The following is a 57,671-nucleotide window of genomic DNA, read 5'->3' on the forward strand; positions in this document are numbered from 1 at the left end:
TGTAGCAACACAAAAGAAATGGAAAGAGTTTTACAAACTGGTTTGTCAGTGTCAAATAAAAACACTCAGAAATAATATAGTTGATGACGATCAGGGTGTTTTTATAATGTGCTATCATTACAACCCTAAATTAATAAAACTAAATTACCTGGGTAAGAACCGCTGGTTTAATCTATTTAAACTATTCGGAAGAAAAGATTTAATTACTTTATTAAGAAGATTAAAGGTCTCTCTTATAGGTAAATAATTTTTAATTGAGGTATGAACAATGCCGATTCTAACCAGCCCCGGCATTGTTTTGCTTTTTCCTGCGCAGCCTGTCCCTGAAAAAATACTTTTTCCGCCTCTGCATCATGAACCTATTGTGTGCCGTCCCATTTAACGTATCCCCCTTCGGGAGCCACTGATACAACATTATCAGGCAGGGACCCCAGCGTCTCAACCCACATGGGGAAATTAGAGCCGGTTAAAAGTTGTGAGCCACTCATTTATGTTACTCAGACCAAGTCTGAGTAAGGCTATCACACATAACTAAATTTAATTTATGGTGCAGGGAGTAGACAGTGTACATATCAATATTTACTTCTCAACGATGATCTGCGTCGTTTAAGACCGACATCACTATATTAAGGGAAGTGCATATATATGATGATATTGACTTTTATTCACACGGAGCTAAAGTTAAATGTCTAAACGTAAGTCTAAAATTTACGAAAATCCCGGTCTTGACTCAACAATCTTTGTTGAACCGCAGCAAATTGCCAATACAGCCAATGCATTTCGTGAAGTGGTAAATAGCCTTAATAATGGCTATCTAGACGTACACGATGTTAGACGGAATGTCCTTTATACCAACGCAACTTTAGCAATTGAGCTTTATTTTAAAGCATTCTTGGTCAAAAGAATTCCTGCGCCTTACGATTTCACCATCGAAAATGGCCAGGCTACAAAAGCTGAATTCGATGATGAAAACCGCGTGACTAATTGGCATTCACGCCTAGATCTTCTTGAAGAACATAAAACGCACAACTTAAAAAAGCTTTTCAATGCACTTAGCGACACACAAAAAAAATGTGTCACACAAGAGATTTTGCAAACATGTAACACGATCCAGACCGCTACGGATCTATTGCAATTCCTTGACACTATTAGGAACTACTTTGTTGATAAGCGTTATGAATTCCAAGAATTCATCTATGGTGTTCCAAAAGACTCAAATATTATCTATACCTTGATTCCCGTCTTAAATGCCATTGGTAAAGTGCTTGCTAACCCACCAAATGCACCATTTCCAGACATGACTTTGTTATAAGGAAGGTTATAGTTTCAATGTTATTAAGCTCCTTTTTAGAAACATAAAGGTCTAATCTGATCTAAAGCATCTAAACAACATGGGAGAAACGTCCCCTAACCTATTGATGTATATAGAGCAGATTTTGTCATAAAAGCACTGTTTGTTTACACATGCAAATAGCAATTAGAACCAGCAATGGCGCGGCTCTCAGTGTTTCATAAGCGGTGTCATGGGGTTGTAAGTAGCCCGCATAATCGTGCCATTCACATTTAGAGATCATCCGGCATAATCAATCTGCCAACGAAGGAGATCGCTATGCGTAAAGCCCGTTTTACTGAGCATCAGATTATCGCTGTGATTAAGTCGGTTGAAACCGGACGAACTGTTAAAGATGTCTGCCGGGAGGCCGGTATTTCTGAAGCCACCTACTACAACTGGAAGTCCAGATACGGCGGCATGGAGGCTTCTGATATTAAAAAGATCAAAGATCTTGAGGACGAGAACCGACGTCTCAAACAGATGTTTGCCGACCTGAGCCTTGAGAACCGGGCGCTGAAAGACGTTATCGAAAAAAAGCTTTAAAACCAGCCTTTAAGCGTGAGCTGGTCACTCATCTGGTAACGACATTCGGACTCAGTATCCGTCAGGCCTGCCGGAGTCTGAACCTGAGCAGAACGGTTTACCATTACCGCCCGGATCCCACGCGTGACGAACCCGTTATTGTCGCGTTACAGGCAGTGGCAGAGCGATACCCACGATACGGTTTTCCAAAACTTTTCCAGGTGTTGCGGCGGCAGGGACACCCGTGGAATCACAAAAGGATCCATCGTATTTATTGTCTGCTGAAGCTGAATTTTCGCCGAAAGGGCAAACAGCGGTTGCCGGTGCGTAATCCTTCGCCACTGGCCACGCCGGAAGCACTGAACCAGAGCTGGTCTGTTGATTTTATGCATGATGCCCTGGTCTGTGGCCGTCGTTTTCGCACGTTCAATGTCGTTGATGACTTTAACCGTGAGGCGTTGTCGATTGAAATCGATCTGAATCTGCCAGCTCTGCGCGTGGTCCGTGTACTCGACAGGATTGCGGCAAATCGCGGCTATCCGGTCATGCTACGTATGGATAACGGTCCGGAATTTATCTCACTGGCACTGGCTGAATGGGCAGAGAAACATGCAGTAAAACTGGAGTTTATCCAGCCGGGTAAGCCGACGCAGAACGCTTTTATTGAGCGCTTTAACCGAACATACCGTACAGAAATACTCGATTTTTATCTGTTCAGAACGCTGAATGAAGTGCGGGAAATCACGGAAAGATGGGTGTCAGAATATAACTGTGAACGCCCTCATGAATCACTGAACAATATGACGCCGGAGGAATATCGGCAACACAATCATTTGGCCGGGATCTCAAAAAATGCATGGAACTAAAACGGGTCTATTTACAGGGTGTCGGGGGTCGGAGGTTCAAATCCTCTCGTGCCGACCAAAAATCCCAAAAAAACCAACCTTAGGGTTGGTTTTTTTATGTCTGAGATTCATCATTCCTGAGAATTACTACGGCTTTCAGTACAGGTTTTACTACTTACCCATGCACAAATTGGGGTAAAATTTATCCTCTCATCAGCGTGATGAATCTGGACGATTGATGCGCTGAAAACAATAATGATACTAATAAAAACTCAGGAGAATAGTATGCCTGAAGCAACGCCTTTTCGGGTGCTGATTGTTGACGACCACCCACTGATGCGGCGAGGAATTAGTCAATTATTGCAACTTGATCCCGCCTTTAACGTAGTCGCGGAAGCGGGTGATGGCGCCAGCGCTATCGACCTGGCAAACCGCCTGGACCTTGATGTGATCCTACTGGATCTCAATATGAAAGGGATGAGCGGACTGGATACCCTGAATGCGCTGCGTCGGGATGGCGTCACCGCGCAAATTATTATTCTTACCGTATCGGATGCCGCCAACGATGTGTACGCTCTAATTGATGCCGGTGCGGATGGTTATTTGCTTAAAGACAGCGATCCTGAAGTCCTGCTGGAGGCTATTCGCAGTGGTGCCAAAGGTGGTAAAGCCTTTAGTACCCGCGTCAGCGAATATTTGCGCGAGCGCGACCTGTTTGGCGCCCAGGAAGACCCATTCAGCGTTCTCACCGAACGCGAACTGGATGTGTTACATGAACTTGCTCAGGGGCTATCGAACAAACAGATTGCATCAGTGCTGAATATTTCTGAACAGACGGTGAAGGTGCATATTCGCAATCTGCTGCGCAAACTCAACGTGCGTTCTCGTGTAGCTGCCACCATTCTATTTTTACAAACACGCGGCATGCAGTAATCAGATATTGCCCGATGGCGCTACGCTTATCGGGCCTACAAGCCACGTGCATCAGTAGGCCGGATAAGACGCTTTGCGTCGCCATCCGGCATCTTCCACTCTTACTTCTCCTGCGGCGTTAGCTGCTCCATCGCCTGCTTAATGCTGCGTTCTATCACCGCCCGACGGGTATCATTGGCCGGTAATAATTTCAGCATCATCTCCCACGCCGCAACCGCCTCGCCAAAGCGCTGCTGTTCAAAAGCGTTAAACGCATACATGCTGAGAACCCGCACGTTGGCATGTTCGCCGCGTACCAACTGGCGTAGCAGCTCCCCTCCCCGACGGTTATCATCAGGATCGGAAGAACGGGTCAGCGCTTCCGCATAGCCCAGCGCAGCATCGCTGTTTTTCGGATCCAGTCGATAAGCATTGGCATAGGCTTCAGTGGCCGTACTGGCGTTACCAAGTACCATGCCAATGCGCCCAAGCATGATCCAACCTTCAACGTTGGTAGGATCGGCTTGTAAGCGAGTGCGCAGACCCAACGCCAGACGCGTCATATCTTCTTCATTGAGCGGATCAGCTTTTGGATCCAACGCCCGCTCCAGCAGCATAGGTGCCTGAGCGGTGGCCTGTTGCCAGACCTGAACCTGCTTATAGTTGCCGGTTTCATAATAGCTCACTGCGCCAACCCCCAGCGCCACCACGATGCCGGGCACAAACAACCCGAACCCACCGCGTTTGCCATCCGGGATAACGTCATCAGGAAACTCTTCCTGTTTTACCCGGACACGTCGGCGAGTACGGGCGAAAATAATCCAGCCACCCAGACCAATCGCAACCATCGGCATCACCCACAAAAGCACAGTAAGCGGCGTCAACGGCGGATCGTAAGTGACGAAATTGCCGTAGCGGGCCACCATGTAGTCGACAATCTCTTTCTGACTTTTTCCTTCCTGCATCAGTTCGTACACTTTCTGACGCAGGTCGGTGGCAATCATCGAGTTAGAATCGGCAATACTGTTGTTCTGACATTTAGGACAGCGCAACTGTTCGGTAAGCTGACGGAACTGCTGCTCCTGCGCTTCATCCTTAAACTGCATCACATCGATGGTCGCAAGGGCGGATCCCGAGATAACCAGCATCAGCAGGCCCAGTAAAAATCTCATTGCGCAGCCTCCTTACTGTACTTATCCCACAACGGTTTGATCTCGCTCTCCCACACCCTGGCATTCAAATCGCCGGCATGGCGATAGCGAATAATACCTTTCCCGTCGATCAGGAACGTCTCCGGCGCGCCGTACACGCCAAGATCCAGACCAAGCATACCGTCGCCGTCAAACAGGCTTAATGAGTAAGGATTGCCCAGCTCTTTCAGCCAGACAATGGCTTTCTGACGATCGTCTTTATAGTTCAGCCCCACCACCCGCACGCCCTGCGCAGACAGCTGATTCAGGTACTGATGTTCGGCGCGACAGGTCGGACACCAGGTCGCCCAGACGTTCAGCAGTACCGGTTTGCCCTGGGTCAGCACATCGGCCTGATAATGCTGCCCCGGATTTTCCAGCGACTCCAGGCGGAATGTCGGAACGGGTTTGCCGATCAGCGCCGACTCCAGATTAGTGGGATCGTCCCCCTGAGCGTTACGCGCCAGCTGCCACAGCAGCGCCGCCGCAATGATCAGAAAAATAATAAACGGAATTAACAGTGCGTTGCGCTTCATACAGCCTCCGACGCATTTTTTTGCACCGCGGCACGAGGACGCGTGCGCTGACGATAGCGTGGATCAAACAGGCAGAACAATCCGCCCAGCGCCATCAGCAATCCTCCGGCCCAAATCCAGCGAATAAACGGTTTGTAGTACAGACGCACAGCCCATGCGCCGTTATCCAGTTCTTCACCCAGCGCAGCGTACAGATCGCGTGTGAATCCGCCGTCAATTGCCGCTTCAGTCATCATCGAACTGGTGCTGTTATAGAAGCGTTTTTCCGCATGCAGCGTGGCTTCTGGTTTACCATCTCGGGTAACGCCAATAATGGCGACACCGCCCCGGTAGTTAGGTCCGGTAATATCTTTCACTTCGCGGAACGTGAACTGATAGTTATGGATACTGACGCTATCACCTGCCTTCATGCGCACATCGCGTTCAACACTGTAGTTCTGGCTAAAGGCAATACCGACAATAGTAATCGCCAGCCCAACGTGGCCCGACACCATGCCCCAATAGCTTGGTGTTAACTTCGTTCCGCGGGAAACTCGCAGGAACGCTTCGGACACCGCCAGCACGAATATCCAGCATGCCATCGCCAGACCCACCACCGTCATAGCGGCAATGCGATCCTCAAACAGCCACGGCAGCAGCAGCGACATAACAAGCGTGGTGACAAACGCGATAATCAGTAACGTTTTCAGTTTACGCGGTCGGTCACGGCCCCAGCGCACTAATGGCCCTATTCCCAGCAACAGCGCGAACGGTGCCATCAGCCAGGTAAACATGGTGTTGAAGAACGGCTCGCCAATCGAAATGCTGCCCAGCCCCAGCTGTTTGTGCACCAACGGCAGCAGCGTACCCAATAGCACCACCAGCATGGCGGCAATCAGCAGAACGTTGTTGCCCAACAGCAGAGATTCACGCGACCACAGCGCGTTATTTACCCGTGAGCGGACCTTGTGACCGCGAACCGCAAACAGCAGCAGGGAGCCGCCAATCACTAATACCATAAAGGCCAGAATAAACATCCCGCGCGACGGATCGGAGGCAAAAGCATGCACCGACACCAGCACGCCGGAGCGCACCAGGAAAGTCCCCAACAGGCAAAGCGAGAATGCGCAGATTGACAGCAGCAGCGTCCAGGCTTTAAAGCTGGCACGCTGTTCGGTGACCGACAACGAGTGCATCAGCGCCGTTCCCACCAGCCATGGCATAAACGAGGCATTTTCAACTGGATCCCAGAACCACCAGCCGCCCCAGCCCAGCTCGTAATAGGCCCAGGCGGAACCGAGCACAATACCCAGCGTCAGGAACACCCACGCCGCCAGCGTCCACGGACGCGAAAAACGGGCGAAGGTACTGTCCAGTCGGCCACTCATCAACGCGGCAATCGCAAACGCAAAGGCCACGGAGAAACCGACATACCCCATGTACAGCAACGGCGGATGGAAAATCAGCCCCGGATCCTGCAACAGCGGGTTCAGGTCGCGCCCTTCAATAGGGAAGTTGGGCAACGTACGGGCAAATGGATTGGAGGTAAACAGAATAAACAGCAGAAAGCCAACGCTGACCATCCCCATCACCGCCAGCACGCGGGCGACGATGTCCAGCGGCATACGCTGGCTGAATGCCGCAACGGCGAACGTCCAGCCGCTCATCAGCAGTACCCACAGCAGCAGAGAGCCTTCATGCGCGCCCCAGGTTGCTGCCACCCGATACCAGACCGGAAGCTGGGTATTGGAGTTGCTGGCGACGTAGGTGACGGTAAAGTCATTAACCACGAAGGCGTTGACCAGAATCAGGAATGCGCCCATCACACAGATAAACAACACCCAGGCAAAGGGCCGCGCGGAAGCCATCATCCGTACATCGCCGCGCGCTACGCCCCACAGCGGATAGACCGACAGCAGTAACGCCACGCCTAGCGCAAGGCACAACAGCGCATTGCCAATTTCAGGCATCATGACGTTTTATCCTTATACACGCTTTCCGGACGACGATGGTTTTCCTGCATCGCTTTTTCAACTTCCGGCGGGGTGTAATTTTCATCATGTTTGGCCAGAACCTCTTTGGCCTGTACATGATTTCCCTCGTCCAGTTCGCCCTGAACAACAACACCCTGCCCTTCGCGGAAAAGATCCGGCAGAATACCTTCATAGGTTACATCCACCACACCTTCGGCGTCATAGATGCTGAAATTCACCTTTAATGACTGCGGATCGCGCTTTACGCTACCGGGCATCACCATACCGCCCACGCGCAGACGCTGACCGACTTCAGGCATCTGCTGCGTTTCGCGCTTACCGTAGAGTATCTCTCCCGGCGTATAGAACAGGTCAATATTGGAACGCAGCGCATAAAGCACCAGCGTAATGGTCAAAGCCAGACCCGCCAGTACCGCACAGGCTATCCATAACCGATTTTTACGTCGAATATTCACGCCGCCTCCCGTTGCACTTGCGCCGCACGCATACGTGCTTCTCTCGCCCGCTGCTGCGCTACACCGCGTAAAATTGCGCGATGCTGTAACGTGGAATGCACTACCAGCACCACCAGCGGGATAACACTCATCGCTACGGCAAGCCAGACATACAAGGCGTAGCCGCCCATCGCGAAAAAATCACTCCATGATGCAAATGCAGGGGTCATTGGCGGCCTCTTTTTAAGATCAGTTCGCTCACCCACGGGCGGCGTTTTTCCATCATCAAAATCAGGTTACGCATGCGCATCAGCGCCAGCGTGACAAACAGTAACAGGTAGCCGACGATCGCCAGACGCAGCGGCGTACGCATCGCCGGATCGATGCTTTGCTGCATGCGGGTAGAACCCTGATGCAGCGTATTCCACCACTCAACCGAGTAGTGGATAATCGGTAAGTTGACCACGCCAATCAGCACCAGAATACCGGCGGCACGACCTGCCAGACGGCGGTCATCAAAGGCATGCCACAGCGCAATGGCGCCAACGTAGAGAAACAGCAGCACCAGTTCAGAGGTGAGTCGGGCATCCCAAACCCACCAGGTTCCCCACATCGGTTTGCCCCATGCGGAACCTGTCACCAGCGCAATAAAGGTAAACACTGCACCAATCGGCGCCATCGCAGCCAGCGCCAGATTGGCCATTTTCATCTGCCAGACCAGGCCGATAAACGCGGCAACGGCCATCGAGGCGTAAATGCCCATCGACCAGATTGCCGCCGGAACGTGCAGATAAATAATGCGATAGCTCTGCCCCTGCTGATAGTCTGCAGGCGCAAAACCAAAGCCCCAGACCCATCCCGTTATCAGTACCACCGCGCTGGCAATCGCCAGCCACGGGATAAACCAGCCACAGATCTGATAGAGCCGAGGGGGCATCGCCAATTGATGAAGTGTTTTCCACATAGTTCAGTCACCAGACTCCATAAATTAAAATCCGTTGTGCCGGAGCGCCTTGCCCGGCCTGCACATCTAATTCTCGTTACTGCACGCTTATCCGTAACGCCGCGGCTGTGGCAAACGGGCTTAACGTGGCGCTGCCGACCAGCAACGCACCCAGAATCGCCATGTACCCTTCAACCGGTAAGTGCATAGAAGCCGCATCCATCGCGGCGGTCGCAAAAATCAGTAAGGGTATGGTGAGCGGGAGTACCAGCACGCTTAACAGCACGCCACCGCGCTTTAAGCCCACCGTCAACCCTACGCCCGGCGCGCCGAGAAAACCCAGCGTCGGCGTTCCGAGTAACAAGGTCAGCGCCATAATTTTCCAGCCGTACATATCCATGCCCAGCAACAGCGCCACCAGCGGCGAGAGGATCAGCAGCGGCAGACCTGTCACGACCCAGTGCGCCATCACTTTCGCCAGCACCACGGCCGGTAGCGGTAACGGCAGCAGCATCAGTTGCTCAAGGCTGCCATCCTGTAAGTCATCACGAAACAGGCGTTCCAGCGCCAGCAATGACGCCAGCAGCGCCGCAACCCAGATGATGCCCGGCGCTATGCGCGCCAGCAGCTGTGGCTCCGGCCCAATACTCAGGGGGAACAGCGTAATAACAATCAGGAAGAACCATAAAGGATTAGCAATTTCCGCACTATGACGAAACGCAACTCGCAGTTCTAAACGAAAGATTCGCCACATCATTGCGTTGCCCTCTCACTGGTCAGCGCAATGCGTCGCACTTTATCGGTCTCGACATTGAGCGGTTGGTGGGTGGTGAGAATAACAATACCGCCCTGCTCCGTATGCTGCGCCATACGCTGAGTCAGTCGCTCAACGCCGTTCACATCAATGGCGGTAAAGGGTTCATCGAGGATCCACAGTCGGGCGCGGGTCAACCACAAACGGGCCAGCGCCACGCGCCGCTGTTGTCCGGCGGAAAGTTGGTTCACTGGGATATCTTCATATCCGGCAAGTCCCGCCTGCGCCAGCGCAGCCAGACACTGCGCGATGTCGCCGTCATGATGGAAGAAACGCAGGTTCTCCAACGCCGAAAGCCGGGTTTTTATCCCCGGCTGATGTCCAATCCACAGTAGTTGCTGATGGTAGCTGTCCCGCACGTGATGCAGCGGTTGCTCTTGCCAGCAAACCTCCCCTGCGTCGGGACGCGCCAGCCCGGTAAGCAACCGCAGCAGAGTGGTTTTCCCTGCGCCGTTGCTGCCGGTAATTTGTACCCATTCCCCTGCGTTGACGCGAAATGACAACTCGCTGAACAGTATTCTGTCATCCCGCTCGCAAAGTAATTCTCTGGCTTCAAGCATACCTGGTTATCTACATCCTGTTAAAAGCCCGGTTTGACTTCGCGCATATCAGGCAGTTTGTGCGCTATCCCTTTATGGCAGTCAATACAGGTTTGCCCGTCTTTCACGGCCTGGTCGTGCATTTTGGCCGCGACGCCTTTCTGGGCGGTTAAATCCATAAACTCGAAGTTGTGACAGTTTCGACACTCTTGCGAATTGTTATCTTTCATACGCCGCCACTCATTTTGCGCCATCGTTAAACGATGATCTTCAAATTTCTGCGGTGTATCTATTAACCCCAGTGCTTTCGCGTACAGCTCTTTACTGGCCTTGATCTTACGGATCATTTTCGGGCCCCACTCGTGTGGGACGTGGCAATCAGGGCAAGTCGCTCGCACACCACTGCGGTTGTTGTAGTGTACGGTTTCCATGTATTCCTGGTACACCGTATTGCGCATTTCGTGACAGCTAATGCAGAACTCTTCTGTATTGGCCTTTTCCATACCGGTATTAAAGCCGCCCCAGAAAATAATGCCGCCCACAAAGCCGATTAACAACAGCGTGCCGAGCGCCAGACGGCTGGGGCGACGCCACCATTGCCAGACGCGCTTAATCCAGCCTGGTTTACGGTTAGAATTTTCCATAATGACCTCTTATTTCCCGTAACCTTTCGAGGGGGTGAAGGTATTTTCAACAATCGGCGCGGCGTCAGCCTGCGGAACGTGACATTGCAGACAGAAATAACGACGCGGCGCAACCTCAGCCAATACCTTGCCGTCGCTATCCATAAAGTGCGTCGGACTGATGCGCGGCGCACCGGTGGTACGATAGCTTTCCACACCGTGGCATTGCAGGCAGCGGTTGGTGTTAGTCGTCACCTGATATCCTTCAACGCTGTGCGGAACCATCGGCGGCTGATTCACATAGTTCAGCGGCATACGCACTTGCTCTTTCGGCATGCGAATCGCCCCTTCCTGTGTTCCTGAGACTTCCGGTGACTGGCTCAGATCCACTCCGTTTGCAGCCCAAACTGCCCCACTGACTAGCAAGGCCAGCGCGGCCATCCATTGACTCAGCGCTTTAATCAGGTCATGGCTTTTCATGATTTCGCTCCCGAACTCCATCGTGTTGTTATTGTAAAAACATCCTCAGAACAGACATCCACACAGCGACCGCAGGCCATGCAATCGCGACTGGTTACCTGCACCGGACTTTGCTCATCCAGCACCGGCGCACGTAGCACATGCGGTTCCGGGCAAACATGAAAACAATCCATACAGCGGTTACATCTGTTACGTTCTTTTGCCGAAACGGTTAATGCACCTTTGCTTCCCACCACGCTATACAGCGCACCCAGTGGGCAGAGATGCCCGCACCAGCCATGCTCAACGACCAGTAAATCAAATAAAAACAGCGCGAGGATCAGCAACGCTCCGCTACCGAATCCCATTACCAGGCTACGTCCCAGCAAAGAAACCGGGTTTATCCACTCCCACAGCAGCGTACCAGTCAGCGCTGAACCGACCAGAATGACTACCAGCAGGACGTACCGTATATGGCGCGGCAGGGTTGCGGACTGATTCAGGTCAAACCTTCTGCGCAGCCAGCTGGCTAAATCGGTGACCGGGTTCATGGGACAAACCCAACTGCAAAACAGTCGCTTACCGGCCAGGGCATACAGCACAGTAATGATGGCTGCCCCCGTTAATGCCACCGTCGCTGGCAGATGCCCACTGGCCAGGCTTTGCAGAGTAATCAGCGGATCGGTGAACGGGATAGCGTCCAGCAACAGGCTGCTACTGTAGTTGCCATGCAGGATCCAAACACCTAGCCACGGGCCGCTAAGGAACATCGCCAGTATCAGAAACTGACTCAGACGACGCAGCAGCAGCCAGCGATGACTCCTCCACCATCCTTTTTTTGCCTGCGCTTCACGCCCGGCATCACGTTTACGATTTGCCATTGTTCCCCTCCAGCCAACCGAAGCGGTAATGGTGTCCTAACTCCCCTTTCGCCAGCGACAACGGCAGCACTTTTATTGCTGGCTGCTCCAGTACGCAGACTTTTTCGCATTTCCCACAGCCGGTACAGGCATCGCTGTGCACGGTAGGAATAAACCGCGCATGCTTGCCGGTACGCATGTTACGGTCCAGCTCCAGGGTGATCGCCTCATCGATTTTCGGGCACTCGCGATAGCAAACGTCACAGCGTAATCCCTGATAGTTGAGGCAGTTTTCGTGATCCAGCAGTACCGCCAGCCCCATACGCGAATCGTCAATGGATTCAATTTCTCTGTCCAACGCGCCGCTGGGGCAGACTTTGGCGCACGGAATGTCCTCACACATTTCGCAGGGAATATCACGGGCGATGAAATATGGCGTACCAGCCGCCAGCCCGGAGGCCAGCGTCGCCAGCTTCAGCGTGTCATACGGACATGCCTGAACGCACTGACCGCAACGTACGCAGGCGCTGGCGAATGCCTCCTCGCTCAGTGCACCAGGCGGGCGCAACCGCACGCCGGTTGCGCGTGCGGTTTGTTGTTGCAACCCCAGCGCCACGCCAACGACGGCCAGCCCGCCCGCTGCGCGAACCATATCGCGCAGAAAGCGGCGGCGGCCATTTTGGGGTTTTGCTGACCGGGACATAACGCGTTACACCTTCGCCAGTTTCACGGCGCACTTCTTGAAATCCGTCTCTTTTGAGAGCGGATCCGTCGCATCCAGCGTCAGGTTGTTCACCAGCTGTGCGGCGTCGAAGAACGGCATGTACACCAGCCCCTGCGGCGGACGGTTACGACCGCGTGTTTCAACAATCGAAATCACTTCGCCACGACGGGAAATCACTTTGACCTTATCGCCACGACGCAGATCGCGTGCTTTTGCATCCAGCGGGTGGATGAACAGCACAGCTTCCGGGAAAGCGCGGTGCAGTTCAGGCACACGACGCGTCATACTGCCGGTATGCCAGTGTTCCAGAACACGTCCGGTGGATAGCCACAGGTCATATTCTTTATCCGGCGCTTCAGCAGCAGGCTCAAACGGCAGCGCGAAGATAACCGCTTTACCGTCCGGTTTACCGTAGAACTTGTAGCTTTCACCTGCTTTCACGTAAGGGTCGTTGCCTTCGCTGTAGCGCCACTGGGTCTCTTTGCCTTCAACGACCGGCCAGCGTAAACCGCGGGCTTTGTGGTAATCGTCAAATGGCGCAAGGTCATGCCCGTGGCCGCGACCAAACCAGGCGTACTCTTCGAACAACCCTTTTTGCAGATAGAAGCCCAGCTCGCGGGATTCATCATTCAGTTGATCTTCAGCCAGTTCAGTCACCGGGAATTTTGTCACTGCTGGCGTGGCAAACAGCACGTCATACAGCGTTTTGCCACGCAGCTCCGGCTTTTGTGCCAGCAGCTCTTCGGGCCACACTTCTTCTGTTTTGAAGCGACGAGAGAACTGCACCAGTTGCCACAGATCCGACTTCGATTCGCCCGGTGCTTTAATCTGCTGACGCCAGAACTGTGTACGGCGTTCAGCGTTACCGTAGGCACCCTCTTTCTCTACCCACATCGCAGTCGGCAGGATCAGGTCAGCAGACAAGGCGCTGACCGTCGGGTACGGATCGGAGACGATGATGAAGTTACGCGGATCGCGCCAGCCCGGCATACGCTCCTCATTGATGTTCGGACCAGCCTGCATGTTGTTTGTACACATCGCCCAGTAGACATTGAGCTTGCCATCTTTCAGCGCGCGGTCTTGCGCCACGGCGTGCAGACCGATTTTTGCCGGAATGGTCCCTGACGGAATATTCCAGTGCTTCTCGCAGATATCGCGGTGTTTTTCGTTTGTCACCACCATGTCCGCAGGCAGACGATGGGAGAATGTACCGACTTCACGCGCGGTGCCGCAGGCGGAAGGCTGGCCGGTCAGAGAGAACGGGCCGCAGCCTGGCTGGGAGATTTTGCCAGTCAGCAAGTGCAGGTTATAGACCAGGTTGTTGGCCCATACACCGCGGGTGTGCTGGTTAAAGCCCATCGTCCAGTAGGAGATGACTTTTTTCTTCGGATCGGCATACAGCTGCGCCAGTTGTTCCAGTTGATCTTTTGGTACGCCGGTCATTTCGGCGGTTTTATCCAGCGTGTACTCAGCAACGAAGGCTTTGTAATCCTCAAAGCTCATCGGTTCAGAGGCATCGGATCCCGGGTTTTTCGCCGTTTTTTCCAGCGGATGGGTCGGACGCAGACCGTAGCCGATGTCCGTCACGCCTTTACGCAGGTTGACGTGCTTGCTAAAGAAATCCTGGTTAATCGCATTGTTTTGAATGATGTAGTTCGCGATGTAGTTGAGGATCACCAGATCGGTTTGCGGCGTGAAGACCATACCGTTATCCGCCAGCTCAAAGCTGCGGTGCTGGAAAGTGGAGAGAACCGCGACGTTGACGTTAGGATCGGACAGACGACGGTTGGTGATGCGCGACCACAGGATCGGGTGCATCTCTGCCATATTCGCGCCCCACAGGACGAAGGCGTCTGCATGTTCGATATCGTCATAGCAGCCCATCGGTTCATCCATACCGAAGGTACGCATAAAGCCGACTACCGCTGAGGCCATGCAGTGACGTGCGTTCGGGTCGATGTTATTGGAACGGAAACCCGCTTTAAACAATTTGGCAGCGGCATAACCTTCCCAAATCGTCCACTGGCCAGAGCCGAACATGCCGATAGATTCCGGGCCTTTCTCTTTCATCGACGTTTTGAATTTCTCTTCCATCACGTCAAAAGCCTGGTCCCAGCTAATCGGGGTGAACTCACCTTCTTTGTGATATTTGCCGTCTTTCATGCGCAGCATCGGCTGCGTTAAACGGTCTTTTCCGTACATGATTTTCGGCAGGAAGTAACCTTTGATGCAGTTAAGCCCACGGTTAACCGGCGCATCCGGATCGCCCTGGCATGCCACAACACGCCCTTGCTGCGTTCCGACCAATACGCCGCAGCCCGTCCCGCAAAAACGGCACGGGGCTTTGTCCCATTTGATGGCTTCTTGCTGACCGACTACCGCGCGGGCAACGCCCGGCACGCTTAACCCGGCAGCCGCCGCAGCGGCCGCAACGGCGTTAGCTTTCATAAAGCTACGACGACTGAGTTTCATGGTGTTTCCTCACCTTGCTCATCCTGCTGGTGATAAACCAGCGACACCGCCAGCACGCCCGCAACGTTGCGCACTGACTCAATTGTTTTCATTAGCGTTTCACTTTGCTCAGCTTCCACCACCACAATCAACTGACCACTTTCCACATCGCTGAGGGCAACTTCGCAACCGGGAAAGGAACGCAACTGCGTGGCGATATCGTTGATATGCTGGCTTTTGGCCTGAACGACCAGGCTGCAGACCTGCCAGTTATTGTCCATGGTTGTACTCCGCGTTAATGGCTGATACCGGGCAGATAGCGACACAGGCGCCACATCCGTTACAGTCCTGATTGTCGAGCTGCGGCTGATAAATGCCGGACAGCGTGGGGCGAAAGGTTATTGCCATGGGCTCACAGCTATCCTGACAGCGGTGACATTCAACGGACTGATGTGCGAGACAGTTTTCCCCAATCGCAAAGTTCAGATCCCATGCCCTGGTGTGGCGCGGAAGAAAAAGTGATTCGGGACAGGCTTCTGCGCAGGCATAGCAAAAGCTGCACTCGCCGTGTTTGAAATTTACGCTCGGGTAACCACCCTGGCCTCGCTGCAGGATGTCGGTTTCGCACGCCTGGATGCAGGCGTCACAACGGAGGCAATGGGCCAGAAAGTGAGAGTCTTCCTTGCTCCACGGCGGACGGATCCCTGCACTGGCGTTTCGCCAACTGCCTGTCAACATGCCTCGACGGGATAAATCAACCATGACATTGTCCTTCCATAATGACGCCCTCCCTCGGCGGGTTGAACGACATAAAAAAACTGCACTATTTATGAGTAGTTATTTTTAGCCGTAAGATATTTCAGGATGTGTTAGAGGTGCATACCCCAATTGGGGTAAATGCTGTTGCCGGATCAAAGGAGTGTTGAGTTGGCGGGAAAAAATGCGCTTTTGCTCACATTTCAATGAGTTATATAGCCACGTATATAGCGATTCAATATTAAGATAATAATCTCATGTTTAAGATGATTCTTAGAATATATCGCTACATTGAACGTAAACCATTGCTGGATACACTTAAAATATAAGTAAATACAGATTAATTGATGATGCGAATATGTTAACCTGCCCCTGACTCGTTCAAAAGACAGAAGAAAGGAAACACTGTGAACAATAAGATGAAGACAATTGTCCCTGCCGTACTTTTCGCCGCCTTTACCAGCACTTCTGCATTGGCTGCCAGTAACGATAGCGCCGCTCAGCCGCTGGAAAAAGTCGCCCCTTATCCTAAGGCGGAAAAGGGTATGAAGCGCCAGGTTATCCAGCTTACCCCAGAGAAAGATGAATCTACTCTGAAAGTAGAACTGCTGATCGGACAAACGCTGGAAGTTGACTGCAACCAACACCGCCTGGGTGGCGAGCTGGACAGCAAAACGCTGGAAGGTTGGGGATATGACTACTACGTCTTCGACAAAGTCACATCTCCGGTTTCAACCATGATGGCCTGCCCGGACGGTAAGAAAGAGAAGAAATTCATTACTGCGTATCTGGGTGATGACGGCATGCTCCGTTACAACAGCAAGCTGCCGATTGTGGTCTACACCCCGGAAAACGTGGACGTTAAATACCGTATCTGGAAAGCAGAAGATAAAATTCAGGACGCAGTCGCGCGCTAAGTCAGGATGTGCCGGATGGCGGCGTACCGCCTTATCCGGCCTACAAACGCATAAAACAGGCCGGATAAGCGCAGCGCCATCCGGCATTGTATTTACAGTGCGATATCCGCGACAGCTTTCTGTTCAGGCTGCGGTTGTGCCTGAGGTTTCAGCTGTGGTTTCGGTGCTTCATCAGCAACCTGCGGCTTGTCATATTTCAGACCCAGAACCTCACTGGTGTACTGCAACTCTTGTTCCGTAGCCTCAACGTTACCGTTCAGCTTAGTACCATAAGACGGAATGATGGTTTTCAGCTTCGCCTGCCACTCGGGGCTGGCCACTTTCTCTTTAAACACTTTTTCCATCAGATGCAGCATGATCGGTGCCGCGGTTGATGCGCCCGGAGAAGCTCCCAGCAGCGCAGCAATCGTGCCTTCTTTATCGCTGACGACTTCAGTCCCCAGACGCAACACGCCGCCCTTCTCCGCATCGCTTTTGATGATCTGCACACGCTGGCCCGCCTGCCATAAACGCCAGTCTTCTTTTTTCGCCTGCGGATAGTACTCTTGCAGCGCAGCAAAACGGTCGTCGTCGCTGAGCATCACCTGGCTCACCAGATATTTCACCAGATCGAAGTTATCCAGACCCACGTTGACCATCGGCATAAAGTTCGACGTGGTGGTCGAGCTGAGCAGATCCCACAATGAACCGTTTTTCAGGAACTTGGTGGAGAATGTCGCGAATGGCCCAAACAGCACAACGCGCTTGCCATCAAGGATACGCGTGTCGATGTGCGGTACGGACATCGGCGGCGCGCCAACGGAGGCCTGACCGTACACTTTCGCCAGGTGGCGGTTGACTACGTCCGGATTGTCCGCAACCAGGAACTGCCCGCCCACCGGGAATCCGGCATAGCCTTTCGCTTCCGGAATGTCGGTTTCCTGCAACAGCTTCAGCGCAGCGCCACCGGCACCGATAAAGACAAACTTCGCCTTGATATCATGTTCCGCTTCGTTATTTTTCAGATCGGCGACCGTGACCGTCCAGCTATTGTCGGCATTACGCTTAAAACCACGCACTTCGGTGCTCAACTGCAGCGCAAAGTTCGGCTTTTTCTGCAATGAAGTAATCAACTGGCGCGTGATTTCGCCGTAGTTCACGTCAGTACCAATCTCGGTACGCGTTGCTGCGACTTTCTGCTGCGGATCGCGACCTTCCATGACCAGCGGCGCCCACTCTTTAATCTGCGCATGGTCTTCGGAATAACGCATACCTCGGAACAGCGTACTCTGCTGTAGTGCTGTATAACGGGCACGCAGGAAGTTCACGTTCTCGTCACCCCAGACAAAACTCATGTGCGGAACGGTGGTGATAAATGAACGCGGGTCATGCATCACGCCATTATTGACCTGCCAGGCCCAAAACTGGCGGGAAATCTGGAAGGCTTCGTTAATTTCGACTGCCTTTTCAATGCTGATGCTACCGTCGGCCTTTTTAGGCGTGTAGTTCAGCTCCATCAGTGCGGAGTGTCCCGTTCCGGCGTTATTCCAGCCATTTGAGCTTTCCTGCGCTACACCATCCAGTCGCTCAACCATGGTCATTGACCATTGCGGCTCCAGCTCCTGTAAATAGGTTCCCAGCGTGGCGCTCATGATGCCGCCGCCAATCAACAGTACATCCGTTTCCTGCTCTTCCGCCGCTTTCGCTTTTGCCGCCATCGAGACAACATTCAGCCCTACAGCCATGGTGAAGAGCATGGCAGTCACTTTTTTCATAATGTTAATGCCTTACTTTTAGTATCGCTTTTTTGCTTTTAATGCAGGTGAAAATCGAGCGGCATCAACGGTAACACTTAAGTAAAAATAATTAAATATTGTTTATAAATTATATTTAATTTTTAAAAATGTTATTAATACGTTGATAATTTATACGGTTATTGACAATCATTTCTGGAAACCAGTCCGTCAGACGGGTACTATGCTGCGCTTTGCTATTCACCGCACGGATGCCTGTCGGTCTGCTGTATCAGGCCATTTTTGACCTGAGTGTAACTATGTCTGCAACTCAACATTCCTCTGTCGCAGTCGCGGAAAACGCGACCTGTGCTGTGCTGCGCCAACCCCGTCTGCTGGTTCGCGAAACACTGGCCGGTGTGGTAACCGCCCTGGCGCTGATCCCGGAAGTGATCTCGTTTTCCGTTATCGCAGGCGTTGATCCTAAAGTCAGTCTGATCGCCTCCGTCGTACTGTGCCTGGCGATGTCCTTTTTAGGTGGTCGTCCCGCAATGGTTACCGCCGCTGCAGGATCGGTTGCGCTGGTGATTGGTCCGATGGTGCATCAACACGGCGTGCAATACATCCTGCCTGCAGTGGTGCTGGCCGGGTTGATTCAGATCCTGTTTGGTGTATTGGGAATGGCACGTCTGATGCGATTCATCCCTACGGCCGTGATGACCGGATTTGTCAACGCACTAGGTATTTTGATTTTCTTTGCCCAGGTCCCTCATTTCTGGGGGAAAAGCCCGCTCATCTGGGGGCTGTTTGTCCTGACGCTGCTGATTGTGCTGTGGGTTCCGCGGTTTATTAAAGCCATCCCCGCACCGCTTATCGCCATCGTGCTGCTGACCGTGTTCACTGTCACCAGTGGGCAACTGTTACCGACAGTCGGTGACGAAGGTTCGATGAGCGGCGGCCTGCCGGGTTTCACCCAGTTGTTGGTTCCGCTCAACCTGCAAACGCTGGCGATTATCTGGCCCTGCGCGCTGAGTATCGCTTTTGTTGGTTTGATGGAGTCACTGTTAACCGCCCGTCTGGTGGATGACCTGACGGTGACGCCGTCGAATAAAAATCGCGAGAGTGCCGGGTTGGGGATAGCCAATATTCTGGCCGGGTTTTATGGCGGCATCGCCGGGTGCGCGATGATTGGTCAAACCATCGTTAACGTCGAGATGGGCAAAGGACGCAGCCGCGTCTCGACGGTTGCCGCCGGACTGATATTACTACTGTTAGTCACTGGGTTAAGCGAAGTGATGGCAGAAATACCCATGTCGGTGCTGGCGGGAATTATGGTGATTGTGGCGGTAAAAACCTTCAGTTGGCACAGCATCCAGCCCGCCACGCTGAGGAAACTCCCCGTCACTGAAACGCTGGTGATGCTGGTGACCGTCGCTGCCACAGTATCCACCGGCAACCTGGCGATTGGCGTGGTTGCCGGGGTGATGGCAATGCTCATTCTGCCACGTATCGTCAGAAGCAAACGCGCGGCTACATCAGAAACAGCGTTGCCAGACCGAGAAAAATAAAGAAACCGCCGGTATCGGTGATAGCCGTAATCATGACGCTCGAGCCAACCGCCGGGTCGCGCCCGAGCTTCACCATCGTCATCGGAATGATGACCCCCATTAATGCTGCCATCAACAAATTAAGCATCATCGCCAGGGTCATTACTCCGCCGAGCGCCATGTCATCGTACAACCACCAGGTAATACCGCCCATAATTCCGCCCCATACGAGGCCATTAATCACTGCAACGCCCATTTCGCGCAGGATCAAAAACGTCAGGTTCCCCGGCTGAATATTTTGTAGCGCCAGCGCGCGGACGATCATGGTGATGGTTTGATTCCCGGTATTGCCGCCAATTCCCGCCACAATTGGCATCAGCGAGGCCAGCGCCACCAGTTGCGAAATCGTATGTTCAAAACCGTCGATCACCCGCGAGGCGATAAAGGCGGTACAGAGGTTAACGGCCAGCCACGCCCAACGGGTTTTTACCGCTTTGGTAACGGGCGCAAACACATCCTCTCCGGCGCTTAAGCCCCCCATTCGACGCAAATCGGTATCAGTTTCTTCATAGACCACATCGACGATCTCATCGATAGTTAAGCGGCCCATCAGCTTGCCTGAAGGGTCAACGACTGCAGCACTGACCAGGTCGTCACGTTCGAAGGTACGTGCAGCGTTTTCAGCGATATCGTCCGGAGAAAAGGTGAGCGGGTCATCTTCCATCACCTCGCTGACTTTGCGTTGCACATCATTGAGCAGAATGCAGGTTAGCGTCAGTTCTCCAACCAGCACTTTATTGCGATCGGTCACGAAGAGTTTATCGGTGTTCTCCGGCATTTTGCCCAACCGTCGCAGGTAGCGTTGCACCACTTCCAGCGTCACGTCCGGACGCACGGTGATGACTTCGAACTCCATAATCGCGCCGACGCGATTCTTCTCGTAATGCATTACCTGGCGGACACGCGCCCGCTCTTCGGCTGGTAACGTCGCCAGCAACCGTCCAGTGAGGTTACGCGGGAGATGCTGCACCAGATAAATCTGTTCATCGATATCGAGATATTGCAGCGCATCCAGTATTTCGCGGTCACTCATCTCATCGATCAGGTCGTCCCAGACGTTTTCAGACGCCTCAAGCAGGACGTTACCACGCTTTTCACTTTCGACCAGTCGCCACAGGGCGTGACGCTCTTCTGAAGGTAATGCTTCGAGGGTATCGGCTAAATCGGGAGGCGGCAGGTGGGCGACCAGCGCCCCTACCTCAGCAATATCGTCGGCTAACGTACCGACGTCATATTGCTCAGCCAGGGTAAGCTTGCCCAACAGTGTTGAAATAATGGCTTTATCAGTGGTCAGCAGCCAGATAAGGCGCGCACGCTCTTCATCACGCAGCCTGGCGCTGTTTTTGTTTATTACGGACATTAATCATAAATCCATGATATGAAATATCATTAATCATGATGCTGATTTATGTAAATAACAATAAACAGTGCCGCCGGGTGGCTAAAAAACCGGCGGCACGTAGGATCAGGCTGTGCGAGCCACCGCGTCACGCGAGGCGGCTTCACGTTCATCGCCCAGCAGTTCACTCAACTGTCCGTTACGCATTTCCAGCAGCCTGTCGGCATGAATAAAATAGTGATCGTCGTGGCTAATGGCGAAAATGGTTTTGCCCATTTCCTGCATCAAAGGCAATAGCACCTGATAGAACTCCCGGCGGAAATGGGGATCCTGATCGGCAGCCCATTCATCCAGCAGAATGATGTCGCGCTCCTCCGCCAGAGCCAGCAGCAGCGCCACGCGTTTCTTCTGCCCTTTCGACAGTTTCAGATTGAGGATACGGCCATCGCTCAGCTCCAGCTTGTGCCCCATCTTCAGATGTTCCAGCCACTTCGCGACCAGCTGCGGATTAGCCTCTTTACCTTCCGGCCCCAGCAGTTTGTCGAACAGCCAGACGTCAGTAAACACGGCGGAGAATAGCTTGCGGTAGTCTTCCGGTTTTTCAACGGCAACGGCCTTACCATCAAGCAATATTTCGCCTGACTGCGGCTGGTATAGACCGGTCAGTAACATCGCCAGCGTAGATTTCCCGCTACCGTTACCGCCAATCAGAAAGATCAGTTCACCGCGATGAATCGTCAGATTCACTGGTCCAACGGAGAAGGCGTTATCCTGATAGTGGAAAACCACGTTACGTAACTCCAACGTCTGCCAGTTCGGAAACGCATTTGGACGTGGGAATTCGGCCTTAAAGGGCGCAAGGGCAAACCTGTTCAGCTTGTTGAACGCTACCTGCGCGGTGAGCAGCGTCGGTAGCGCGCCAACGGCAGAGAGCAGCGGCGTGCGCAGAAATAGCAGCGTCAGCGAATAGGTCGCCGCCACGGCGGTATCCGCCCAGCCCAGGCTGTTGGCCATCCAGAACACCAAACCAATGGCGCCCAGCATCATAATGTTCGACCAGTTGACTGCGCTCAGGTGGAAAGTATCGGCGCGAATAATATAGTGACGGTACTCTTTGGCATCCGGGACGTACATCTGATTAAAGATATGCTCGGCACGTTCACGGTTGAGCGTCAGCTCTTTGCGCCCTTCCAGCACCGTTTGATAATCGTTGTACAACTTATCTTCAGTTTCGCGCAAGGTGGCCATGTGTTTATACACCCGCGCCACCAGCACAAATCCGCCCCAGATGGTGATTGCCATCCAGATTGCCGTCACCAGCAGCATTTTAGTCGACAGCATCGCCAGATACGCCGCCGATCCGACTGTCAGGATAATCCCCTGTACCAGCTCAGGCAGACGAACAAAGGCGATGGTGATGTTGCGGATATCACTGGTTAAACCCGCCAGCAACGAGGCGCTGCCAAGCTGTTCGATGCGCTCGACGTGGGTGTCCAGAATCCGTTTGATAAATTCGCTACGCAGTCGGTAGACAAAGTGGTGTCCCAGCGTGGTCAACGCCAGTTGTGAACCGAGGGTGACGGCCATCAATAACAGCAGCAGGCCAAGAAACTCCGGTAGCACCATCAGCGTGGTGTCGACCGTTTCAATCAGACGCTGGTTGATAAACGCAATCAGCCCAATCCCCAACGCGGCGCTGGCGAGGCTGAGCGCCATCACGCTGATAAATGGCCAGCGATACTGCCGCCAGACAAGAAGTAAAAGTTCCATGCACACAACCCGGACAAGTAATAACAGCCCGCAGTTTAAACATCTCTTCGCTGACAGCAATAATAATTCTTATTTTTATTCTTTTTTACCTGCCTGACGAAACGTCAGATTGTAACGACAGTCTCCGGTCAACGGATGATACCCCGTTTTAAGCGGCTGGATCCCATGATAAAACAGCCGCGAATTACCGCCCCACACCACGACATCGCCATGTTCCAGCAGCAAACGCTTTAAAGGGTCATTACGGCGCAATCCGCCAAATTGAAAGATGGCCGGTAGCCCCAGCGATACAGAGACAATCGGCGCCCGCAGGTCGGGCTCGTCTTTATCCTGATGTAAGGACAGTTTTGCCCCTGGCGTGTAGCGGTTAATCAGGCAGGCATCGGGTTGAAAATCAGCATAGCCCGCCGCCGTCGCCGCCTGTTGACACAGGTCAGCAAATGCATCCGGCAGCGGCGGCCAGTGCACGCCGGTGAGTGGATCAAACGGAGAATAAAGATAGCCATGCTGATCCGTCGTCCAGCCCAGATGGCCGCAGTTGGTCATTGCCACCGACATCGTATAGCCGCCGGGCGTTACCATCTGACGAAATGGCGACTGTCTGGCGACAGCCGCTATCGCCTGCAGTAAAGTAGGTGCAGAGTCAAAAGCGAAACGTCGCAGAATAACCGCACCTGAAGCCAGCGGCTCCTGCCAGGGTTTAGCATCCGCAAAAAGATCGAGCATTATGTTTCCTCGCCAGTAGTTTCCCGTTGCAGTAACTGCGCCTTGCGCGCAATACCCCATCGGTAGCCCGAAAGTGCGCCATCACCACGGATCACCCGGTGACACGGTATAACAATCGCCAGTTTGTTGGCCCCACAGGCACTGGCCACCGCGCGTACCGCCTTCGGTTTGCCGATGGCGCTGGCCAGCTGTTGGTAGCTCATTGTTTCGCCGCACGGAATTGCGCGCAGCGCCTGCCACACCTGCTGCTGAAATGCGGTGCCCCGGATATCCAGGGGTAGCGATAGCGACGCGTCACGCGAGTTGATCGCGGCGATCACTTCGCGCACGCTCTGCTGAAAATCGGCATCTGCAGGAACATCCTGCGCGGCGGGAAACAGCTCATGCAATTCCGCAACTAACGTGGCGTCATCATCACCAAGTAAGATCGCACAGATACCCCGCTCGCTTTCTGCCACCAGACAACGACCCAGAGCGCAATCTGCGAGGGTATAGCGTACAGAAACGTTGTCGCCACCTTTACGAAATTGCTTCGCGGTCATGCCTAATGTCTGATCCGCTTTGCGGTAATAGCTGCTGCTGTCGGGGAATCCGGCGTTGAGAATCGCCTGCGTAACCGGAACACCTTTCGCCAGAGCATCGCGCAGACGGCGGGCACGCCAGGACTGCTGCCACGCTTTCGGGGTCATGCCTGTCGTAGCTTTGAACAAGCGATGTAAGTGATACGGGCTCATTGCCACCTGTTGTGCCAACTCGTCCAGCGTAAGAGGTGACTCTTGCTCCAACAACTGGCAGGCGCGGGCAATTTTGTCCAGTCGATGCTGTTGCGCGCTGTCTTTATCCGGCTGGCAGCGCTTACAGGGGCGAAACCCGGCAGCCTGCGCCTGCTGAGCATCAGAGAAAAAGCAGACATTTTTGCGCAGCGCATGTTTTGCCCGACAGGACGGACGGCAGAAAATACCGGTGGTCTGGACGGCAAAAACAAAATGACCGTCGGCGTCGGCGTCACGAGCCAAAACGGACTGCCAACGGTCATCGTCAGTGATGCGTAAACGATTTTTCATTTCGGACTCCTTTGTTAAGCATAGCGCTTAGCGTCAGTGTGTCCCCATAGCCGGATACAAAAACCCGCAATCTTGCTTTTTAATTTTTTTCGCTGACCAGAAAGCTTTTGAACTGCGGCGACATCCAGGTGTTAAACCCCTCGCCCTCTTTCATAATCATATAGACCGCCAGCCCTTCACGACGCACAACTTCTTTGGCCTTTTCCGGGCCGAGCACCATCAATCCTGTATCCCAGCCATCGGCCTCCAGCGCCGTTGGGGCAATCACCGTTACGGACACCAGGTTGTGTTCAATCGGACGACCGGTTTGCGGATCGATAACATGGGAAAGACGCTTGCCATCCAGCTCATAATAGTTACGGTAGCTGCCGGAGGTGCTAATGCCATGCCCGTTAATGTCTACAATCGCCTGCACCGCGTTTTCACGATCGGTCGGTTTCTGAATTGCGACTCGCCACGGATGCCCTTCAGCATTCATACCGCGGCTGTTTAGCGCACCACCAACGGAAACCAGATAACGGGCGATCCCTTCCTGCTCCATTAATCGTGCCAGATGATCGGCGGCGTACCCTTCGCCAACGGTAGAGAGATCCACATACAGATCCGGCAAGTCTTTTTGCAGGTAATTCCGATGCGCTTCATTCACGACCTTTAGATGTGAAAGTCCGGTTTTCGCTTTTGCAGCGTCAATTTGCTCTTGGGTGGGAATATGCAACGGTTGCTGATCCGGGCCAAAGCCCCACAGATTGACTAACGGCCCCACGGTGATATCCATAGCCCCATCGGTTTTTGCGCCAATGCGTAGCGCCGAGGTCACGATATCCGCCATGGCGTCGCTAACCGGCCATGGTGACAAACTATTCGATAAGTTAAAGCGCATCAATGCAGAGTCATTTTTATAGGTGGAGAGCAGTTGATCATCGGCATCAAGCTGAGTCTGGATCTTCACCTGTAGTTCTGCGGCGCGTTTTGCATCGACGCCCACGACACTGACCCGCCAGAAAGTGCCCATGGTTTTACCTTCCAGAACGGTGGCTGGCGTTGTGGTCTGAGCAGGTTTCGGGGCTTCATCGCACCCGACAAAAAAAATCGTCACCGCCAGCAGCGCTGCGCGATAGAATTTCATTTCCATACGTAATTATCCTCATGCGAACGCGCGCAAGAGTACACCAAAAATCGTTGTTTGTACGGCGGAAAAACAGCATTAAAAAAGGCCCCGCAGGGCCTTTGATAACAATAAATGTAGATTAGAACTGGTAAACCAGACCCAGCGCTACGATATCATCGGTACCGATACCTGCGTCACGGGTGAACTGATTGTCATCCAGCAGGTTGATTTTGTAATCAACATAGGTGGACATGTTTTTGTTGAAGTAGTAAGTCGCACCAACATCAACATATTTCACGATGTCTTCGTCGCCATAGCCACGGCCCAGGTCTTTACCTTTAGACTGCAGGTAAGCCACGGACGGACGCAGACCGAAGTCGAACTGGTACTGAGCAACCGCTTCGAAGTTCTGTGCTTTGTTAGCCCAACCCAGGGAGCCTGCACGCGTTGCGTTGTAGGTCTGAGTGTACTGAGTTGCAAAGTAGAAGTTGTTCGCGTCGTATTTAATACCACCGGTATAGGTTTCAGCACGGTCGCCGGTACCGAAGTTCAAACGGTTCTGTTCGTCGGTACGTTTTGAACTGGTGACTGCAGTACCCAGAGAGAAGCCTTCGCCGATATCATAAGTGATAGATCCGCCAACGCCGTCGCCATTCTGACGCAGTGCTTCACGACCGTTGTTGGTCACGCCGGTCATGCCTTCGCCTTCCGGGCTACCGTTTTTACCCTGATACTGCAGGGCAAAGTTCAGGCCATCAACCAGGCCGAAGAAGTCGGTGTTACGGTAGGTCGCGAAACCGTTACCACGCTGCTGCATGAAGTTGTCAGAACCGTAGGTGTCGCCGCCGAATTCCGGCAGAACGTCGGTCCAGGACGTTACATCGTAAACTACGCCGTAGTTACGACCGTAGTCGAAAGAACCAACATCAGCGAATTTCAGACCCGCAAACGCCACACGCGTCCAGGAGTTGTTCTGAGATTCAGGCGCGTTACCCTGAATCTGGTATTCCCACTGGCCGTAACCGGTCAGTTGGTCATTAACCTGAGTTTCGCCTTTGAAGCCGATACGCATATAGGTTTGGTCACCATCAGCGCTTTTGTCATCGGAGAAATAGTGCAGACCGTCGACTTTGCCGTACAGGTCTAATTTGTTGCCGTCTTTGTTATAAATTTCAGCCGCATTCGCTGCGCCTGCTACCAGCAGTGCTGGTACCAGGAGGGACAGTACTTTAACTTTCATGTTATTAACCCTCTGTTATATGCCTTTATTGCTTTTTTATGCCACTGCATACTGATTAAGGTCATTAACCAGTCGGCAACTTCATTCTCCGCAAAAACACAGAATAATCCAACACGAATATGATACTAAAACTTTTAAGGTGTTTCATTTATCTGCATAGATGTTTCAAAATATTAATACAAGGGAACTTTTTTAAAATCAAAAAATAGGCAAAATAAGCACAAATAATCAAGAATCATATCAATAATATTTAAAATCAACAGATTACACGAAAAATTCTTATAGCACTGAATGACAAAAAAAAATCTTCACTCGCAACTAAAATAGACCCGCTATCATCATTAACTTTATTTATTACCGTCATTCATTTATGAATGTCTGTTTACCCCTATTTCAGCCGAATGCTCAGCGTTCGGTTTTTTTTACCCTTCTTTACACAAAACTTACCTTTCTGTGCTACCGATGCAAAACTATAACGACTATTAACTATCTCATAGCACTGCGCTCAGATATAAGCCTGACAAATAATTGATTGTTATTTAATGCTAAATGTATACTTTCCGTACGAATATTTGTCCCCGCCGTTATCCACTGTACACCTTTGCACCGTCACGGGTGCAACCAAATGAGGCGTAAAAAATGCAACCTCTGCCGCGCGGTGTAAGTGTGGTAATTCATACATTACCCTTTATACTGCCCCTTCATCTTTCGCGTCGTTTAACAGGTCATAAACACGAATGAGTCAGTCTGACACAACGGTTTCCACCCGATTCTCCCTGTTGCCAGGAAGTATTACCCGTTTCTTCTTATTACTGATCGTTGTGCTGTTGGTGATGATGGGTGTTATGGTCCAGAGCGCCGTCAACACCTGGTTAAAAGATAAGAGCTATCAGATCGTCGATATTACCCATGCCATTCATAAAAGGGTCGATACCTGGCGATACGTGACCTGGCAAATCTATGACAACATTGCCGCCTCAACCAGTTCGCCGGGTGCAGAAGGGCTGCAGGAAACGCGTCTGAAACAAGACGTCTATTATCTTGAGAAGCCGCGCAGAAAGACCGAGGCGCTGATTTTCGGCTCGCATGACAGTTCTACATTGGAAATGACCCAGCGCATTTCAACATATCTGGATACGTTGTGGGGCGCAGAGAATGTCCCATGGTCAATGTATTACCTGAATGGTCAGGACAACAGTCTGATCCTAATCTCGACGTTACCGCTGAAAGATCTTACCTCCGGTTTTAAAGAATCGACGATTGGGAATATTGTCGATTCCCGGCGCGCTGAGATGCTGCAACAGGCTAATGCGCTAGATGAACGTGAAAGCTTCTCTTCACTGCGCCGTCTGGCCTGGCAGAACGGGCATTACTTCACGCTACGCACGACCTTTAATCAGCCAGGACATCTGGCAACGGTTGTCGCCTTTGACCTGCCGATTAATGACTTGATCCCGCCCGGTATGCCGCTGGACAGTTTCTATCTGGAACCAGATGCCACCTCAACGACCGAGCACCTGAATGAAAAAGAGTCGCCTGACAGCGTCAGCATTAATTTCAACAACAGTAAAATTGAGATCTCTTCGGCGCTAAACTCAACGGATATGCGGCTGGTATGGCAGGTTCCGTTTGGCTCATTGCTGCTCGACACATTGCAAAGCATTCTGCTACCGCTTTTGCTGAACATTGCGTTGCTGGCCCTGGCGCTATTTGGCTATACCACTTTTCGCCACTTCCCAGTCCGTTCCACCCAAGTGGCGCCAAACCTTGCGGCAAATAATGAACTGCGCGTTCTTCGCGCAATCAACGAAGAGATTGTTTCCCTTCTGCCGCTGGGATTACTGGTACACGATCAGGAAGCAAATCGTACGGTTATCAGCAACAAAATTGCCGATCACCTGCTGCCGCATTTAAATCTGCAAAACATTACCAACATGGCAGAGCAGCATCAGGGAATCATTCAGGCCACCATCAATAATGAACTGTATGAAATCAGACTGTTTCGCAGCCAGATCTCCCCGAGAACGCAGATCTTTATCATTCGTGACCAGGACCGCGAAGTGCTGGTCAATAAGAAGCTGAAACAAGCGCAGCGGCTGTATGAGAAAAATCAGCAGGCCCGCGCGGCCTTTATGCAGAATATTGGCAGCGCGCTGAAAGACCCCGCGAAAACGTTGGCTGCCAATGCCGCCGCGCTCAATACACCGGACAGCCAGAAACTGGCAAATCAGGCCGACGTTCTGGTGCGAATGGTGGACGAAATCCAGCTAGCCAACCTGCTGGAGAACGATGCCTGGAAAGGTGAATCCACACTGTTTTCCGTGCAGGCATTAATTGACGACGTAGTTCCGGAGGTTCTGCCAGCCATTAAGCGTAAGGGGCTGCAGCTACTGATTAAAAATCACCTTAGCGCCCATGATGAACGCCGTGGCGATCGCGATGCCTTGCGCCGTATTTTGCTGCTATTGATCCAATATGCGGTAACCACCACGCAGATTGGTAAAATCACGCTGGAAGTCGACCAGGATGAGTCAGAGGCTGAACGCCTGACCTTCCGCATTCTGGATACCGGGCAAGGCGTCACATTGAATGAAGTTGATAATCTCCATTTCCCGTTCATCAATGACACGCAGGGCGATCGGTATGGCAAAGCCAACCCTCTGACGTTCTGGTTGTGCGATCAGTTAGCCCGTAAGCTTGGCGGACACCTGAATATCAAAGCGCGGGAAGAACTTGGAACACGTTATATAGTCCATGTTAAAATGCCGCTGCACGATCAACATGCTGATAGTGAAGAGCGCCTGTTGGATGACGTCTGCGTAATGGTTGATGTCACCTCAAATGACGTACGTAGCATTGTATTACGTCAGCTGGAAAACTGGGGGGCAACCTGCATCACGCCCGATGAACGGTTGAATAGTCAAGAATATGATCTCTTTTTAACGGATAATCCGTCTAATCTTACTGCTTCAGGCCTACTTTTAAGCGATGATGAGTCTGGCGTGCGGAAAATTGGCCCTGGCCAACTGCGCGTTAACTTTAATATGAGCAATGCTATGCAGGAAGCTGTCCTTGAGCTGATTGAAGAGCAACTGGCGCAAGAAGGGTTCCAGGAACTCCCCCTCGGCGGAGATGAAAACGCCGAACTTCATGCCAGTGGTTACTACGCTCTCTTTGTAGACACAGTACCGGATGATGTTAAGAGGTTGTATACTGAGGCGGCTATCAGCGATTTCGCTGCGTTAGCCCAAACGGCCCATCGCCTGAAAGGCGTGTTTGCCATGCTTAATCTGGTACCCGGCAAGCAGTTATGTGAAGCGCTGGAACATCTTATTCAAGAGAAAGATGCTCCAGGTATAGAAAAATACATCAGCGACATTGACGTTTACGTCAAGAGCTTGCTGTAGCAAGGTAGCCCAATACATGAACACTATGAACGTAATTATTGCCGATGACCACCCGATTGTACTGTTCGGTATTCGTAAATCACTTGAGCAAATCGAGTGGGTAAATGTTGTCGGCGAATTTGAAGACTCCACTGCACTGATCAACAATTTGCCTAAGTTGGATGCGCATGTGTTGATTACCGACCTCTCCATGCCGGGAGATAAATACGGTGATGGGATCACGTTAATTAAATACATCAAGCGTCATTTCCCGAGCCTGTCGATTATCGTTCTGACCATGAACAACAATCCGGCTATTCTGAGCGCGGTACTGGATCTCGATATTGAAGGGATCGTACTGAAGCAAGGTGCGCCAACCGATCTGCCGAAAGCGCTTGCCGCACTGCAGAAAGGTAAGAAATTCACCCCGGAAAGCGTGTCTCGTCTGCTGGAAAAAATCAGCGCCAGCGGCTATGGCGACAAACGTCTGTCACCGAAAGAGAGTGAAGTTCTGCGTCTGTTTGCCGAAGGTTTCCTGGTTACTGAAATCGCGAAAAAACTCAACCGCAGTATTAAAACCATCAGCAGCCAGAAAAAGTCGGCAATGATGAAACTCGGTGTGGAAAACGATATCGCCCTGTTGAATTACCTCTCTTCCGTAACGCTGAGTCCCTCAGACAAAGAGTAATTCTTTTAACACCAAAGTGCCTGATGGCACGCCGTTTATCAGGCCTACGAATGACACTGCTTGGTGCGTGTTCCGTAGGCCGGATAAGGCAAGCGCCGCCATCCGGCATCTGTTATTCCCGCGCCTTCCTCACCCTTTCCGCATAGACCGTCAGCGTTTGCTTCAATACATCCAACGTCACCGGCTTAGACAGACAGCTATCCATACCCGATTCCAGGCAACGCTGCTTCTCTTCGGCCAGCGCGTTGGCCGTCACGCCGACAACCGGCAGCGTTAACCCTAACTGGCGGATACGCTGGGTCAGGCGATAACCATCCATGTTTGGCATGTTGACGTCACTCAGCACAATGTCGATATGATTTTTGCTGAGCACATTGAGCGCATCCACACCGTCATTCGCGGTTTTACACTGATATCCCAACGATCCCAATTGATCGGCCAGTAAGCGCCGGTTTATAGGATGATCGTCAACAACCAGGATCATCATGTCATCGTTCGTCGCACCGGCTTTATCCGGGGTTGGCAGCGCCGTGGAGAGCTCTTCCCCCCCCAACTCTACACTGTAGATATGTGCCAACAGCGCAGGCAGTTCGTGCGGTGACGCCACGCTGTGTACCCATTCTCCAGGCTCTCTTTCCAGCGGAATGCCAATATGTCGGCGGCAGAAAATCACCGCTGCTCGCCCCTGCCAGGCCTGTTCCAGCACATCGTCGGCCACCAACAGGTCATCCGCATCGGGCTGTTGTCCCTCATACCGCAACACCGTCATCCCAGTACGCGTCAGGCTGGATTCGAGAAAGTGGTACAGTGACGCATTACGTACTGCCAGCCAGCAACGCGTGCCAGCCAATCCTTCAACACCCTTTTTCAGCGGATACTGTGCGCCATAAAGCGGAATACGCAGCGTAAACTGGCTCCCCATTCCCGGCTCGGAATCGACGGAAATATCCCCATCCATCATGCTGATCAGTTTTTCACAGATCGCCAAACCAAGTCCCGTTCCCTGGAAATTACGCTGTACGCCAGTCCCCACTTGGAAGAAAGGATCGAACAACCGAACCACCTCTTTGGCAGGGATCCCTACACCAGTATCACGCACTCGAATGCTCAGGTAGTCGCCGCTGCACTGCACGTGCAACACAATACAACCGGTATCGGTAAACTTGATTGCGTTACTCAGTAGATTAGAAATCACCTGTTGTAAACGCATCGGATCGCCATTCAGCGCCACAGGCACATCCGGATCGATAAAGCAGTACAACCCCAACTGCTTGCGGACCACCAGCGGCAAATAGTTAGCCGTAATATGGTTCATGACTTCACGCGGTGAAAACTCTCGCGGTTCAATCTTCAGCTGTTCAGATTCAATCTTTGAGAAGTCGAGAATATCGCTGATAATTTTCAGCAGCAGGCTGGAAGAGTTATTCATCGCCGTTACCAGACGATCCACCCCACTCGGTAACTCTTTGGTTTGCAACAAATCAAGGTTACCGATAATGCCATACAGCGGTGTACGTAGCTCATGGCTCACCGTCGCAAGGAACATTGATTTTGACTGGCTAGCCTGTTCCGCCGCCTGTGCCATCTCCTGCAACGACTCTTCCATTTTAACGCGCGCACTGACATCAACAAGGACACAAATTGCCACGTTTTCATTACGATAGCGCGAGTGTACAAAGCTGATTTGCAGATTGGTATTGTTGCTGGTCAGCACATCAACAAAATTGACCTGTTGGCCGCAAATAATTTGCGTTAACCGCTGACGGTCTTCATGCGTCAGCATGTTCAGATAGGTGTGCGCCAGTTCGTTACTCAGGATATTAATGCCATCCATCGTGCGTAGAATACAAATACCTACCGGCGCAGAAGCCACGATTTTACGGTTAAACTGCTCATGTTCTTCCAGCCGCTGAGCATCACTTTCCGCTGGAATAAAAATGCGCCGTTCATACATGCGCGTGAGCATAAACAATGCCGCCCCGACCAGCACGTTCAGCAATATAGCGTTCAGGATCATCATGCGGATCCGCTCCAGCACCAGGTCGACAGGAACGGAGTACACGATGCTCAGGGAGGACGGAGGCAGATTTTTCTTCAGTACCAGCTCGCGGAAACCTGGCGTGTAACCAAACCAGGAGCGCTCCTGCATCCAGTGGGGCTCAGCCTTAATATTCCCTTCAGGGCCGGTGAGAGAAATTAGCGCATGGCCATTTTCGTCGAGGATGGTCACGCCCATCGGTAAACTACCCGGTGTGAAGAAATTCTCCATGCGAATAGGCTGCTCTACGCCCAACAGCGCCTGGAGACGATTGGCGAGGTAAACCGGCGTCAGTGCATAGAAATACCCTACTCCCGGACGCGGCCCCTGGCTAATCCAGAACAAGTTGTTGCCGTTTTCTTCTTGCGTAGCATTGCGATACTTAATAATGCGCTCATGCAGAGCCTTCAGGGCCTCGTCTCGTTCGACGGGCATATCACGCAAACCGAAATTGGCCATACAGAGGTTGTCGCTGCCGATCAGGAACACTCGATTTAAATCATAAGCGGCGGAAAAGTTGTCGCGCCAGTAGCGCATAAACCATGCCAGTGATTCCAGGGAACCTCGCCAGGCGTTGCCCATTACGGAACAATCGGAGTCGGCAAACAGCGGCTCAAAATTAGGCACGACGGTTTTATCATCTCGCGCCCGCAACGACATCACGCCGTTTTCCGCTGTTAAGCGATTTTCGGCAATATATTTCAGCTCTTTAATCACATCAGAGGTGCGCTGAATGTAACGTTGGGCCTGATCGGAGCTGAGATTAAGCTCCTGATGGATTTCAGACTCTCGCTGGTGCAGCGCATTCACAATGTAGAACACGGAGGCAAACGCAATCAGACACCAGATAACGAGCGCCAGCGCTCTGAACAGGTAGCGTGAGACTTTTAGGGTTGAATGAACGGAAGCAAGGTATTTCAAAGGGGCGAAGCTCCGCCTCAGGGCATTAATAGAGTGTGGTTAAGGTAGCGGTAAATGTCTTTTGTCGCAATGCCATTAAAAAAAGGGCCGGAGTTCTCCGGCCCTTCTTATTACGATTTAATTACTCTTCAGCGTCATCCGCTGCATCATCATCGCTTTCCGCTTCAGGCGCGATATCCTCGTCACCTTCAGCTGCACTTCCGTCGATGGAGTCGAGCTCTTCATCATCAACCGGTTCAGCAACGCGTTGCAGACCCACAACGTTTTCGTCTTCCGCAGTACGGATAAGGATAACACCCTGGGTATTACGCCCTACCACGCTGATTTCCGACACGCGAGTACGTACCAGCGTACCTGCATCGGTGATCATCATAATCTGGTCGGTATCTTCAACCTGTACTGCGCCAACAACGGAGCCATTACGCTCGGTGACTTTGATGGAGATAACACCCTGCGTACCACGAGACTTGGTTGGGTATTCGCTTTCCGCTGTACGCTTACCGTAACCGTTCTGCGTGACGGTCAGGATTGCCCCTTCACCGCGTGGAACGATCAGGGAAACAACGGAGTCTTCACCTGCCAGTTTGATCCCGCGAACACCGGTCGCCGTACGACCCATCGCGCGAACTGCGTTCTCTTTAAAACGCACCACTTTACCGGCAGCAGAGAACAGCATAACTTCGTCATTACCGGACGTCAGATCAACGCCAATCAGTTCGTCGCCTTCGTTCAGGTTGACGGCGATAATACCGGCAGAACGCGGACGGCTGAATTCGGTCAATGCCGTTTTCTTCACGGTACCGCTGGCGGTTGCCATGAAGACGTTGACGCCCTCTTCGTACTCGCGTACCGGCAGAATTGCGGTGATACGTTCGTTAGCTTCCAGCGGCAGCAGGTTAACGATTGGACGTCCACGCGCACCACGGCTCGCTTCCGGCAGTTGATAAACCTTCATCCAGTACAGACGACCACGGCTGGAGAAGCAGAGGATCGTGTCATGGGTGTTGGCCACCAGCAGGCGGTCGATAAAGTCTTCTTCTTTAATGCGTGCTGCAGATTTGCCTTTACCGCCACGACGCTGCGCTTCGTAATCGGTTAACGGCTGATATTTCACGTAGCCCTGATGAGACAAGGTCACGACAACATCTTCCTGGTTAATCAGATCTTCGATGTTGATGTCAGCGCTGTTCGCGGTAATTTCGGTCCGACGCGCGTCGCCGAACTGTTCACGAATCAGCTCCATCTCTTCACGGATAACTTCCATCAGACGATCTGCGCTGCCCAGAATGTGCAGCAGTTCAGCGATCTGTTCCAGCAGCTCTTTGTATTCGTCGAGCAGTTTTTCGTGCTCAAGGCCGGTCAGTTTCTGCAAACGCAGATCCAGAATAGCCTGAGCCTGCTGTTCAGTCAGGTAGTACTGACCGTCACGCACGCCAAATTCCGGCTCCAGCCACTCAGGGCGCGCGGCGTCATCACCAGCACGTTCCAGCATGGCGGAAACGTTGCCCAGTTCCCACGAACGCGCAACCAGCGCGGCTTTCGCTTCTGCCGGGGTCGGCGCACGGCGGATCAGTTCGATGATCGGATCGATGTTCGCCAGCGCAATCGCCAGCGCTTCAAGGATGTGCGCACGGTCGCGGGCTTTACGCAGTTCAAAGATAGTACGACGAGTTACGACTTCACGGCGGTGACGTACGAACGCGGCAATAATATCTTTCAGGTTCATGATCTTCGGCTGGCCATGGTGCAATGCAACCATGTTGATACCGAAGGAAACCTGCAATTGGGTCTGGGAGTAAAGGTTGTTCAGAACCACTTCCCCGACCGCATCGCGTTTCACTTCAATCACGATGCGCATACCGTCTTTGTCAGACTCGTCACGCAGCGCGCTGATGCCTTCTACGCGTTTGTCTTTTACCAGTTCGGCGATTTTCTCAATCAGGCGCGCTTTGTTTACCTGATACGGAATTTCGTGGACGATGATGGTTTCACGACCCGTTTTGGCATCCGCTTCGACTTCCGCGCGTGCGCGAATGTACACTTTGCCACGGCCGGTACGGTAGGCTTCTTCGATACCACGACGACCGTTGATGATCGCTGCAGTCGGGAAGTCCGGACCCGGAATATGTTCCATCAGCCCTTCAATGCTGATGTCTTCATCGTCAATATATGCCAGACAGCCGTTGATCACTTCAGTCAGGTTGTGCGGCGGAATGTTGGTCGCCATACCTACCGCGATACCGGACGAACCGTTCACCAGCAGGTTAGGAATTTTGGTCGGCATGACGTCAGGAATTTGTTCGGTGCCGTCGTAGTTATCGACGAAATCAACCGTTTCTTTTTCCAGGTCAGCCATCAGCTCATGGGCGATTTTCGACATACGGATTTCCGTATAACGCATCGCCGCTGCGGAGTCGCCATCGACAGAACCAAAGTTACCCTGACCATCTACCAGCATGTAACGCAAGGAGAATGGCTGCGCCATACGAACAATGGTGTCGTAAACGGCGGTATCACCATGAGGGTGGTATTTACCGATTACGTCACCAACGACACGGGCAGATTTTTTATAGGCTTTATTCCAGTCGTTGCCCAATACGTTCATGGCGTAAAGTACGCGACGGTGAACCGGCTTCAGGCCATCTCGGACGTCTGGCAGCGCACGGCCAACAATGACCGACATCGCATAATCCAGATAGGAGCTCTTCAGCTCTTCCTCAATGTTGACCGGTGTAATTTCTCTCGCAAGGTCGCTCATCTAACCGCTATCCCTCTACTGTATCCCGGATTCAAAGGTCGCAAATTATAACACATACGTGAAGATTCAGGTAAATGGATTCCCCCTGACAGAGGCTTTATTCATCCCGTCAGGCTGATATACTCATTTGCATCGCAAATTTAGGAGTAGAAGCCCCAATGAATGCCGAAAAACCCCCGGTTACTCACAACGTTGACCATGAAGAAATTGCCAAGTTTGAAGCAGTCGCGTCACGCTGGTGGGATCTTGAGGGTGAATTTAAGCCACTGCACCGTATTAACCCGCTGCGTCTGGGCTACATTACTGAACGCTCAGGCGGCCTGTTTGGTAAAAAGGTTCTCGACGTCGGCTGCGGCGGCGGCATTCTGGCGGAAAGCATGGCGCGCGAAGGCGCAACCGTCACCGGGCTGGACATGGGCTTTGAACCGTTACAGGTCGCAAAACTGCATGCGCTGGAGAGCGGCATCCAGGTGGAGTACGTACAAGAAACTGTCGAAGAACATGCGGATAAGCATGCGCATCAGTATGACGTTGTGACCTGCATGGAAATGCTGGAGCACGTACCAGATCCGCAGTCGGTGGTCAGGGCCTGCGCCAGGCTGGTTAAACCGGGCGGCGAAGTCTTTTTTTCCACGCTTAACCGCAACGGCAAATCCTGGCTGATGGCGGTGGTCGGAGCAGAATATATTCTGCGGATGGTGCCGAAAGGCACGCATGATGTGAAAAAATTTATTAAGCCGGCAGAGTTATTACAGTGGGTAGATCAGACCGTGCTGAAAGAGCGTCATATGACCGGCCTGCACTACAACCCCATCACCAACACCTTCAAACTCGGTCCGGGCGTTGATGTGAACTATATGGTGCATACCACCGCCAAAAGCGAATAAACCAGCGTTCATGGCCTTATGACGCTGGATTGTAGGCCGGATAAAGCGCGCCAGCGCCGCCATCCGGCACGACTCCGGGCTTTAACGCCTGATGGCGCTTCGCTTATCAGGCCTACGTTATTACGCATCGCCTACCAATCCTGAGTAGTACCGGTACAGCAATTTTTGCGCCAGATCATAAGAACTTTCCTTACCTTAGATGAAGAAATCAGCACTCGATCAAAATTTCTATTTTTTTTCTCAATTATTGACATCCCCGCCAGGCCTTATAAGACGCGCACTTAGCGATTCTCACCCTTTTGCAACCTCAATTTAACCTCAAAATCAACTCTTGTGCTGAAAAGAATCCCTACTAGAATACTCACCATATAGCGTCTATTTTATCAAACAACCCCTACATATAGTATTTATCCACAGACTTAGTCACAACATGACTCTGTGGATAATATGGGGGATATTTTTTCTTTCACGGACAGGTAAAAAACCACATGAATCAGAGTCTGCTGGTGACAAAGCGTGATGGTAGTACAGAGCGCATCAATCTCGACAAAATCCACCGAGTTCTGGATTGGGCGGCAGAAGGACTGAATAACGTATCGATCTCTCAGGTCGAGCTGCGCTCCCACATTCAGTTTTATGACGGTATCAAGACCTCCGATATCCATGAAACAATCATCAAAGCTGCCGCCGACCTGATCTCCCGCGAAGCGCCGGATTATCAGTATCTGGCCGCCCGTCTGGCGATTTTCCATCTGCGCAAAAAAGCCTACGGCGAGTTTGAACCACCAAAACTTTTTGACCATGTCGTGAAAATGGTTGAAATGGGCAAATACGACAATCATCTGCTGGAAGACTACACGGAAGAAGAGTTCAAGCAGATGGACTCGTTCATCGTACACGATCGTGATATGACCTTCTCCTACGCTGCGGTGAAGCAGTTAGAAGGCAAATATCTAGTGCAAAACCGTGTTACCGGTGAGATCTATGAAAGCGCACAGTTCCTCTACATTCTGGTAGCAGCCTGCCTGTTTTCTAACTATCCGCGTGAAACACGTCTGCAATATGTAAAACGTTTCTACGACGCCGTTTCTACGTTCAAAATCTCGCTGCCGACGCCGATTATGTCCGGCGTGCGTACCCCAACGCGTCAGTTCAGCTCCTGCGTTCTGATCGAGTGCGGCGACAGCCTTGACTCCATCAACGCAACCTCCAGCGCGATTGTAAAATACGTTTCTCAGCGTGCCGGTATCGGCATTAACGCCGGTCGCATCCGTGCGCTGGGTAGCCCGATTCGCGGCGGTGAAGCGTTCCACACCGGTTGTATTCCGTTCTACAAGCATTTCCAGACTGCGGTTAAATCCTGCTCTCAGGGTGGCGTACGCGGCGGTGCAGCCACGCTGTTCTACCCAATGTGGCACCTGGAAGTTGAAAGCTTGCTGGTCCTGAAAAACAACCGTGGCGTCGAAGGCAACCGCGTTCGTCACATGGACTACGGCGTACAGATCAACAAACTGATGTACACCCGTTTGCTGAAAGGCGGCGACATCACCCTGTTTAGCCCGTCCGACGTCCCGGGTCTGTATGACGCGTTCTTCGCCGATCAGGATGAGTTCGAACGTCTGTACACCCAATATGAAAACGACGACAGCATCCGCAAACAGCGCGTGAAAGCGGTTGAGCTGTTCTCACTGATGATGCAGGAACGTGCCTCTACTGGTCGTATCTATATTCAGAACGTTGACCACTGCAACACCCATAGCCCGTTTGATCCGGTTGTCGCGCCGGTACGCCAGTCCAACCTGTGCCTGGAAATCGCCCTGCCGACCAAACCGCTGACCGACGTTAACGATGAAAACGGCGAAATTGCGCTGTGTACGCTGTCCGCATTTAACCTGGGCGCTATCGAAAGTCTGGACGAACTGGAAGAGCTGGCCGTACTGGCGGTACGTGCGTTGGATGCGCTGCTCGATTACCAGGATTATCCGATTCCGGCCGCCAAACGCGGTGCGATGGGGCGTCGTACGCTGGGTATTGGCGTTATCAACTATGCCTACTGGCTGGCGAAAAACGGTAAACGCTACTCTGACGGCAGCGCCAATAACCTGACTCACAAAACCTTTGAAGCGATTCAGTATTACCTGCTGAAAGCGTCTAACGAGCTGGCGAAAGAGCAAGGCGCATGCCCGTGGTTTAACGAAACCACCTATGCGAAAGGCATTCTGCCGATCGATACCTATAAAAAAGACCTGGATGCTATCGTCAGCGAATCCCTGCATTACAACTGGGAAAGCCTGCGCGAATCAATTAAAACTCACGGTCTGCGTAACTCCACGCTCTCCGCTCTGATGCCGTCCGAGACCTCTTCGCAGATCTCCAACGCCACCAACGGTATTGAACCACCACGCGGTTACGTGAGCATCAAAGCATCGAAAGATGGAATTCTGCGTCAGGTCGTGCCGGACTACGAACACCTGCACGACGCATATGAACTGCTGTGGGAAATGCCGAACAACGACGGCTACCTGCAGCTGGTAGGTATCATGCAGAAATTTATCGATCAGTCGATTTCTGCCAACACCAACTACGATCCGTCGCGCTTCCCGTCCGGAAAAGTACCGATGCAGCAGTTGCTGAAAGACCTGCTCACCGCCTACAAATTTGGTGTCAAAACGCTGTATTATCAGAACACCCGTGACGGTGCGGAAGACTCTCAGGACGATCTGGTACCGTCCATTCAGGACGATGGCTGCGAAAGCGGCGCATGTAAGATTTAATCTTTTGCCGGGTGGCGTAGCGCTTACCCGGCCTACAAATTAATTCGCGGTATTGTAGGCCGGATAAGCAAAGCGCATCCGGCAGTACATTCCAGACAGGATTCTCATCAATGGCATACACCACTTTTTCACAGACGAAAAATGATCAGCTTCTGGAACCGATGTTCTTCGGCCAGCCGGTGAACGTCGCCCGCTACGATCAGCAAAAATATGACATCTTTGAAAAACTGATCGAAAAGCAGCTCTCTTTCTTCTGGCGTCCGGAAGAGGTCGATGTTTCTCGCGATCGTATCGATTTCCAGGCATTGCCGGAACATGAAAAACATATCTTCATCAGCAACCTGAAGTATCAGACGCTGCTGGACTCCATTCAGGGACGTAGTCCAAACGTCGCGCTGCTGCCGTTAATCTCGATCCCTGAACTGGAAACCTGGGTGGAAACGTGGGCGTTTTCTGAAACAATCCATTCCCGCTCCTACACCCATATTATTCGCAATATCGTTAACGATCCGGCGGTGGTGTTTGACGATATCGTCACTAATGAGCAAATCCAGAAACGCGCAGAAGGTATTTCCAGCTACTACGACGAATTGATCGAGATGACCAGCTACTGGCATTTGCTCGGTGAAGGTACGCATACCGTTAATGGCAAAACGGTTGTCGTAAACCTGCGTGAGCTGAAGAAGAAGCTGTATCTGTGCCTGATGAGCGTCAACGCGCTGGAAGCGATCCGCTTTTATGTCAGCTTCGCCTGCTCCTTCGCATTCGCCGAACGTGAACTAATGGAAGGCAACGCGAAAATTATTCGTCTGATCGCCCGCGACGAAGCCCTGCATCTGACCGGTACTCAGCATATGCTGAACCTTCTGCGCAGCGGTGTAGACGATCCGGAGATGGCGGAAATTGCCGAAGAGTGCAAACAAGAATGCTACGACCTGTTCGTACAGGCCGCGCTGCAGGAAAAAGAGTGGGCGGACTATCTGTTCCGTGATGGCTCAATGATTGGCCTGAACAAAGACATTCTGTGCCAGTACGTTGAGTACATCACCAACATCCGTATGCAGGCTGTCGGACTCGATCTGCCTTTCCAGACCCGCTCTAACCCGATCCCGTGGATCAACACCTGGCTGGTGTCTGATAACGTCCAGGTCGCACCGCAGGAAGTGGAAGTCAGCTCTTATCTGGTCGGCCAGATCGATTCGGAAGTTGATACCGACGACCTGAGTAACTTCCAGCTCTGATGGGCCGAGTGACTTTGCGCATCTCTGGCACACAACTGCTGTGCCAGGATGAACATCCTTCCCTACTTGCCGCACTCGAGTCGCACGATGTTGAAGTCGAATATCAGTGTCGTGAAGGCTACTGCGGCTCCTGTCGTACCCGCCTGGTGGCGGGACAGGTTGACTGGATTGCCGAACCTCTGGCCTTCATTCAACCGGGTGAAATATTGCCCTGCTGTTGCCGGGCAAAAGGCGATATTGAAATAGAGCTGTAACGCAAGGCGGGATAAAAATTGTTACTGGCAAAAGAGCCGCCGATGAACGGCAGCCCTTTATTTCTCCTGCAGGCATGTAGGAAAACGTTAACAGCAGACGGCCTTATCTAGCAGTTAATCACGTTTCGTCCAATAAGGCCTGTGACCGGAGGTGCATCACAGGCCTTATGCCATTACTCTTTATTCAGGAATTTCACTGCTTTGTCGGGGAAGTCGGTGAACAGCCCGTCAACACCCGCTTTGTTATAAAGAATGTCATACAGCTGGTTTACGTCAGTGGTGTAATCCGGCAGTTGATCGGCGCGAACGGTATAAGGATGCACCACCATCTTATTCTGATGTGCGTCCTGCACCATGCCAGTTAACGAGATATTGCCCTTCTTCGACTTCTCATCAATCAGCATGTGGTAGTCCGGCCCAATGCCGTCCGCATACTGCGCAACCTGCTTCATGGCACCCGGTTTAAACATCCAGTCGTAGTTGTAATTAACCCAACTGCCGTCTGGCTTTTTCTCCTGAGTTTCATTCCAGTCTGTATATGCAATCAACTGTACCAGATTGAGATCCATCCCCATCTTCGGTTCCAGTTCATTCTTAATGCGCTTTAACTCTGCGACATCAAAACACTGCAGATAGACCTTGTCGTTCTTGTCGGTGTACCCGTACTTTTTCAGTACTTCCAGCGTCTTAGCCGCAATGTCCTTCCCTTCCTGATGATGGAACCACGGCGCTTTCATTTCCGGGTAAATGCCGATGTTTTTACCGGTTGAATGATTTAATCCCTGAACGAACTCAATTTCTTCTTCGAAAGTGTGCACACGGAAATCAGATTTACCCATCGGGAAACGCCCCGGGTAGGTCTGGACCTTTTTGCCATTTTCGATATCAAAGCCTTCAGTAAACTTCAGCGACTTGATCTCATCCAGCGTAAAGTCGATAGCGTAGTAACGCCCATCTTTACGCGCGCGATCCGGGAAACGTTCGGCAACATCGGTGACGCGGTCAAGATAGTGGTCATGCAGGACTACCAGATGGTCGTCCTTAGTCATCACCAAATCCTGTTCCAGGTAATCCGCTCCCTGAGCATAGGCCATCGCTTTCGCAGGTAACGTATGCTCCGGTAGATAACCGCTGGCGCCACGGTGCGCAATCACGACTTTATCTGCGGCAACCGCCGCGCTGCTCACAACCATACCTGCCAGCATCAGCGCCACGCTGAGACTTTTCAATGTGGTTTTCATCTATTAGCCCCCGTTACGCTTGAGCTGGATCTCTTCGTGATGGCGTTTTTCGCCAATCATGACGACTACCAGCAGAATAACCGCCAGCACACTACCGCCAATCATCACCATAAAGCCGCCGTCCCAACCGAAGAAGTCAACGGTGTAGCCGACAATGGCGCTCGCAGCCACAGAACCGCCGAGATAACCGAACAGACCAGTAAAGCCAGCCGCCGTACCTGCCGCTTTTTTCGGTGCCAGTTCCAGCGCATGCAGACCAATCAACATGACCGGGCCGTAGATCAGGAAGCCGATGATAATCATACAAGCCATATCTACGTTCGGGTTGCCTGCCGGGTTCATCCAGTAAACGATGGTCGCAATCGTCACCAGCGTCATAAAGAATACGCCGGTCGCGCCACGGTTTCCACGGAAGACTTTATCCGACATCCAGCCACACAGCAGCGTGCCCGGAATACCCGCATATTCATACAGGAAGTAGGCCCAGGATGATTTATCCAGTGCAAAATGCTTCACTTCTTTCAGGTAAGTCGGCGACCAGTCCAGGATGCCGTAGCGCAGCAGATAAACAAACACGTTGGCGATAGCGATGTACCACAACAGTTTGTTCGGCAGTACGTACTGCATGAAGATCTGCTTCGCAGTCAGCTCTTCTTCCGCTTTCTCGTTGTAATCGTCCGGATAATCGTTCTTGTACTCTTCGATTGGCGGCAGACCACAGGACTGCGGAGTGTCACGCATCAGAGCAAAAGCAAACAGCGCGACGACGATCGCACCGAAAGCAGGCATGTACAGCGCCGCTTTCCAGTCATTGAACCAGGCCATACCCAGCAGGAATAACAGAGGAGGCAGACCGCCACCCACGTTATGCGCACAGTTCCAAACGGAAACGATGCCGCCACGCTCTTTCTGCGACCACCAGTGCACCATGGTACGACCACACGGCGGCCAGCCCATCCCCTGGAACCATCCGCAGAGGAACAGCAGCACAAACATTACCGCGATGCTCGATGTCGCCCACGGCACAAAGCCCATAAACAACATCACTGCCGCAGCCAGTATCAGACCCGCTGGCAGGAAAACGCGCGGATTCGAGCGATCCGAAACGGACCCCATGATGAATTTCGAAAATCCGTAAGCAATGGAGATACCGGACAACGCAAAACCCAGATCGCCACGCGAGAACCCCTGCTCAACCAGATACGGCATCGCAAGGGCAAAGTTCTTACGTACCAGATAGTACGCGGCATAACCAAAGAAAATCCCCAGAAAAATCTGCCAACGTAATCGACGATATGTCGGGTCGATCTCCGCTGCAGGCAAACGCGCCGTGTGTAACGCTGGTTTAAAAATGCTCAACATAGTGTAGCCTCCGTGGCCGTCTTTCATTCGAAGTAAACACTGCAGTTCGTCATTACTACCCTACCGCTCCCAGTGTGGCCGCGATGTTAAGGAAAGATACATAACAAAAATGTGAAACGCAGCACATATTGTTACAGATTTATGACAAATGTTCATAAAGGCGCACGAAATCACGTTTCATTTTCGAATAATGAGCGATTATGCGCGAAATCAAACAATCCATGTTTTTTATGTGGCTAAATGATAAAAAACGAACTGTGAGGAAAAACAATGAAAACTCGCGACTCGCAAACAAGTGACGTGATTATCATTGGTGGAGGAGCAACAGGTGCAGGGATCGCACGCGATTGTGCGCTGCGCGGGTTGCGCGTCATCTTAGTGGAACGCCACGATATCGCCACAGGTGCGACCGGGCGCAACCACGGCCTGCTGCACAGCGGTGCACGCTACGCCGTCACCGATGCTGAATCTGCCCGTGAGTGCATCAGCGAAAACCAAATTCTGAAACGTATCGCCCGCCATTGCGTTGAGCCAACGGACGGTCTGTTTATTACCCTGCCGGAGGATGAGCTCTCCTTTCAGGCGACCTTTATTCGCGCCTGTGAAGAAGCAGGGATTCGCGCAGAAGCGATTGACCCTCAGCAGGCACGTATTATCGAACCTTCCGTGAATCCACAGCTGATTGGTGCGGTAAAAGTGCCTGACGGCACGGTTGATCCTTTCCGCTTAACCGCCGCCAACATGCTGGATGCGCGTGAGCATGGCGCGGTTATCTTAACGGCGCATGAAGTCACGGGACTTCTCCGTGAAGGGGCAACGGTTTGCGGCGTTAACGTGCGCAATCATCTGACGGGCGAAATGCAGTCCCTGCATGCACCGGTTGTGGTCAACGCTGCCGGGATCTGGGGTCAACGCATTGCGGAATATGCCGATCTGAGCATCCGTATGTTCCCGGCCAAAGGTTCGTTGCTGATTATGGATCATCGGATTAACCAGCATGTCATCAACCGCTGCCGTAAACCGTCTGACGCCGATATTCTGGTGCCAGGCGATACCATCTCATTGATCGGTACCACCTCGCAGCACATTGATTACGATGATATCGACAGCAACCGCGTCACCGCAGAAGAAGTTGACATTCTGCTGCGTGAGGGCGAGAAACTGGCGCCGATTATGGCGAAAACGCGCATTTTACGCGCCTACTCCGGCGTGCGTCCGCTGGTAGCCAGCGACGACGATCCCACCGGGCGTAACGTCAGCCGTGGGATTGTGCTGTTCGATCACGCCCAGCGTGACGGACTGGAAGGGTTTATCACCATTACCGGCGGCAAACTGATGACCTACCGCCTGATGGCGGAGTGGGCTACCGATGCCGTTTGCCGCAAGCTGGGCAATACCCAGCCTTGCACAACCGCAGACACCGCGTTGCCTGGCTCACAGGAATCTACCGAGCATACGCTTAAACGCGTTATTTCGTTACCTGCGCCGCTACGCGGTTCGGCGGTCTACCGTCACGGCGATCGTACCCCAGCGTGGCTGAGCGAAGGCCGTCAACATCGCAGCCTGGTCTGTGAATGCGAAGCGGTCACCGCAGGCGAAGTGCAATACGCCGTCGAGAATTTAACCGTCAACAGTCTGCTCGATTTACGTCGCCGTACCCGCGTCGGAATGGGAACCTGCCAGGGCGAATTGTGTGCCTGTCGCGCCGCAGGTTTGCTGCAACGTTTTAATGTCACTACCGCAGCACAATCCATTACTCAGCTTTCCGACTTCCTCAACGAACGCTGGAAAGGTGTGCAGCCTATCGCCTGGGGAGATGCACTGCGCGAAAGCGAATTCACTCGCTGGGTTTATCAAGGGTTGTGTGGTCTGGAGAAGGAGCACCAGGATGAAATTTGATACCGTCATTATCGGCGGCGGCCTCGCTGGACTGCTATGTGGCCTGCAACTGCAAAAAAGCGGACTGCGCTGCACGATTGTTACCCGCGGCCAAAGCGCCCTGCATTTTTCCTCCGGCTCACTGGATTTGCTCAGCAGCTTACCCGATGGTCAACCGGTGACGGATATAGAAGCGGGTTTGAATGCACTGCACACTCAGGCACCCGCACATCCGTATAGCACCATCGGAACGCAGAACGTTCTGGAACTGGCCCAGCAGGCGCAAAATTTACTGGAAGAATGCGGAACGCATTTGCAAGGCAACGTGCATCAGGCACATCAACGTGTTACCCCGCTGGGCACCCTGCGCTCAACCTGGTTAAGTTCCCCGGAAGTGCCGGTCTGGCCGCTGTCCGCGCAGCGTATATGCGTTGTAGGGATTAGCGGGTTACTGGATTTTCAGGCGCATCTCGCCGCGGCGTCATTACGCCAACGTAATCTCAGCGTCGAGACGGCAGAAATCGAACTGCCGGAACTGGATGTCCTGCGTGATAACCCAACCGAGTTTCGCGCCGTTAATATTGCGCGCCTGCTGGATAACGAAGATAAATGGTCGCTGCTCTATGACGCATTGCTGCCAATGGCAAAAACCTGCGACATGATAATCATGCCGGCCTGCTTTGGTCTGGCAGATGAGCGGCTCTGGCAGTGGCTTAACGAGCGCCTCCCCTGCTCGCTGACACTGTTACCGACCCTACCTCCTTCGGTACTGGGCATGCGTTTACACAACAAATTGCAGCGCCAGTTTGTGCGCCAGGGCGGTGTGTGGATGCCGGGTGATGAAGTGAAGAAAATCACCTGTCAGGATGGCGTGGTCAGCGAAATCTGGACCCGAAATCATGCCGATATCCCGTTGCGGCCACGTTTCGCCGTGCTCGCCAGCGGCAGTTTTTTCAGCAGCGGGCTGGTCGCCACGCGTGAGGCAATCCACGAACCAATCCTGGGACTGGATGTACAGCAAACAGCTACCCGCGCCGAGTGGTATCAGCGTGACGTTTTCGACCCACAACCGTGGCAACTGTTTGGCGTCACAACCGATGCCACATTGCGCCCATCACTGGCGGGAAAAACGATAGAGAACATGTACGCCATCGGTTCTGTCCTCGGCGGATTCGACCCTATCGCCCAGGGTTGCGGAGGCGGCGTGTGCGCAGTCAGCGCCTTACATGCCGCACATCATATTGCGAAACGTGCAGGAGGACAGCAATGAGCGACACACGTTTTGAAAGTTGTATCAAATGTACGGTGTGCACCACCGCCTGCCCGGTAAGCCGCGTCAACCCTAGCTACCCGGGCCCTAAGCAGGCCGGCCCGGACGGTGAACGTCTGCGCCTGAAAGATGGCGCGCTATATGACGATGCGCTGAAATACTGCATCAACTGTAAACGCTGCGAAGTGGCCTGTCCGTCAGACGTGAAAATCGGCGATATCATCCAGCGCGCGCGCGCCAAATACGACACGACGCGCCCATCGCTGCGTAACTTCGTCTTAAGCCATACCGATTTAATGGGTAGCGTTTCCACCCCCTTCGCCCCAATAGTGAATACCGCCACCTCACTAAAACCGGTACGTCAGTTGCTGGATTACGCGCTAAAAATCGATCATCGCCGTACGCTGCCGAAGTACTCCTTTGGTACCTTCCGCCGCTGGTATCGCAGCATTGCCGCACAGCAGGCGCAGTATCAGGATCAGGTCGCCTTTTTCCACGGCTGTTTTGTGAATTACAACCATCCCCAGCTTGGCAAAGACCTGATCAAGGTGTTGAATGCGATGGGAACCGGCGTGCAACTGCTGAGTAAAGAGAAATGCTGTGGCGTGCCGCTGATTGCTAACGGATTTACAGATAAAGCGCGTAAGCAGGCGGTCAGCAACGTGGCCTCACTCCGGGAAGCGATTGATGGCAAAGGCATTCCGGTGATCGCCACCTCATCAACCTGTACCTTTGCGCTACGTGATGAATATCCAGAAGTGCTGGATGTCGACAACTCAGGCCTGCGAGAACACATTGAACTGGCAACCCGCTGGCTGTGGCGCAAGCTGGATGAAGGTAAAACGCTGCCGCTGAAAACGCTGCCGCTGAAGGTGGTCTATCACACGCCATGCCATATGGAGAAAATGGGCTGGACGCTCTACACGCTGGAGCTACTGCGACAAATTCCGGGGCTGGAGCTGACGGTGCTGGATTCTCAGTGTTGTGGGATTGCCGGGACTTACGGCTTTAAAAAGGAAAACTATCCGACTTCACAGTCTATTGGCGCACCGTTATTCCGCCAAATTGAAGAAAGCGGCGCTGATATCGTCGTCACCGACTGCGAAACCTGTAAATGGCAGATTGAGATGTCTACCAGTAAGCGTTGCGAACATCCCATCACCCTGCTTGCCAAAGCGTTGGGGTAACTCAGTTGCCCGGTGGTGTTTGCTACCGGGCATTTTTGCGCATCCAGTTCCGCTTATTTGAATACGTTGCAGTCGGGCGTATTTATCTCTGATTCACCCACGCAAAAAATCAATTTCTCATATGCTGCGCTTGTTAAAAGTGGATACCGTCACGCCATCTTCTCTTTCTGGTGACGGACTACCATGGCTAAATCCACTACATCCACACCGCATGATGCGGTTTTTAAAAAGATCATTTCTTATCCTGAGATGGCCCGGGATTTTATGGAGATTCACCTCCCCGCGACATTACGTGAGATATGCAATTTGCAAACGCTGAAGCTGGAGTCCACCAGTTTTATCGAACAGGATCTCCGCGCGTACTACTCCGACGTATTGTGGTCGCTAAAAACCCACGAAGGTGACGGCTATATCTATTGTGTCATCGAACATCAGAGTACAGCCGTGCAGCACATGGCATTCCGCCTGATGCGCTATGCCACCGCTGCGATGCAGCATCATCTTGATGCCGGGAATAAAACGCTGCCGCTGGTGATCCCAATGTTGTTTTATCACGGTCAACAAAGCCCCTATCCCTGGTCACTCAACTGGCTGGATGAATTTGACAATCCACAGCTGGCACGACAGCTTTATTCAGAAGCCTTTCCGCTGGTCGATATTACCGTGACACCTGACGATGAAATCGTGCAACATCGGCGTGTTGCGCTGCTTGAGTTGATGCAAAAACATATCCGCGATCGTGATTTGATGGGATTAGTGGACCGACTGGTCTCGTTATTAGTTACAAGCACCGCTAATGACAGCCAGCTACAAACGCTATTAAATTACCTGCTACGGTACGGCGACGTTTCTCACGTCAACGAATTTATCCATAAAGTTGCCGAACGTTCCCCTCATAACAAGGAGAGGCTGATGACAATCGCAGAGAGGCTCAGACAAGAAGGTCACCACGATGGGCTGCAACAAGGGTTACAACAAGGATTAGAACAAGGATTAGAACAAGGAGTACAAAAAGGTACGCAAGAAGAAGCAACACGGATTGCTCGCATGATGCTGGAACATGGTATTGATCGTGAAATCGTACTGGGCATTACCGGTTTTTCTGCTGACGACGGGGCGGCTAGCAACCATTAGCACAGATCTCAGGCCCGATAGCCTTATACCATCGGGCCTGATATTAGTAACTGCTTTTTAACGTTTGTGCTGATTTCTCCGGCTTAAACATTGCCAACCGGCGATCCAGCGCTTCGGTATAAAGCATGGTATCGACGCCTACAGCGACAAAATTCGCGCCCCACTGCAAACATTTTTGCGCCATTGCCGGATCGACTGCGAGGAAACCGGCGGCTTTTCCGGCTGCGCGGATACGGCGAATGCTTTGTTCGATGATCTGTTGTACTTCCGGGTGTCCGGCGTTATCCGGATAGCCCAGTGATGCAGAAAGATCCGCCGGGCCGATAAAGACACCGTCAATACCTTCAACGTCCAGAATCGCATCCAGATTATCCAGTGCGGCTTTACTCTCGACCTGCACAAGCAGGCACAGTGATTCATTGACCCGTTCCATATAATTGTCGATACGTCCCCAGCGCGCCGCCCGCGCCACGCTGGCACCAACGCCACGCTCCCCGAGTGGTGGATAACGAGTCGCAGAAACCACCTGACGCGCCTGCTCCGCACTGTCGACCATAGGAATCAGCAACGTCTGCGCACCAATATCCAACACCTGCTTGATCAACGCTTTACTGCCCTCAACGGGACGGACTACCGGCTGACTGGCATAAGGCGCAATCGCCTGGAGCTGGTGGTAGAGATCCTGCACCGTATTCGGCGCATGTTCACCATCAATCAACAGCCAGTCGTAGCCCGACGTCGCGGCAATCTCCGCCATGTAGGAGGTGGTCGAACTGAGCCACAGGCCAACCTGGACTTCCCCTTTCCGCAATCCTTCTTTGAAGGGGTTTGATAACAATGCGTTCATAACGATCCTTACAATTAATGATGCACAGTACCTGCTTGTGAAACCGAACGGTTCACACTCAGCGTAAAGATGATAAGCGAGCCAATCATCGCGACGCCCGCCAGGACCAGCAGACCTGCCGCATCGCTGGCAAACAACGTTTCAGCTTTGACGCGCAGAATGGGGGCAATAAAGCCGCCTACGGCACCAAACAGGTTGACGAAGCCGATCCCCGCCGCCAGAGCTGTCCCGGAAAGAAGCTGCGTTGGCATCGTCCAGAACACCGGCTGTACGGCGATGAAACCAACCGCAGCGACGCAAAGCGCCACGATCGCCAGTACCGGTGAAACCAGCCCGGACAAGCCAATGCCAATCCCGGCCGCCAGCAGTGTCAGCGCAGCAACGTTACGTCGATCGCCAGTGCGATCGGAATAACGCGGAATAAGCCAGGTGCCAAACAACGCCGCTACCCACGGTATCGCCGTCACGACTGAAGCCGTAAAGCCGACCTTTGTTCCCAGCAATGCGGCAACCTGAGTGGGCAGGAAGAAGATCAAGCCATACACCGCGACCTGAATCGTCAGATAGATGATCGCCAGTTGCCAGACGCGGCCATTACGCAACGCGTCCGACAGGCGCGAAGTGACCTTTTTCTCCTCTTCACTCGCCAGTTGGCTAATGAGTGCAGCCTTTTCCTCGGCGCTAAGGAAACGCGCTTGCTGTGGCGTGTCGTCAAGCCAGAAGAAGGTAAAAACGCCTGCACCTACAGCCAGTAAACCTTCGATAACGAACATCCAGAACCACCCCGGATGTCCCATAAAACCGTGCATCTCCAACAGTGCACCTGAAAGCGGCGATCCCAGGGTTAATGCCAGCGGCGCACCCATGTAGAATAGCCCCATGATGCTGGCGCGATTACGCTGGGGGAACCACTGCGACGTCAGGTATATCATACCGGGGAAGAAGCCTGCTTCTGCCGCACCCAGCAGAGTACGGATGACCAGAAACTTTGCTTCTGTGTCCGCCCATGCCATCGCCGCGGAGAGAAATCCCCACAGTAACGTGGTGGTGCCAATCCAGGTTCTGGCGCCAAATTTACGCATCAACAGGTTGGCAGGAACGCCCAGAAAGGCGTAAACCACAAAGAAAATCCCCGCCCCCAACGCATAAGCCTCATTGCTCAGGCCGGTATCAATCTGATAGGTCTCTTTGGCAAAACCGATGTTCGAGCGGTCAAGAAACGCCAGCACATACAGCGCCAGCATAAAGGGAATCAAACGGGCGCGGTTTTTCTTCACCACACCGTCAAGTAACGTGGTACTCATCGCAAGATCCTCAAAGAAATGAGGGCGTTGCCGTGGCAATGGCAACGCACAGGTCATTAGTGGCTATAAGGGCGCTTCAGATTGCAGTCGCGGTTAAGTTCGACGCCAAATCCCGGTTTGTCGAGCACCGACTTATGAATGCGGCCATTGACGGGTACGGGTTCGTCCAGAAGGATCGGATCAAACTGTGGGCGCATCGTTGAGCAATCCGGGCTGGTCATCAAAAACTCACTGAATGGGGTGTTGGTGAACGTAATCACCGCATGATGCGAGTAGACCGATGAGCCATGCGGCACCACCAGCTGTCCGCGTGATTTCGCAATAGCGGCAATTTCTACTAACGTGGTTAACCCACCGCACCAGCCTACATCCGGCTGCATTATGTCGATGCCGGTTTCAGATAGGGTGCGGAAAGATTGTAGCGTTCCATGGTGTTCACCGCTGGTGACCATCATCCCTGCAGGGGCGTTGCGTTTCAGTTCGCGATAGCCTTCATACTGCTGCGGTGGCAGACACTCTTCGATCCACTTCAGATTATACGGCGCGCAGGCATGAGCCAGTTTGGTGGCATAGTTCACATCCTGACTCATCCAACAGTCGAGCATCAGCCAAAAATCAGGGCCACATTTTTCGCGCATATCAGCGACCATTGCTGCATCTTTGCGGATCCCGGCATCCCCATCTTGCGGCCCCCAGTGAGTTGGCATTTTGCCGCCAATAAAGCCCATCTCCTTTGCCAGATCCGGACGCGCGCCCGTCGCGTAGAATTGAATTTCGTCTCGTACCGCGCCACCCAACAGCTTGTAGACCGGTAAACCCACCACTTTGCCGAACAGATCCCACAGTGCCAGATCTACGCACGAGATGGTGTTCATCACCAGACCGCCAGAACCGGAGTAATACATTGTTGCGCCGAGCATCTGGTCATGAATGAGTTTGATATCGCTAACGCATTTCCCTTCAATAAAACGATTGAGATGCTTTTCTACAATAAAGCAACCCATCTCCCCTGCCGTCGACACGGCAAAACCGGTCTGCCCGTTCTCAGCTTCTACCTCAACAATCAGCGTTCCTAACACGTTGATACCAAAAGACTGACGCGATTGCTCGTATTCATGGTATTTACTCATTGGCGTGGCGATATGATCGTCAATCCAATGGTTAGCGCTCTGATCGTGATAGTCACCACCGCCAGCGCCTTTTTCCGCCGTGGCACCACCGGTAAACCAGGCGCGGACGTGTTTAATTTTAGGTAGGGTCATGATGTTCTCCTTTTTATGAAGCAAGTGAGTCGAAGGGACTTTTCCATCCCAGCAGGCGTGAAATATCTTTGGCGCAGGAAATCGCTTTACCAGCCAGATAATCACGGTTCTCTTCGTTAATTTGCAGACACGTGCCAACCACTGAAATCGCGGCGGTCAGCTCATTGCTAGCGTTAAAAACTGGCGCTGCGACGCAGCGAACATCGGGATAATCTTCGCCATTATCAAAGCTCCATCCACGCTGACGAATACGCTCAAGCTCGTCCTTCAACTGCTGTGGTTTGGTGATAGTGGTCGGCGTTGCCTGTTCCCATATCAGTTGTTCAATAATGGCTTTACGTACGGCGGCAGGTTGCCAGGCCAGCAGACATTTGCCGATACCCGAGCGATAGAGCGAAAGACTTTTCCCTTCGTGGGAGCGCACGCTGATAGTCGATGATGACTCTACTTTCAGGATGTAATACGCGCTTTCGTGGTCGATGATCCCCAGATGGCAAAGCAGTCCGGTCTCATCCATCAGTTGTGTCAACCGTGGACGGGCCAGTTCACGTAAATCCATCTTGCTCAGGGCATGTCCCGACAGTTCAACCAGCTTGGTCCACAGGCAGTAATTCTCCTGATGATCAATGCTGATGAAGCGTTGACGTTTCAGTTCGTTCAGTAACAGATACGCGGTACTTTTTGGAATACCCAGCGTTTCTATGATGGTGGCGGCACTGCATGGGCCGATACGCGCAATGAGATTGAGTATTTCAATCGCCCTGGTGAGAGCGGGAACTTTACTTGATTCCAACATACTGGACTCCAGTCTGAGATACTGGAATCAGTGTGGTGGGTTAAGGTGGTTAAAATTGTGAAGTGCATCAAACCATCCCGCTCTTCCAGTAGGCTGGAGAAAAAACGAGTGCAATTGTGAACTAATGCACAGATTTTTTTACAGGGAGTACAATAGGTTGGACTGAAAATGGGAAGGCCTGCATGCCTTCCCGTTACGAGAAGTAGAGAGAGAATAAATCAGGCAGGTAGCATCAAAGATTCCACCACTTCGATCCAGCCGTGCTCACTGGCAATATCCTGTCCGTTAAGCCAACGGCGCAGCATATTTAGCGCCATCATTGCGCACACTTCCTGACGAATCGACAAGCTGTAGCGATTAGCGTTCAGCCGAACGCGCAAACCATATGTCCCATTGGGGGTGGCCAGCGCAAAGTTAATATGTTCGTTTTCGAAAGCTGATATCGCCAAAGCCAGCCCGGCATAATGTTTGCTACGTCGCTCTGTTACCCAATGCGCCGTTTGCGCCAGCGTTTCTTCCTGGGGCGGAACCACTTCACTCGCCAACAACGGAGCATTAGCGCGAGAAAGCTGCAACGCGACCAGACCACCGGTAAATTGTTCGCTCAGCGTCAGGCTGTATTGCCGTTCCTGTAACGTGCGGGCAATTTGTGCGGGCAAGCCTTCCGTACCTTCGAAAATCATATTCTGTCCGGCAACTCGCTTAACTTCTGGCCACAGCGCCAGCATCGCTTTACGTTGGGAATCCGGCCCGGTCAGCTTCAGCTCAATAATCGGCATTGAGGAGCGATATCCCATTGTTACGCCCGGTGGCAAAGTCAGCGGATCCAGGCTTTGTGCCAGCTCACTTTCAGAACGGCCAAAGGTGGTTAATCGCAGGCATAACGGGGGCTGAGCCAAAGAGAAACGCTCACGCAAACGCGGCAGGATCTCATGCTCAACCATGACTTTAAATTCTGACGGTACACCCGGTGTAAAGAACATCAGGCAGCGGTTAAGCTTCAGGGCGAACCCGCACGCGGTACCCACCGGATTATTGATAAACTCCGCGCTGGCGGGAAGTTCAGCCTGTTTGCGGTTACTTGGCGCCATCACGCGGCCACGATCGCGAAAATATCGTTCCATCTCGGCGAGCCATGCTTCATGCAACACCAACCCTTCTCCTTTTGCCGTTGCCGCTGCCAGCGCGCTCAAATCATCGCTGGTTGGCCCCAAACCGCCATTAACGATCAGTACATCGGCGTGTTCGCTACGCTCACGCAAAACGGCGACTAAATCGTTAAGATTGTCACCTACCGTGTTGCGGCGTGTTAGCGGTAAACCCTGATTAAAGAAAAAATCGGCCAGCCAGGCGGCATTGGTGTCGACGATTTGTCCGTGCAACACTTCATCCCCGGTGGATAGCATCTCCACGTTTAACATCGTGTTCTCCTGCTTTTATGATGAAAACACTATAACGCATGGAGGGGGGAAGGCGCGACTGAACGCCGCGCCAGAAATGTTAGAAGCTGGCGTTAACCCCAACGTACGGGCCATCAGCAATTGCGTTATCACGGTTACCATCTTTACCTGCCAGGTTCAGGTAACGATAACCGGCTTCGATACTCAGCGGACGCATAATGGTCAAACGCGCACCGGCATTTGCTTCTTCATAGCTGTCGATACCGCTGGAAAGCGAATCAGGAGAGTAATAGTACTCACCAAACAGACGAATGCTGTCGCCGATCGGCCACTGTAAACCACCACCGACAGCCGCAGCATAACCTTCATCGCCATCGTTTGGATTGGTATAAACACCTTTACCACCAACGGTCGCCAACAGTGGACCCAGCGGGATATTCAGCCCCAGGCCCAGCCCAGCAACATCGCCGTCGTCATCATTATGCATCCAGTTGCCGCTGACGGCCAGACCGGTGGTCTCAGTACCCATACCGAATCCAAGGTTGGTGTAGTCTTCGCCAGCCTGACCGTTGATGCTAATCGCGTTTGCCGAAGCAGAAACAAACAGCATTCCGGCAAAACCCAACAGTAAACTTTTTTTCATTTTCTATCCTTTCCTGCAAGAATCAAAACATAGCCCCAAAACCGGTGAATTGTACTGTCAGATGACGAGGAATCAATGAGCTAAAAAAGCGATGCAAGACCATATTGTAACTAAATACTACTTAATGAGATTAGATAAGGTTAAATTTTTGTATGTAATCTATCATTCGCATCCCTGAACGCCATTTTCAACAACAATCAATTTTTCCTCGCCCGTACGGACTTAATCGTCGATGAAGCGTTTTTTCTCCAGCCAGCAAAAGGTAAGATAGGTGGATGATGGAATTCTTAATACCCGCCCCTGCAAGGACTTGACCTATGCGCCAAAGAACAATTGTTTGCCCATTAATTCAAAACGATGGCTGCTATTTACTCTGCAAAATGGCTGACGACCGCGGTGTGTTTCCCGGTCAGTGGGCGCTGTCTGGCGGTGGCGTTGAGCCGGGTGAGCGCATCGAAGAAGCTTTGCGCCGGGAAGTGAGAGAGGAGCTGGGCGAGCAGCTGGTGTTATCAGAAATTACGCCATGGACTTTCAGTGACGATATTCGTACTAAAACGTACGCGGATGGCAGCCAGGAAGAGATTTATATGATTTATCTCATCTTCGATTGTGTGGCAGCTAATCGTGAAGTGAACATTAACGAAGAGTTCCAGGCGTTCGCTTGGGTTAAAGCGGAAGATCTTGGCACCTACGACTTAAATATCGCCACACGTAAAACGTTAACCTTGAAAGGGTTACTGTAAGTCCCCCGAGTTTAAACGTAATATAAACAATGATCACATTAGCGGTATTGCTCTCAGCATTCAGCAACAGAGAACAATACCGCCATAATGACTAAAAACTCTTTATATTCAAACAAATAAACCACTCCCCACTGTCTTTGTTATTATCTCCCAAACCTTAAACCCTTAAGGATAAATTAACCTTCGGCCATTAACCTTTGTAGCCTGATGAAATAATTAACGACGCCCCTGTTTAGTCCTAAAAATAAAACTTCGGTAGC

The 57,671-nt window shown here is 52.3% G+C and carries 49 protein-coding genes and 1 pseudogene (1 of these 50 only partly in view); 18 read left to right on the top strand and 32 right to left on the bottom strand.

Annotated features, from left to right (window positions below; genetic code table 11):
* The 4 genes from yibB to narP all read left to right on the top strand — a co-directional run.
* On the top strand, nt 1-247 hold the end of the coding sequence (gene yibB, locus G4551_RS15900) for a protein YibB (RefSeq protein ID WP_003840041.1). 611 nt of this gene lie to the left of the window's left edge; only the last 247 of its 858 coding nucleotides appear in the window; its start codon lies beyond the left edge, outside the window; its stop codon occupies nt 245-247.
* A 438-nt stretch (nt 248-685) separates the two neighbouring features.
* Entirely contained in the window at nt 686-1,312 is a 627-nt protein-coding gene (locus G4551_RS15905) for a hypothetical protein (protein ID WP_003840038.1), read from the top strand.
* Between the two features lie 297 nt (nt 1,313-1,609).
* Nucleotides 1,610-2,721, top strand: a protein-coding gene (locus tag G4551_RS15910; RefSeq protein ID WP_085951609.1) for an IS3 family transposase whose coding sequence is annotated in 2 segments (ribosomal slippage) — nt 1,610-1,871 and nt 1,871-2,721 — 1,113 coding nt in all. Because the reading frame shifts where the segments join, the coding sequence is not laid out codon by codon here.
* A gap of 264 nt (nt 2,722-2,985) precedes the next feature.
* On the top strand, nt 2,986-3,633 hold the full coding sequence (narP, locus tag G4551_RS15915; protein ID WP_003027518.1) for a nitrate/nitrite response regulator protein NarP: 648 nt from the start codon (nt 2,986-2,988) through the stop codon (nt 3,631-3,633).
* Between the two features lie 101 nt (nt 3,634-3,734).
* On the opposite strand, the gene G4551_RS15920 is transcribed toward narP, so the two are convergent.
* From G4551_RS15920 to napF, 15 genes are all read right to left on the bottom strand, one after another.
* Nucleotides 3,735-4,784 carry a cytochrome c-type biogenesis protein CcmH gene (locus tag G4551_RS15920; RefSeq protein ID WP_003839446.1) on the bottom strand — a complete coding sequence of 350 codons (1,050 nt, stop codon included), beginning with the start codon at nt 4,782-4,784 and terminating at the stop codon, nt 3,735-3,737.
* Nucleotides 4,781-5,338, bottom strand: a complete 558-nt coding sequence (gene dsbE, locus G4551_RS15925) for a thiol:disulfide interchange protein DsbE (RefSeq protein ID WP_003834613.1) — start codon at nt 5,336-5,338, stop codon at nt 4,781-4,783. The genes G4551_RS15920 and dsbE overlap by 4 nt, the downstream gene beginning before the upstream one ends.
* Nucleotides 5,335-7,290, bottom strand: coding sequence for a heme lyase CcmF/NrfE family subunit (locus G4551_RS15930; protein WP_003839444.1), 1,956 nt, complete (start codon nt 7,288-7,290; stop codon nt 5,335-5,337). Before G4551_RS15930 ends, dsbE begins: the two co-directional genes overlap by 4 nt.
* Nucleotides 7,287-7,766, bottom strand: a complete 480-nt coding sequence (ccmE, locus tag G4551_RS15935) for a cytochrome c maturation protein CcmE (RefSeq protein ID WP_003834619.1) — start codon at nt 7,764-7,766, stop codon at nt 7,287-7,289. Before ccmE ends, G4551_RS15930 begins: the two co-directional genes overlap by 4 nt.
* The gene (gene ccmD, locus G4551_RS15940; protein WP_003027536.1) at nt 7,763-7,975 is read right to left on the bottom strand and encodes a heme exporter protein CcmD; all 213 of its coding nucleotides are present in this window, start codon (nt 7,973-7,975) and stop codon (nt 7,763-7,765) included. The genes ccmE and ccmD overlap by 4 nt, the downstream gene beginning before the upstream one ends.
* Nucleotides 7,972-8,709 (bottom strand): heme ABC transporter permease, encoded by a 738-nt coding sequence (locus tag G4551_RS15945; RefSeq protein WP_003027538.1) that lies wholly within the window; start codon nt 8,707-8,709, stop codon nt 7,972-7,974. Before G4551_RS15945 ends, ccmD begins: the two co-directional genes overlap by 4 nt.
* Before the next feature lie 76 nt (nt 8,710-8,785).
* Complete coding sequence (gene ccmB / locus G4551_RS15950) at nt 8,786-9,445, bottom strand: heme exporter protein CcmB (RefSeq protein WP_003027542.1); 660 nt, start codon at nt 9,443-9,445, stop codon at nt 8,786-8,788.
* Nucleotides 9,442-10,062 carry a cytochrome c biogenesis heme-transporting ATPase CcmA gene (gene ccmA, locus G4551_RS15955; protein ID WP_003027545.1) on the bottom strand — a complete coding sequence of 207 codons (621 nt, stop codon included), beginning with the start codon at nt 10,060-10,062 and terminating at the stop codon, nt 9,442-9,444. Before ccmA ends, ccmB begins: the two co-directional genes overlap by 4 nt.
* A gap of 20 nt (nt 10,063-10,082) precedes the next feature.
* A complete protein-coding gene (napC, locus tag G4551_RS15960; RefSeq protein ID WP_003027548.1) occupies nt 10,083-10,685 on the bottom strand; it encodes a cytochrome c-type protein NapC in 603 nt (200 codons plus the stop codon).
* 9 nt (nt 10,686-10,694) lie between these two features.
* Nucleotides 10,695-11,144, bottom strand: coding sequence for a nitrate reductase cytochrome c-type subunit (napB, locus tag G4551_RS15965; protein ID WP_003839442.1), 450 nt, complete (start codon nt 11,142-11,144; stop codon nt 10,695-10,697).
* On the bottom strand, nt 11,141-12,004 hold the full coding sequence (gene napH / locus G4551_RS15970; protein WP_003839440.1) for a quinol dehydrogenase ferredoxin subunit NapH: 864 nt from the start codon (nt 12,002-12,004) through the stop codon (nt 11,141-11,143). Before napH ends, napB begins: the two co-directional genes overlap by 4 nt.
* Nucleotides 11,991-12,686, bottom strand: a complete 696-nt coding sequence (gene napG, locus G4551_RS15975; RefSeq protein WP_003027555.1) for a ferredoxin-type protein NapG — start codon at nt 12,684-12,686, stop codon at nt 11,991-11,993. The genes napH and napG overlap by 14 nt, the downstream gene beginning before the upstream one ends.
* A gap of 6 nt (nt 12,687-12,692) precedes the next feature.
* Entirely contained in the window at nt 12,693-15,179 is a 2,487-nt protein-coding gene (gene napA / locus G4551_RS15980; RefSeq protein ID WP_003839438.1) for a nitrate reductase catalytic subunit NapA, read from the bottom strand.
* Nucleotides 15,176-15,439 carry a chaperone NapD gene (gene napD, locus G4551_RS15985; RefSeq protein WP_003027560.1) on the bottom strand — a complete coding sequence of 88 codons (264 nt, stop codon included), beginning with the start codon at nt 15,437-15,439 and terminating at the stop codon, nt 15,176-15,178. Before napD ends, napA begins: the two co-directional genes overlap by 4 nt.
* Nucleotides 15,429-15,920: a ferredoxin-type protein NapF gene (gene napF, locus G4551_RS15990; RefSeq protein ID WP_003839435.1), complete on the bottom strand. Its 492-nt coding sequence runs from the start codon at nt 15,918-15,920 to the stop codon at nt 15,429-15,431. The genes napD and napF overlap by 11 nt, the downstream gene beginning before the upstream one ends.
* Before the next feature lie 413 nt (nt 15,921-16,333).
* On the opposite strand from napF, the gene eco reads away from it, so the two are divergent.
* Nucleotides 16,334-16,831 (top strand): serine protease inhibitor ecotin, encoded by a 498-nt coding sequence (gene eco, locus G4551_RS15995; RefSeq protein WP_003839433.1) that lies wholly within the window; start codon nt 16,334-16,336, stop codon nt 16,829-16,831.
* A gap of 92 nt (nt 16,832-16,923) precedes the next feature.
* Here the strand turns inward: eco and mqo are convergent, their stop codons facing one another.
* Nucleotides 16,924-18,585, bottom strand: a complete 1,662-nt coding sequence (gene mqo, locus G4551_RS16000; RefSeq protein WP_003839431.1) for a malate dehydrogenase (quinone) — start codon at nt 18,583-18,585, stop codon at nt 16,924-16,926.
* A 278-nt stretch (nt 18,586-18,863) separates the two neighbouring features.
* Here mqo and G4551_RS16005 point away from each other — a divergent pair, with 278 nt between their 5' ends.
* Nucleotides 18,864-20,111 (top strand): SulP family inorganic anion transporter, encoded by a 1,248-nt coding sequence (locus G4551_RS16005; RefSeq protein WP_003839429.1) that lies wholly within the window; start codon nt 18,864-18,866, stop codon nt 20,109-20,111.
* On the opposite strand, the gene mgtE is transcribed toward G4551_RS16005, so the two are convergent.
* The 6 genes from mgtE to G4551_RS16035 form a co-directional block, all read right to left on the bottom strand.
* The gene (mgtE, locus tag G4551_RS16010; RefSeq protein ID WP_003027576.1) at nt 20,074-21,510 is read right to left on the bottom strand and encodes a magnesium transporter; all 1,437 of its coding nucleotides are present in this window, start codon (nt 21,508-21,510) and stop codon (nt 20,074-20,076) included. The two genes, G4551_RS16005 and mgtE, sit on opposite strands and share 38 nt — an antisense overlap.
* 105 nt (nt 21,511-21,615) lie before the next feature.
* On the bottom strand, nt 21,616-23,259 hold the full coding sequence (locus G4551_RS16015) for a multidrug ABC transporter permease/ATP-binding protein (protein WP_003839426.1): 1,644 nt from the start codon (nt 23,257-23,259) through the stop codon (nt 21,616-21,618).
* Between the two features lie 75 nt (nt 23,260-23,334).
* Nucleotides 23,335-23,985 carry a DNA oxidative demethylase AlkB gene (alkB, locus tag G4551_RS16020; RefSeq protein ID WP_003027582.1) on the bottom strand — a complete coding sequence of 217 codons (651 nt, stop codon included), beginning with the start codon at nt 23,983-23,985 and terminating at the stop codon, nt 23,335-23,337.
* A complete protein-coding gene (gene ada / locus G4551_RS16025; RefSeq protein WP_003839423.1) occupies nt 23,985-25,049 on the bottom strand; it encodes a bifunctional DNA-binding transcriptional regulator/O6-methylguanine-DNA methyltransferase Ada in 1,065 nt (354 codons plus the stop codon). Before ada ends, alkB begins: the two co-directional genes overlap by 1 nt.
* A 79-nt stretch (nt 25,050-25,128) precedes the next feature.
* The gene (gene apbE / locus G4551_RS16030; RefSeq protein WP_003839421.1) at nt 25,129-26,181 is read right to left on the bottom strand and encodes an FAD:protein FMN transferase ApbE; all 1,053 of its coding nucleotides are present in this window, start codon (nt 26,179-26,181) and stop codon (nt 25,129-25,131) included.
* Between the two features lie 115 nt (nt 26,182-26,296).
* Nucleotides 26,297-27,397: a porin OmpC gene (locus G4551_RS16035; RefSeq protein WP_003839420.1), complete on the bottom strand. Its 1,101-nt coding sequence runs from the start codon at nt 27,395-27,397 to the stop codon at nt 26,297-26,299.
* Between the two features lie 737 nt (nt 27,398-28,134).
* Between G4551_RS16035 and rcsD the strand changes: the two genes are divergently transcribed.
* Nucleotides 28,135-30,804 (top strand): phosphotransferase RcsD, encoded by a 2,670-nt coding sequence (rcsD, locus tag G4551_RS16040; protein WP_003839418.1) that lies wholly within the window; start codon nt 28,135-28,137, stop codon nt 30,802-30,804.
* 16 nt (nt 30,805-30,820) lie between these two features.
* On the top strand, nt 30,821-31,471 hold the full coding sequence (rcsB, locus tag G4551_RS16045) for a response regulator transcription factor RcsB (protein ID WP_003027592.1): 651 nt from the start codon (nt 30,821-30,823) through the stop codon (nt 31,469-31,471).
* Nucleotides 31,472-31,583: 112 nt separating this feature from the next.
* On the opposite strand, the gene rcsC is transcribed toward rcsB, so the two are convergent.
* Nucleotides 31,584-34,430, bottom strand: coding sequence for a two-component system sensor histidine kinase RcsC (gene rcsC, locus G4551_RS16050; RefSeq protein WP_003839416.1), 2,847 nt, complete (start codon nt 34,428-34,430; stop codon nt 31,584-31,586).
* 121 nt (nt 34,431-34,551) lie between these two features.
* Entirely contained in the window at nt 34,552-37,188 is a 2,637-nt protein-coding gene (gene gyrA / locus G4551_RS16055) for a DNA topoisomerase (ATP-hydrolyzing) subunit A (RefSeq protein WP_003027598.1), read from the bottom strand.
* A gap of 158 nt (nt 37,189-37,346) precedes the next feature.
* Between gyrA and ubiG the strand changes: the two genes are divergently transcribed.
* From ubiG to G4551_RS23885, 5 genes and pseudogenes are all read left to right on the top strand, one after another.
* A complete protein-coding gene (ubiG, locus tag G4551_RS16060) occupies nt 37,347-38,075 on the top strand; it encodes a bifunctional 2-polyprenyl-6-hydroxyphenol methylase/3-demethylubiquinol 3-O-methyltransferase UbiG (protein WP_003839414.1) in 729 nt (242 codons plus the stop codon).
* Between the two features lie 488 nt (nt 38,076-38,563).
* A complete protein-coding gene (nrdA, locus tag G4551_RS16065) occupies nt 38,564-40,849 on the top strand; it encodes a class 1a ribonucleoside-diphosphate reductase subunit alpha (protein ID WP_003027604.1) in 2,286 nt (761 codons plus the stop codon).
* 110 nt (nt 40,850-40,959) lie between these two features.
* A complete protein-coding gene (gene nrdB / locus G4551_RS16070; RefSeq protein WP_003027605.1) occupies nt 40,960-42,090 on the top strand; it encodes a class Ia ribonucleoside-diphosphate reductase subunit beta in 1,131 nt (376 codons plus the stop codon).
* On the top strand, nt 42,090-42,344 hold the full coding sequence (gene yfaE / locus G4551_RS16075) for a ferredoxin-like diferric-tyrosyl radical cofactor maintenance protein YfaE (RefSeq protein WP_003027609.1): 255 nt from the start codon (nt 42,090-42,092) through the stop codon (nt 42,342-42,344). The genes nrdB and yfaE overlap by 1 nt, the downstream gene beginning before the upstream one ends.
* A 21-nt stretch (nt 42,345-42,365) precedes the next feature.
* Nucleotides 42,366-42,455 (top strand): annotated as a pseudogene (locus G4551_RS23885) (hypothetical protein); the annotation flags it as partial.
* A 62-nt stretch (nt 42,456-42,517) separates the two neighbouring features.
* Here G4551_RS23885 and glpQ read toward each other — a convergent pair.
* Both glpQ and glpT read right to left on the bottom strand, forming a co-directional pair.
* The gene (gene glpQ / locus G4551_RS16080) at nt 42,518-43,585 is read right to left on the bottom strand and encodes a glycerophosphodiester phosphodiesterase (protein ID WP_003839410.1); all 1,068 of its coding nucleotides are present in this window, start codon (nt 43,583-43,585) and stop codon (nt 42,518-42,520) included.
* Between the two features lie 3 nt (nt 43,586-43,588).
* The gene (gene glpT, locus G4551_RS16085) at nt 43,589-44,947 is read right to left on the bottom strand and encodes a glycerol-3-phosphate transporter (RefSeq protein ID WP_003839408.1); all 1,359 of its coding nucleotides are present in this window, start codon (nt 44,945-44,947) and stop codon (nt 43,589-43,591) included.
* A gap of 270 nt (nt 44,948-45,217) precedes the next feature.
* Between glpT and glpA the strand changes: the two genes are divergently transcribed.
* The 4 genes from glpA (at nt 45,218) to G4551_RS16105 (ending at nt 50,416) form a co-directional block, all read left to right on the top strand.
* Nucleotides 45,218-46,846, top strand: coding sequence for an anaerobic glycerol-3-phosphate dehydrogenase subunit A (glpA, locus tag G4551_RS16090; protein ID WP_003839406.1), 1,629 nt, complete (start codon nt 45,218-45,220; stop codon nt 46,844-46,846).
* Nucleotides 46,836-48,095 carry a glycerol-3-phosphate dehydrogenase subunit GlpB gene (gene glpB, locus G4551_RS16095; protein WP_003839405.1) on the top strand — a complete coding sequence of 420 codons (1,260 nt, stop codon included), beginning with the start codon at nt 46,836-46,838 and terminating at the stop codon, nt 48,093-48,095. Before glpA ends, glpB begins: the two co-directional genes overlap by 11 nt.
* Nucleotides 48,092-49,282: an anaerobic glycerol-3-phosphate dehydrogenase subunit GlpC gene (gene glpC, locus G4551_RS16100; protein WP_003027620.1), complete on the top strand. Its 1,191-nt coding sequence runs from the start codon at nt 48,092-48,094 to the stop codon at nt 49,280-49,282. Before glpB ends, glpC begins: the two co-directional genes overlap by 4 nt.
* 183 nt (nt 49,283-49,465) lie before the next feature.
* Entirely contained in the window at nt 49,466-50,416 is a 951-nt protein-coding gene (locus tag G4551_RS16105) for an Rpn family recombination-promoting nuclease/putative transposase (RefSeq protein ID WP_003839402.1), read from the top strand.
* Between the two features lie 43 nt (nt 50,417-50,459).
* On the opposite strand, the gene yfaU is transcribed toward G4551_RS16105, so the two are convergent.
* From yfaU to G4551_RS16135, 6 genes are all read right to left on the bottom strand, one after another.
* Nucleotides 50,460-51,263, bottom strand: coding sequence for a 2-keto-3-deoxy-L-rhamnonate aldolase (yfaU, locus tag G4551_RS16110; RefSeq protein WP_003839400.1), 804 nt, complete (start codon nt 51,261-51,263; stop codon nt 50,460-50,462).
* Between the two features lie 14 nt (nt 51,264-51,277).
* The gene (locus G4551_RS16115) at nt 51,278-52,567 is read right to left on the bottom strand and encodes an MFS transporter (RefSeq protein WP_003839398.1); all 1,290 of its coding nucleotides are present in this window, start codon (nt 52,565-52,567) and stop codon (nt 51,278-51,280) included.
* 56 nt (nt 52,568-52,623) lie between these two features.
* Nucleotides 52,624-53,829: an L-rhamnonate dehydratase gene (gene rhmD, locus G4551_RS16120; protein WP_003839396.1), complete on the bottom strand. Its 1,206-nt coding sequence runs from the start codon at nt 53,827-53,829 to the stop codon at nt 52,624-52,626.
* Nucleotides 53,830-53,842: 13 nt separating this feature from the next.
* A complete protein-coding gene (locus tag G4551_RS16125) occupies nt 53,843-54,625 on the bottom strand; it encodes an IclR family transcriptional regulator (RefSeq protein ID WP_003839394.1) in 783 nt (260 codons plus the stop codon).
* 218 nt (nt 54,626-54,843) lie between these two features.
* Nucleotides 54,844-56,046 carry a nicotinamide mononucleotide deamidase-related protein YfaY gene (locus G4551_RS16130; protein ID WP_003839392.1) on the bottom strand — a complete coding sequence of 401 codons (1,203 nt, stop codon included), beginning with the start codon at nt 56,044-56,046 and terminating at the stop codon, nt 54,844-54,846.
* Between the two features lie 79 nt (nt 56,047-56,125).
* Complete coding sequence (locus G4551_RS16135; RefSeq protein WP_003027640.1) at nt 56,126-56,668, bottom strand: YfaZ family protein; 543 nt, start codon at nt 56,666-56,668, stop codon at nt 56,126-56,128.
* Nucleotides 56,669-56,985: 317 nt separating this feature from the next.
* Here G4551_RS16135 and nudI point away from each other — a divergent pair, with 317 nt between their 5' ends.
* Nucleotides 56,986-57,411: a nucleoside triphosphatase NudI gene (gene nudI / locus G4551_RS16140; RefSeq protein ID WP_003027643.1), complete on the top strand. Its 426-nt coding sequence runs from the start codon at nt 56,986-56,988 to the stop codon at nt 57,409-57,411.
* Nucleotides 57,412-57,671 lie beyond the last annotated feature (260 nt).

The sequence above is a fragment of the Citrobacter freundii ATCC 8090 = MTCC 1658 = NBRC 12681 genome, from assembly GCF_011064845.1.
GTDB classification, from domain to species: Bacteria; Pseudomonadota; Gammaproteobacteria; order Enterobacterales; family Enterobacteriaceae; genus Citrobacter; species Citrobacter freundii.

Coding starts and splice junctions, on each gene's coding strand:
- G4551_RS16125 (WP_003839394.1), bottom strand. CDS start 54,625: ATGTTGGAATCAAGTAAAGTTCCCGCTCTCACCAGGGCGATTGAAATA.
- rhmD (WP_003839396.1), bottom strand. CDS start 53,829: ATGACCCTACCTAAAATTAAACACGTCCGCGCCTGGTTTACCGGTGGT.
- mgtE (WP_003027576.1), bottom strand. CDS start 21,510: ATGTCCGTAATAAACAAAAACAGCGCCAGGCTGCGTGATGAAGAGCGT.
- rcsD (WP_003839418.1), top strand. CDS start 28,135: ATGAGTCAGTCTGACACAACGGTTTCCACCCGATTCTCCCTGTTGCCA.
- napH (WP_003839440.1), bottom strand. CDS start 12,004: ATGGCAAATCGTAAACGTGATGCCGGGCGTGAAGCGCAGGCAAAAAAA.
- napA (WP_003839438.1), bottom strand. CDS start 15,179: ATGAAACTCAGTCGTCGTAGCTTTATGAAAGCTAACGCCGTTGCGGCC.
- napF (WP_003839435.1), bottom strand. CDS start 15,920: ATGGTTGATTTATCCCGTCGAGGCATGTTGACAGGCAGTTGGCGAAAC.
- G4551_RS16105 (WP_003839402.1), top strand. CDS start 49,466: ATGGCTAAATCCACTACATCCACACCGCATGATGCGGTTTTTAAAAAG.
- glpT (WP_003839408.1), bottom strand. CDS start 44,947: ATGTTGAGCATTTTTAAACCAGCGTTACACACGGCGCGTTTGCCTGCA.
- eco (WP_003839433.1), top strand. CDS start 16,334: ATGAAGACAATTGTCCCTGCCGTACTTTTCGCCGCCTTTACCAGCACT.
- glpQ (WP_003839410.1), bottom strand. CDS start 43,585: ATGAAAACCACATTGAAAAGTCTCAGCGTGGCGCTGATGCTGGCAGGT.
- glpA (WP_003839406.1), top strand. CDS start 45,218: ATGAAAACTCGCGACTCGCAAACAAGTGACGTGATTATCATTGGTGGA.
- napD (WP_003027560.1), bottom strand. CDS start 15,439: ATGGACAATAACTGGCAGGTCTGCAGCCTGGTCGTTCAGGCCAAAAGC.
- dsbE (WP_003834613.1), bottom strand. CDS start 5,338: ATGAAGCGCAACGCACTGTTAATTCCGTTTATTATTTTTCTGATCATT.
- apbE (WP_003839421.1), bottom strand. CDS start 26,181: ATGGAAATGAAATTCTATCGCGCAGCGCTGCTGGCGGTGACGATTTTT.
- glpC (WP_003027620.1), top strand. CDS start 48,092: ATGAGCGACACACGTTTTGAAAGTTGTATCAAATGTACGGTGTGCACC.
- napB (WP_003839442.1), bottom strand. CDS start 11,144: ATGAAAAGCCATGACCTGATTAAAGCGCTGAGTCAATGGATGGCCGCG.
- glpB (WP_003839405.1), top strand. CDS start 46,836: ATGAAATTTGATACCGTCATTATCGGCGGCGGCCTCGCTGGACTGCTA.
- G4551_RS16135 (WP_003027640.1), bottom strand. CDS start 56,668: ATGAAAAAAAGTTTACTGTTGGGTTTTGCCGGAATGCTGTTTGTTTCT.
- G4551_RS16005 (WP_003839429.1), top strand. CDS start 18,864: ATGTCTGCAACTCAACATTCCTCTGTCGCAGTCGCGGAAAACGCGACC.
- ada (WP_003839423.1), bottom strand. CDS start 25,049: ATGAAAAATCGTTTACGCATCACTGACGATGACCGTTGGCAGTCCGTT.
- G4551_RS16130 (WP_003839392.1), bottom strand. CDS start 56,046: ATGTTAAACGTGGAGATGCTATCCACCGGGGATGAAGTGTTGCACGGA.
- yfaE (WP_003027609.1), top strand. CDS start 42,090: ATGGGCCGAGTGACTTTGCGCATCTCTGGCACACAACTGCTGTGCCAG.
- nrdA (WP_003027604.1), top strand. CDS start 38,564: ATGAATCAGAGTCTGCTGGTGACAAAGCGTGATGGTAGTACAGAGCGC.
- G4551_RS16035 (WP_003839420.1), bottom strand. CDS start 27,397: ATGAAAGTTAAAGTACTGTCCCTCCTGGTACCAGCACTGCTGGTAGCA.
- napG (WP_003027555.1), bottom strand. CDS start 12,686: ATGTCCCGGTCAGCAAAACCCCAAAATGGCCGCCGCCGCTTTCTGCGC.
- napC (WP_003027548.1), bottom strand. CDS start 10,685: ATGGAAAATTCTAACCGTAAACCAGGCTGGATTAAGCGCGTCTGGCAA.
- ccmA (WP_003027545.1), bottom strand. CDS start 10,062: ATGCTTGAAGCCAGAGAATTACTTTGCGAGCGGGATGACAGAATACTG.
- mqo (WP_003839431.1), bottom strand. CDS start 18,585: ATGAAAAAAGTGACTGCCATGCTCTTCACCATGGCTGTAGGGCTGAAT.
- G4551_RS16115 (WP_003839398.1), bottom strand. CDS start 52,567: ATGAGTACCACGTTACTTGACGGTGTGGTGAAGAAAAACCGCGCCCGT.
- narP (WP_003027518.1), top strand. CDS start 2,986: ATGCCTGAAGCAACGCCTTTTCGGGTGCTGATTGTTGACGACCACCCA.
- nrdB (WP_003027605.1), top strand. CDS start 40,960: ATGGCATACACCACTTTTTCACAGACGAAAAATGATCAGCTTCTGGAA.
- ccmD (WP_003027536.1), bottom strand. CDS start 7,975: ATGACCCCTGCATTTGCATCATGGAGTGATTTTTTCGCGATGGGCGGC.
- G4551_RS15945 (WP_003027538.1), bottom strand. CDS start 8,709: ATGTGGAAAACACTTCATCAATTGGCGATGCCCCCTCGGCTCTATCAG.
- nudI (WP_003027643.1), top strand. CDS start 56,986: ATGCGCCAAAGAACAATTGTTTGCCCATTAATTCAAAACGATGGCTGC.
- yfaU (WP_003839400.1), bottom strand. CDS start 51,263: ATGAACGCATTGTTATCAAACCCCTTCAAAGAAGGATTGCGGAAAGGG.
- G4551_RS16015 (WP_003839426.1), bottom strand. CDS start 23,259: ATGGAACTTTTACTTCTTGTCTGGCGGCAGTATCGCTGGCCATTTATC.
- ubiG (WP_003839414.1), top strand. CDS start 37,347: ATGAATGCCGAAAAACCCCCGGTTACTCACAACGTTGACCATGAAGAA.
- rcsB (WP_003027592.1), top strand. CDS start 30,821: ATGAACACTATGAACGTAATTATTGCCGATGACCACCCGATTGTACTG.
- G4551_RS15920 (WP_003839446.1), bottom strand. CDS start 4,784: ATGAGATTTTTACTGGGCCTGCTGATGCTGGTTATCTCGGGATCCGCC.
- ccmB (WP_003027542.1), bottom strand. CDS start 9,445: ATGATGTGGCGAATCTTTCGTTTAGAACTGCGAGTTGCGTTTCGTCAT.
- alkB (WP_003027582.1), bottom strand. CDS start 23,985: ATGCTCGATCTTTTTGCGGATGCTAAACCCTGGCAGGAGCCGCTGGCT.
- G4551_RS15930 (WP_003839444.1), bottom strand. CDS start 7,290: ATGATGCCTGAAATTGGCAATGCGCTGTTGTGCCTTGCGCTAGGCGTG.
- gyrA (WP_003027598.1), bottom strand. CDS start 37,188: ATGAGCGACCTTGCGAGAGAAATTACACCGGTCAACATTGAGGAAGAG.
- G4551_RS15905 (WP_003840038.1), top strand. CDS start 686: ATGTCTAAACGTAAGTCTAAAATTTACGAAAATCCCGGTCTTGACTCA.